40 protein-coding genes and 3 pseudogenes (2 of these 43 running past the window's edge) are annotated in these 57,671 nt (G+C 61.9%); 23 read left to right on the forward strand and 20 right to left on the reverse strand.

Features of this window, described 5'->3' with window-relative positions; genetic code table 11:
* On the forward strand, positions 1–696 hold the 3' end of the coding sequence (locus tag ACPDZI_RS11815; RefSeq protein ID WP_438833164.1) for an amidohydrolase. The gene continues 1,239 nt to the left of window position 1, outside the view; only the last 696 of its 1,935 coding nucleotides appear in the window; its start codon lies off the left edge, out of view; it ends in the stop codon at positions 694–696.
* A 49-nt stretch (positions 697–745) separates the two neighbouring features.
* Here ACPDZI_RS11815 and ACPDZI_RS11820 read toward each other — a convergent pair whose 3' ends face one another.
* Positions 746–1,708, reverse strand: a complete 963-nt coding sequence (locus tag ACPDZI_RS11820; RefSeq protein WP_438833165.1) for an IS1595 family transposase — start codon at positions 1,706–1,708, stop codon at positions 746–748.
* A gap of 120 nt (positions 1,709–1,828) precedes the next feature.
* A complete protein-coding gene (gene fbp, locus ACPDZI_RS11825; RefSeq protein ID WP_029300647.1) occupies positions 1,829–2,863 on the reverse strand; it encodes a class 1 fructose-bisphosphatase in 1,035 nt (344 codons plus the stop codon).
* A 384-nt stretch (positions 2,864–3,247) separates the two neighbouring features.
* Between fbp and ACPDZI_RS11830 the strand changes: the two genes are divergently transcribed.
* Positions 3,248–4,864, forward strand: a complete 1,617-nt coding sequence (locus ACPDZI_RS11830) for a peptide ABC transporter substrate-binding protein (RefSeq protein WP_263678536.1) — start codon at positions 3,248–3,250, stop codon at positions 4,862–4,864.
* A 47-nt stretch (positions 4,865–4,911) separates the two neighbouring features.
* Here the strand turns inward: ACPDZI_RS11830 and ACPDZI_RS11835 are convergent, their stop codons facing one another.
* The 3 genes from ACPDZI_RS11835 to sixA all read right to left on the reverse strand — a co-directional run bounded on the left by ACPDZI_RS11835 (position 4,912) and on the right by sixA (position 6,837).
* Entirely contained in the window at positions 4,912–5,829 is a 918-nt protein-coding gene (locus tag ACPDZI_RS11835) for a DMT family transporter (protein WP_438834570.1), read from the reverse strand.
* A gap of 200 nt (positions 5,830–6,029) precedes the next feature.
* Positions 6,030–6,236: a DUF1107 domain-containing protein gene (locus tag ACPDZI_RS11840; RefSeq protein ID WP_016350921.1), complete on the reverse strand. Its 207-nt coding sequence runs from the start codon at positions 6,234–6,236 to the stop codon at positions 6,030–6,032.
* Positions 6,237–6,369: 133 nt separating this feature from the next.
* Positions 6,370–6,837 carry a phosphohistidine phosphatase SixA gene (sixA, locus tag ACPDZI_RS11845; protein WP_045526853.1) on the reverse strand — a complete coding sequence of 156 codons (468 nt, stop codon included), beginning with the start codon at positions 6,835–6,837 and terminating at the stop codon, positions 6,370–6,372.
* A 162-nt stretch (positions 6,838–6,999) separates the two neighbouring features.
* On the opposite strand from sixA, the gene ACPDZI_RS11850 reads away from it, so the two are divergent.
* Entirely contained in the window at positions 7,000–9,774 is a 2,775-nt protein-coding gene (locus ACPDZI_RS11850; protein ID WP_438833166.1) for an insulinase family protein, read from the forward strand.
* Positions 9,775–10,082: 308 nt separating this feature from the next.
* Here ACPDZI_RS11850 and ACPDZI_RS11855 read toward each other — a convergent pair whose 3' ends face one another.
* Both ACPDZI_RS11855 and ACPDZI_RS11860 read right to left on the reverse strand, forming a co-directional pair.
* Positions 10,083–10,736, reverse strand: coding sequence for a thiopurine S-methyltransferase (locus tag ACPDZI_RS11855; RefSeq protein ID WP_016350923.1), 654 nt, complete (start codon positions 10,734–10,736; stop codon positions 10,083–10,085).
* A gap of 215 nt (positions 10,737–10,951) precedes the next feature.
* Positions 10,952–12,301, reverse strand: a complete 1,350-nt coding sequence (locus tag ACPDZI_RS11860) for a leucine-rich repeat-containing protein kinase family protein (protein WP_438833167.1) — start codon at positions 12,299–12,301, stop codon at positions 10,952–10,954.
* Positions 12,302–12,614: 313 nt separating this feature from the next.
* On the opposite strand from ACPDZI_RS11860, the gene ACPDZI_RS11865 reads away from it, so the two are divergent.
* The 4 genes from ACPDZI_RS11865 (at position 12,615) to ACPDZI_RS11880 (ending at position 17,679) form a co-directional block, all read left to right on the forward strand.
* Positions 12,615–13,379 carry an SDR family oxidoreductase gene (locus ACPDZI_RS11865; RefSeq protein ID WP_438833168.1) on the forward strand — a complete coding sequence of 255 codons (765 nt, stop codon included), beginning with the start codon at positions 12,615–12,617 and terminating at the stop codon, positions 13,377–13,379.
* Between the two features lie 51 nt (positions 13,380–13,430).
* Complete coding sequence (locus tag ACPDZI_RS11870) at positions 13,431–14,258, forward strand: bifunctional transcriptional activator/DNA repair enzyme AdaA (RefSeq protein WP_438833169.1); 828 nt, start codon at positions 13,431–13,433, stop codon at positions 14,256–14,258.
* A gap of 386 nt (positions 14,259–14,644) precedes the next feature.
* On the forward strand, positions 14,645–16,285 hold the full coding sequence (locus ACPDZI_RS11875; protein WP_438833170.1) for a VPA1262 family N-terminal domain-containing protein: 1,641 nt from the start codon (positions 14,645–14,647) through the stop codon (positions 16,283–16,285).
* On the forward strand, positions 16,282–17,679 hold the full coding sequence (locus ACPDZI_RS11880; RefSeq protein WP_438833171.1) for a hypothetical protein: 1,398 nt from the start codon (positions 16,282–16,284) through the stop codon (positions 17,677–17,679). The genes ACPDZI_RS11875 and ACPDZI_RS11880 overlap by 4 nt, the downstream gene beginning before the upstream one ends.
* 145 nt (positions 17,680–17,824) lie before the next feature.
* Here ACPDZI_RS11880 and ACPDZI_RS11885 read toward each other — a convergent pair whose 3' ends face one another.
* The 3 genes from ACPDZI_RS11885 to guaB all read right to left on the reverse strand — a co-directional run bounded on the left by ACPDZI_RS11885 (position 17,825) and on the right by guaB (position 21,612).
* Positions 17,825–18,097: a hypothetical protein gene (locus tag ACPDZI_RS11885; protein WP_010633780.1), complete on the reverse strand. Its 273-nt coding sequence runs from the start codon at positions 18,095–18,097 to the stop codon at positions 17,825–17,827.
* Positions 18,098–18,475: 378 nt separating this feature from the next.
* Complete coding sequence (gene guaA / locus ACPDZI_RS11890) at positions 18,476–20,065, reverse strand: glutamine-hydrolyzing GMP synthase (protein ID WP_076360617.1); 1,590 nt, start codon at positions 20,063–20,065, stop codon at positions 18,476–18,478.
* Positions 20,066–20,148: 83 nt separating this feature from the next.
* Complete coding sequence (gene guaB, locus ACPDZI_RS11895) at positions 20,149–21,612, reverse strand: IMP dehydrogenase (RefSeq protein WP_011705859.1); 1,464 nt, start codon at positions 21,610–21,612, stop codon at positions 20,149–20,151.
* Positions 21,613–22,076: 464 nt separating this feature from the next.
* Between guaB and ACPDZI_RS11900 the strand changes: the two genes are divergently transcribed.
* The 6 genes from ACPDZI_RS11900 to xseA all read left to right on the forward strand — a co-directional run bounded on the left by ACPDZI_RS11900 (position 22,077) and on the right by xseA (position 28,690).
* The gene (locus ACPDZI_RS11900; RefSeq protein WP_438834571.1) at positions 22,077–23,945 is read left to right on the forward strand and encodes a potassium transporter Kup; all 1,869 of its coding nucleotides are present in this window, start codon (positions 22,077–22,079) and stop codon (positions 23,943–23,945) included.
* Between the two features lie 248 nt (positions 23,946–24,193).
* On the forward strand, positions 24,194–24,973 hold the full coding sequence (locus tag ACPDZI_RS11905) for an energy transducer TonB (RefSeq protein ID WP_438833172.1): 780 nt from the start codon (positions 24,194–24,196) through the stop codon (positions 24,971–24,973).
* A gap of 2 nt (positions 24,974–24,975) precedes the next feature.
* A complete protein-coding gene (locus ACPDZI_RS11910; protein WP_076360614.1) occupies positions 24,976–25,731 on the forward strand; it encodes a MotA/TolQ/ExbB proton channel family protein in 756 nt (251 codons plus the stop codon).
* Positions 25,731–26,150 carry an ExbD/TolR family protein gene (locus tag ACPDZI_RS11915; protein ID WP_438833173.1) on the forward strand — a complete coding sequence of 140 codons (420 nt, stop codon included), beginning with the start codon at positions 25,731–25,733 and terminating at the stop codon, positions 26,148–26,150. Before ACPDZI_RS11910 ends, ACPDZI_RS11915 begins: the two co-directional genes overlap by 1 nt.
* Positions 26,151–26,288: 138 nt before the next feature.
* Positions 26,289–27,218 carry a DMT family transporter gene (locus ACPDZI_RS11920; RefSeq protein ID WP_438833174.1) on the forward strand — a complete coding sequence of 310 codons (930 nt, stop codon included), beginning with the start codon at positions 26,289–26,291 and terminating at the stop codon, positions 27,216–27,218.
* Positions 27,219–27,325: 107 nt separating this feature from the next.
* Entirely contained in the window at positions 27,326–28,690 is a 1,365-nt protein-coding gene (gene xseA, locus ACPDZI_RS11925) for an exodeoxyribonuclease VII large subunit (RefSeq protein ID WP_438833175.1), read from the forward strand.
* An 88-nt stretch (positions 28,691–28,778) separates the two neighbouring features.
* Here xseA and hutW read toward each other — a convergent pair whose 3' ends face one another.
* Entirely contained in the window at positions 28,779–30,149 is a 1,371-nt protein-coding gene (hutW, locus tag ACPDZI_RS11930) for a heme anaerobic degradation radical SAM methyltransferase ChuW/HutW (RefSeq protein ID WP_438833176.1), read from the reverse strand.
* 262 nt (positions 30,150–30,411) lie between these two features.
* Between hutW and ACPDZI_RS11935 the strand changes: the two genes are divergently transcribed.
* Positions 30,412–32,007, forward strand: coding sequence for a methyl-accepting chemotaxis protein (locus ACPDZI_RS11935; RefSeq protein ID WP_438833177.1), 1,596 nt, complete (start codon positions 30,412–30,414; stop codon positions 32,005–32,007).
* A 106-nt stretch (positions 32,008–32,113) separates the two neighbouring features.
* Here the strand turns inward: ACPDZI_RS11935 and aroG are convergent, their stop codons facing one another.
* The 5 genes and pseudogenes from aroG to ACPDZI_RS11960 all read right to left on the reverse strand — a co-directional run bounded on the left by aroG (position 32,114) and on the right by ACPDZI_RS11960 (position 37,928).
* Positions 32,114–33,169 (reverse strand): 3-deoxy-7-phosphoheptulonate synthase AroG, encoded by a 1,056-nt coding sequence (gene aroG / locus ACPDZI_RS11940; RefSeq protein WP_011705850.1) that lies wholly within the window; start codon positions 33,167–33,169, stop codon positions 32,114–32,116.
* A 213-nt stretch (positions 33,170–33,382) separates the two neighbouring features.
* Complete coding sequence (aroA, locus tag ACPDZI_RS11945) at positions 33,383–34,666, reverse strand: 3-phosphoshikimate 1-carboxyvinyltransferase (protein ID WP_438833178.1); 1,284 nt, start codon at positions 34,664–34,666, stop codon at positions 33,383–33,385.
* 171 nt (positions 34,667–34,837) lie between these two features.
* Positions 34,838–35,926, reverse strand: a complete 1,089-nt coding sequence (gene serC, locus ACPDZI_RS11950) for a 3-phosphoserine/phosphohydroxythreonine transaminase (RefSeq protein ID WP_045526888.1) — start codon at positions 35,924–35,926, stop codon at positions 34,838–34,840.
* A 224-nt stretch (positions 35,927–36,150) separates the two neighbouring features.
* Positions 36,151–37,077, reverse strand: a complete 927-nt coding sequence (locus tag ACPDZI_RS11955) for an electron transfer flavoprotein subunit alpha/FixB family protein (RefSeq protein WP_017408213.1) — start codon at positions 37,075–37,077, stop codon at positions 36,151–36,153.
* 100 nt (positions 37,078–37,177) lie between these two features.
* Positions 37,178–37,928 (reverse strand): annotated as a pseudogene (locus ACPDZI_RS11960) (electron transfer flavoprotein subunit beta/FixA family protein).
* Between the two features lie 124 nt (positions 37,929–38,052).
* Here ACPDZI_RS11960 and ACPDZI_RS11965 point away from each other — a divergent pair.
* From ACPDZI_RS11965 to ACPDZI_RS11975, 3 genes and pseudogenes are all read left to right on the forward strand, one after another.
* Positions 38,053–39,696 (forward strand): electron transfer flavoprotein-ubiquinone oxidoreductase, encoded by a 1,644-nt coding sequence (locus ACPDZI_RS11965; RefSeq protein ID WP_438833179.1) that lies wholly within the window; start codon positions 38,053–38,055, stop codon positions 39,694–39,696.
* A 454-nt stretch (positions 39,697–40,150) separates the two neighbouring features.
* Positions 40,151–41,099 (forward strand): annotated as a pseudogene (gene corA, locus ACPDZI_RS11970) (magnesium/cobalt transporter CorA).
* 142 nt (positions 41,100–41,241) lie between these two features.
* A complete protein-coding gene (locus ACPDZI_RS11975; protein WP_043166862.1) occupies positions 41,242–41,712 on the forward strand; it encodes a DUF2919 domain-containing protein in 471 nt (156 codons plus the stop codon).
* Positions 41,713–41,772: 60 nt separating this feature from the next.
* Here the strand turns inward: ACPDZI_RS11975 and ACPDZI_RS11980 are convergent.
* A pseudogene (locus ACPDZI_RS11980) lies at positions 41,773–42,526 on the reverse strand (hypothetical protein).
* 250 nt (positions 42,527–42,776) lie between these two features.
* Here ACPDZI_RS11980 and ACPDZI_RS11985 point away from each other — a divergent pair.
* The 5 genes from ACPDZI_RS11985 to ACPDZI_RS12005 all read left to right on the forward strand — a co-directional run bounded on the left by ACPDZI_RS11985 (position 42,777) and on the right by ACPDZI_RS12005 (position 49,049).
* Positions 42,777–44,006, forward strand: a complete 1,230-nt coding sequence (locus tag ACPDZI_RS11985) for a siderophore amonabactin export MFS transporter (RefSeq protein WP_438833180.1) — start codon at positions 42,777–42,779, stop codon at positions 44,004–44,006.
* A gap of 57 nt (positions 44,007–44,063) precedes the next feature.
* Positions 44,064–46,037, forward strand: a complete 1,974-nt coding sequence (locus ACPDZI_RS11990; protein WP_408797756.1) for a siderophore amonabactin TonB-dependent receptor — start codon at positions 44,064–44,066, stop codon at positions 46,035–46,037.
* Between the two features lie 67 nt (positions 46,038–46,104).
* The gene (locus ACPDZI_RS11995; RefSeq protein ID WP_438833181.1) at positions 46,105–47,121 is read left to right on the forward strand and encodes an amonabactin ABC transporter permease subunit 2; all 1,017 of its coding nucleotides are present in this window, start codon (positions 46,105–46,107) and stop codon (positions 47,119–47,121) included.
* 13 nt (positions 47,122–47,134) lie between these two features.
* Positions 47,135–48,202, forward strand: a complete 1,068-nt coding sequence (locus ACPDZI_RS12000) for an amonabactin ABC transporter permease subunit 1 (protein WP_438833182.1) — start codon at positions 47,135–47,137, stop codon at positions 48,200–48,202.
* Between the two features lie 43 nt (positions 48,203–48,245).
* Positions 48,246–49,049 carry an amonabactin ABC transporter ATP-binding protein gene (locus tag ACPDZI_RS12005; RefSeq protein WP_438833183.1) on the forward strand — a complete coding sequence of 268 codons (804 nt, stop codon included), beginning with the start codon at positions 48,246–48,248 and terminating at the stop codon, positions 49,047–49,049.
* Positions 49,050–49,110: 61 nt separating this feature from the next.
* Here ACPDZI_RS12005 and amoD read toward each other — a convergent pair whose 3' ends face one another.
* Complete coding sequence (gene amoD, locus ACPDZI_RS12010; RefSeq protein ID WP_438833184.1) at positions 49,111–49,896, reverse strand: amonabactin biosynthesis phosphopantetheinyl transferase AmoD; 786 nt, start codon at positions 49,894–49,896, stop codon at positions 49,111–49,113.
* 156 nt (positions 49,897–50,052) lie between these two features.
* Between amoD and ACPDZI_RS12015 the strand changes: the two genes are divergently transcribed.
* A complete protein-coding gene (locus tag ACPDZI_RS12015; RefSeq protein WP_017765822.1) occupies positions 50,053–50,997 on the forward strand; it encodes an amonabactin ABC transporter substrate-binding protein in 945 nt (314 codons plus the stop codon).
* 67 nt (positions 50,998–51,064) lie between these two features.
* Here the strand turns inward: ACPDZI_RS12015 and amoH are convergent, their stop codons facing one another.
* Positions 51,065–52,609, reverse strand: coding sequence for an amonabactin biosynthesis glycine adenylation protein AmoH (amoH, locus tag ACPDZI_RS12020; protein ID WP_438833185.1), 1,545 nt, complete (start codon positions 52,607–52,609; stop codon positions 51,065–51,067).
* A protein-coding gene (gene amoG / locus ACPDZI_RS12025; protein ID WP_438833186.1) for an amonabactin biosynthesis non-ribosomal peptide synthetase AmoG crosses the window boundary here: on the reverse strand, positions 52,606–57,671 show its 3' portion. Its footprint extends 1,228 nt past the window's final position; only the last 5,066 of its 6,294 coding nucleotides appear in the window; its start codon lies beyond the right edge, outside the window; its stop codon occupies positions 52,606–52,608. Before amoG ends, amoH begins: the two co-directional genes overlap by 4 nt.

Raw genomic sequence — 57,671 nt, forward strand, 5'->3', positions numbered from 1 at the left:
CTGGACGGGGCAGGTTTTGGCATCCACATGCACAGCATCGGTGATCGCAGCACCCGGGTCGGGCTCGATGCGCTGGCCGCCGCCCGCGCCAACAACGGCGATCGGGACATCCCCCACACCCTGGCCCACCTGCAGGTGGTACACCCGGACGATCAGCGTCGCCTCGGCGAGCTCGGGCTCTACCTTACCTTCACCTACGCCTGGACCACGCCCCAGCTCGCCTACGACATGCTGGTCACCCCCTTCATCCAGCCGACCAGGGCCGGCCAGTCCCTGAGCGAGGCGCTCTACGATCCGCTGGGCTATCTGCAGCAGGCCCTCTATCCGGTCGAGAGCAGCCGCAAGGCGGGCGCTATCCTGGTGGCGGGCAGCGACGCGCCAGTCGACAGCCGGGATCCCCGCCCGTTTGAAAACATGGCTGCCGGCATTGTGCGAGCGGCCGGCAGCGACGACGCATTTCGCGCCAGCCAGCGCATCTCGCTCTCCGAAATGCTGGCCGCCTACACCATCAACGGTGCCAAGGCGGTGCGCCAGGGGGAGATCACCGGCTCCATCGAGGCGGGCAAATCCGCTGACTTCATCGTGCTCGACCGGGATCTGTTCGCCCTGGTCGAGGCCGGCACCCCAGAGCAGATTGCCGACACCCGGGTCGAACAGACCGTGTTTCAGGGCAACACCATCTACTCGGCGCCCTGAGCCAAGGCGCAGACAACAAAAAGGCCCCACGAGGGGCCTTTTTTTATGGCTATGTCCCAATTACGTGTTGCATGGGGCGCCCCAGCGCCTCATGCAAGCAACATGAGATATTCACTTCCCGCCCATAGCGCTCCAACATCCTTCGCCAACCCAGATAATTCCTCAGATAGTGGGTCGCGACCCCATGGAACCGTTCCATCCACTCCTTCAATCGCCTGTGGTACCCGTTCACATGTTGGATGTGATATGCACCTACCACTCGCTCTCCCGCACGGTTGTGCACCACTTGGTGGGTCATGCCCTGCGACTTGCTGAAACTGGCATACACCCCAGCGCCATCGCTGCACAGGACGGCATCCGGGGCGATAAGCGGCTCAAGCACCGCCTTAACTGCCCTGGCATTCAGCTGCTCCAACTGGAAGTCAGCCAGGTGACCTGCTCTGTCTTGCACCACCATCACCGGGATGTAATCCGGCCCTGTGCCTCGGGTACAGCCTTTGCCTCCACGATGGCGGGCCGGGCGGGGCAATCCGCGCTGTCCTTTGAACGACGCTAAGAAGAAGGTCTCATCGACCTCGACGATACCCTCTTCCCGTACTGCCTGGTGGCTAGCCATAGCCTTCAGGAAGCGGTGGCGCCATAAAAAGGCGGTGTTTTTACCGACCCCGCAGCGCATCGCCGCCTGCCGGACGGTCAGACCTTCGATGAGGGCCTGAGCATAGTCTTCCCAGCATTGTGGCTTGCGAAGTCGGGCGAGAGGCGTGTTGGTGAGAACGGAACTGGTGCGCAAACACTGCTTGCAGCGATAACGGCGCAGCCCGCGAGACCAGCCCCAGGGAGCCAACTGTGTGGCCTCGGCCTGACAGTGAGGGCAGCATTGGCATGCGGGCAGTTGAGTGGCCAACGAGGTGATGGGGTGAGGGGTGGTGAGTTCATGTTGCGCGAGACGACGCTGACGCAAAGTGAGTAATGGGAAGAGGGACAGTAGGTGTTGAAAGGCTTGGGTATCCATGGTGGAGGCCCTCAAGGTGATGACCTACTTCAAGATTAGCCTTTCAACACATAACTGGGACAGAGCCAAATAAAACGGGAGCCTTGATGGCTCCCGTTTTTTATCCCGTGACGTTGACCGTCATACCTGATTGGCCGGGTTCTCGTGGGCGGAGAACTCCCGCATGAAGGCCTCGGCCCGCTCCACCATCTTGGTGGAGCCCACGAAATAAGGGGTACGCTGGTGCAGCGCGGTTGGCTGGATATCCATGATCCGGCCAAAGCCATCGGAGGCCTTGCCACCGGCCTGCTCCACCAGGAACGCCATGGGGTTGCACTCATAGAGCAGACGCAGCTTGCCGTTCGGGGAGTTGGTACCGGACGGATAGATGTAGATGCCGCCCTTGAGCAGGTTGCGGTGAAAATCGGAGACCAGCGAGCCGATGTAGCGGGAGGTGTAAGGACGGTGGGTCGCCTCGTCCCGCTCCTGACAATATTTCAGGTATTTCTTCACCCCGTCCGGGAACTTGATGTAGTTGCCCTCGTTGATGGAGTAGATCTTGCCCTCCTCCGGAATGCGGATGTTCTCGTGGGAGAGGCAGAAGCAGCCGATGGAAGGGTCGTAGGTAAAGCCGTTGACCCCAAAGCCGGTGGTGTAAACCAGCATGGTCGAGGAGCCGTAGACCACGTAACCGGCCGCCACCTGGCGGTTGCCCGGCTGCAGGAAGTCTTCCAGGGTGACGCCGGCGCCCGGCTTGCTGACCCGGCGGTAGATGGAGAAGATAGTGCCGACGGAGACGTTGACGTCGATGTTGGAGGAACCATCGAGGGGGTCGATCAATACCACGTACTTGGAGTGACGGGAGAGCTCGGAATCAAAGGAGACAAAGTCCTCTTCCTCTTCGGAGGCCATACCGCACACTTCGCCACGGGCTTCCAGCGCCGCCTTGAAACGCTCGTTGGCGTAAACGTCCAGCTTCTGCTGCACCTCGCCCTGCACGTTTTCAGCGCCCATGGAGCCGATGATGTCCGCCAGCCCCGCCTTGTTGATCTCCCGGTTCACCACCTTGGCGGCCAGGCGGATGGAGCTGAGCAGCGAGGTCAGCTCGCCGGTCGCGGTGGGATAATCCGCCTGCTTTTTGACGATGAACTCGCCCATGGTGATCATGTTTCGCATTATTGTTCCTTTAAGATCGTTTCCGTTGGCCTTGAAAACGTTTGCACGCATAGACAAAAAAAGTGCCGATCCTCGGCAGCCTTGTTTTGTAACCTAATGTAACGCCTGTTTTTTGTTTTTGCAGCGAATTAAGCCGCTGAATAAACGCACATCCCCCCCGCATTTTTCGCCCGAAATAGCCCTCAAACTGGTTTCAATCGGTAACTTTTCCGATGTTAATTCGTGGCAAAAACTCACGAAGATGTCGCCATGAGGGTGGCAAGATCCCCGCCATGCTCCCTATCTGGGCCCCATGCCATGGGGGACCGGTCTGCCTCTTGAGATCTCGCCATCAATCCCGCACACTGGCCCGGCTTTGGAAGCAAAAAAACATAAGGATATTCAATGAAAAGGACACTCATTGCCGGCACGGTTGCCGCCCTGTTCGCACTCCCCGCCCTGGCAGCCCAGGTGCCGGCCGGTACCAAGTTGCTGCCGGCAGAACAGCAAACCTTCATCCGCAACATAGGTACCGAACCCGCCTCCATCGATCCCCAGATGGTGGAAGAGAGCGCGGGCAGCGAAATCGTCAACGATCTGTTTGAGGGGCTCTACACCCTGGACGGGGACGGCAAGCTGCAGCCTGCCGGCGCCCTGGGTTACCAGCTCGATCCCACTGGCACCGTCTACACCTTCAAGCTCAGACCCGATGCCAAGTGGTCCAACGGCGAGCCGGTGACGGCGGCAGACTATGTCTATGGCTGGCAGCGGGCGGCGGATCCCAAGAATGCCTCCAACTACGCCTGGTTCATCGAGCTGACCGGCGTCACCAATGCCGCCGAGGTCATCCAGGGCAAGCAGAGCCCGGATACGCTGGGCATCAAGGCGCTCGATGACCATACCCTGCAGATCACCTTGAAAAACCCGGTCCCCTTCTTCCTGAAGACCCTCTCCCACTACACCACCTTCCCGGCGCCGAAGGCGACCATCGAGAAGTTCGGTCATGAGTGGGTCAAGCCGGGCAACATCGTCTCCAACGGCGCCTTCGTGCTCAAGGAGTGGACCCCCAACGAACGTCTCATCTCCGAGCGCAACCCCCATTACTGGGACAACAAGAATACGGTGCTGAACAAAGTGCTCTATCTGGAGATCGTCTCCGACACCGCCGCCTACAACCGCTACCGCGCCGGCGAGCTGCACTACACCAGCTACCCGCTCGAGCAGTACAAGCAGCTCAAGCAGCAGAGCCCGCAGGAGCTGGTGAGCGTGCCGACCCTGGCCACCTACTACTACGTATTCAATACCCAGCGCAAACCGTTCGACAATCCCAAGGTGCGCAAGGCACTCTCCCTGGCCATCGACCGGGACACCATCACCGAGAAGATCCTGGGGCAGGGTCAGATCTCCGCCTTCAGCCTGACGCCGCCCATAGTGGACGGCTTCGAGCTCAAGCGACCGGCCAGCGAGCAGATGAGCAAGGAGGAGCGGATCAAGCAGGCCAAGGCGCTGCTCGCCGAAGCGGGTTATGGCCCGGGCAAGCCGCTGGATGTGGACATCCTCTACAACACCAACGAGGGGCACAAGAAGATAGCGCTGGCCATCTCCTCCATGTGGAAGCACAACCTGGGTGTCCAGGCCAAGCTCAACAACATGGAGTGGAAAACCATGGTGTCGGCCCTCAACGAAGGGGATTTCGGGGTCAGTCGCTACTCCTGGAACGGGGACTACAACGATGCGTCCACCTTCCTCGATATCCTGACCTCCAGCAGCAGCGCCAACAGCGGCAAGTGGTTCAACAAGGAGTACGACGCCCTGCTGAGCAAGGCCCACGACTCGCAGGATGGCGCCGAGCGCAACCGCCTCTATCAACAGGCGGAAGCGGTGATCGAGGCCGACGCCCCTATCGCCCCGGTCTACTTCTACGTCAAGTCCCGCCTGCTCAAGCCCAACATCAAGGGCTACCCCTACCAGAATCCGCAGGATCTGGTCTACTCGAAGGACCTCTACCTCACCGCGCAGTGAGGCTAGATATCCCGCATAAAAAAAGACCGCCATTCGGCGGTCTTTTTTCAATCCTCCCGGCAAGTGACCAGCGCCACACTGCGCCGGCGCAGCACCACAGGTTGCACCAGCAACTGGGCCAGCAAGACCCCAAACAGGGTCATGCCGCCGCCGATCAGGTGGTAGCTGGTCAATCTCTCGCCGAGCCAGCTGATGGCCAGGCCCGCTGTCATCACCGGCAACAGGTTCATGAAGATGGCGGTGCGGCTTGCCCCGAGCAGGGCGATACCCTGCATCCACAGCCAGGGGGACAGGGCCGAGGTCGGGATCCCCGCATAGAGGATCAGCCAGAGCGCCCGCCCGTCCGGCCAGTGTCCATCCACCAGCAGATAAAACGGGGTGAGGAACAGCAGACTGCAGAGCACCTGGCCGTAGAGCATGGACCAGTTGTCGAGCCCCAGATCCCACTTCTTGAGCAGCACGCTGTAGAGCGCATAGGTGCCCGCCGACAGCAGCATGTAGACGGAGCCGATGTGGATGCCCTGGGTAAAGAGACGGGCGGGATCCCCCTGCCCCAGCAAGATCGCCAGCCCCAGGATGGAGATGACGCCACCAAGCAGCGCCCCCCAGGTGGGGCGCTCGCGCAGCAACCAGATGCTGAGCAGCACAGTCATCAGCGGAGTCAGCCCCATCATCAGGCCGACCTCGGTGGCCCCCAGGGTCTGCGCCGCGTAATAGCCGAAAGTCTGGTTGAGCACCATGCCGAGCAGGGCCAGCACTGCCAGCTGATAGAAGCCGGCGCGCAGCTTGGCGCGATCCCGCCAGGCCCGGTGCGCAAGGAACGGCGTCAAGATGATGGCGGCCACCATCCAGCGCGACCAGGCCAGCGCCGCCGGCGAGAGCATGCCCACCGCCAGTTTGCTGACGATGGCGTTGCCGGCCCAGATGGCCATGCAGGAGAAGGGAAACAAGAAGGCAAGTGGCATCATTATATCCAGAAAAAAGCAGCGGGTATTTCTGGCGGCAGTATAGGGGGTCAACAGGATTAGCAAGCACCGCGCCGCCAGGGCAGAATTGGCTGACCTAAAGGGGGTTCGAACAGCGCTGAAGAGGCCGGAAGGAGCCCAAAAACAGTCATGCCCGCACGGTGGCGGGCATGACGCGGATCAGCGAGGTGACGAAGCAATCACGCCGCATCCATGTGCAGTCTCGAGATCAACTCGTTGACCTCGACCACGGTCTGACGGTGGGGAATGTCCGCCGACGTGGGCATCATCAGCAAGCCGGACTGGAAGTCAAAGCGTCCTCTGCCGTGGATGTAAATCCGCCCCTTGAAGAAGGTTTTGACATGTTTTGCCACCATCAGCGGCAGGTACTTCTTGAACACTCTCATCGTTTGCAACCTCTTGCAGTTGTATCCGTATGACAGCAGCTTCTGCGAAATAATTCCGTAAATTCTGTATAAAAATCCGGAAAAATCGCGACTCTCTTCCCCAAAAAACCAATCTATAACTTTTTATTAACTTTTAGCGTATTGTATGTGGTCCTTCCAACCAGAGCAAGACCCCCTTGCCATCTTGCCACTCGATACAGGCCAGACCTGAGGTGGCAAACATGGGGGCACCGGCTGCCGGACAGAGGCTCTGCACCAGATAGCCCACCAGCGGCAGGTGACTCACCATCAGAATGCTGTCGTGCTTGGCCGCCAGCGCAGTGAGGTAACTTGCCACGAAGGCCGGATCACCATAGGGGGTGATGTCACCACTCTCTTCGACGGCCCCAGCCTTGGGTAATTCACTGCATATGCTCTGCCAGGTTTGTTTGGCGCGCAGATAGTTGCTGTGGATCACCCGATCCAGCTGGTCGCCAAGCTGGGGGGCCAGCCAGCGGGCCATGTGGATGGACTCTTCGATTCCCTGCTCGGTCAGTGGACGCTGTTCATCTGTTTTCGCATTCATGCCAGCCTGGCCATGACGCATGATGTAGATTTTCATTACAACCTCGCCCAACGGGCCTGTTTTGATAGCGGGGGGATCTTACCCCGCCATGCCGGGGGAAACAATTGCGCTACCTCTCAGAAAAGGGTTTGCCTCACCGGGTAGCGGGGTCGATAATCATGTTTAAATTCAAATAAATCCAACAAGAGTCACGCGCCAATGAGCCCATATGCCAGTCCCAACGACCATCGGCAGTACCACTATCTGGAGCTGGCAAACCGGCTCAGGGTCTTGTTGATCTGCGATCCCGACACCGACAAGTCTGCCGCCTCCCTGGCCGTCAACACCGGCCACTTTGACGATCCGGCGGACCGGCAGGGGATGGCTCATTTCCTTGAGCATATGCTGTTCCTTGGCACCTGCACCTATCCCAAACCTGGTGAATACCAGCAATTTATGAGCCGTCATGGCGGCAGCAACAACGCCTGGACCGGCACCGAGTTCACCAACTTCTTCTTCGAGATCGACAACGGCTTCTTCGAGGCCGGGCTGGACCGCTTCTCCCAGTTCTTCATCTGCCCCACCTTCGATCCCGAGTGGGTGGACAAGGAGCGCAACGCGGTCGACTCCGAATACCGCCTCAAGCTGCAGGACGACGTACGCCGCAGCTACCAGGTGCATAAAGAGACGGTCAATCCCGCCCACCCCTTCGCCAAATTCTCGGTGGGCAACCTGGATACCCTGGCCGATCTGCCCGGCCGTGATCTGCGCTCCGACCTCATCCGGTTTTACGAAACCCACTACAGTGCGGATCGCATGGCGCTGGTGATGATGTCGCCAGCCACCATCGAGACCCAGCTCGGCTGGTGCGATCGCTTTTTCGCTCCCATTTTGAATCGCAATTTGGGAACGCCGACCCTCGAGATGCCCCTCTACCGGCTCGATGACCTGGGCATTCGCATCCAGATCAACCCGGTCAAGGAGACCCGCAAACTCGCGCTCACCTTCCCGTTGCCCAACGTGGACGAGTATTACGACAAGAAGCCCCTCACCTTCCTGAGCCACCTCATCGGCTACGAAGGGGACGGCAGCCTGCTCTCTCTGCTGAAAGCGAAGGGCTGGGTCAACCAGCTCTCCGCCGGCGGTGGCATCAGCGGCGCCAACTTCAAGGATTTTGGCGTCAACTTCGGCCTGACCCCGCTCGGGCTCGAACACGTCAACGAGATAGTGGCGGCCCTGTTCGGTTACTTGAAGCTCATCGAGCGCGGCGGGGTCGAAGCCTGGCGCTATGAAGAGAAGCGCACCGTGCTTGAGTCCGCCTTCCGCTTCCAGGAGCGGGGCCGGGCGCTCGACACCGTCTCCGGGCTGGTGTTGAACCTGTTCAGCTATGCTCCCGACGACCTGCTCTACGGCGACTACATGATGCGCGCATACGACGAGCCGCTCATTCGCCGCCTGCTCGCCAAGCTCACGCCACACAACCTGCGCCTGACCATCACGGCGCCGGAGCTGGCCACGGATCGCCTGGCCCGCTGGTATCAGACCCCCTACAGCGTGACCACCATCACCGAGGCGGAGAAGATCCGCTGGCAGCAGAGCGAACCAGATCCGGCGCTGGCCCTGCCGCAGCCCAACCCCTTCATCAGCAACCGGCTCGACGTGCGCACGCCCGAGCTCACCGCCGACATGCCCGCCTGCCTCATCGATCGGCCCGGCTTTCGGCTCTGGCACCTGCACGAGCATCAGTTCAGCGTGCCCAAGGGCAACCTCTACATCTCCATCGACAGCGAGCACGCGGTCAAGAGCCCGCGCCACATCGCCATGGCTCGCCTGGCGGTGGAGCTGCTCACCGACCACCTCAACGCCCTCACCTACCCGGCGGAGCTGGCGGGGCTCGGTTATCAGATCTATGCCCACCAGGGTGGCTTTACCATCAATCTGAGCGGCTTTGCCGACAGGCAGCCGCTGCTGCTCGACATGATCCTCGGCAACCGCACCCTGGGTTACCCGGATCCGGCCCGCTTTAGCGAGATCAAGGAGCAGCTCATCCGCAACTGGGACAACCAGTCCAAGGCGCGCCCCATCTCCCAGCTGTTCAACCAGCTCACCAGCCTGCTGCAGCCCAACAACCCGCCGTTCGAGCAGTTGCTGCGCCACCTGCGCAGCGTCGAGCTCGGCGAGATGCCTGCCTTCGTGGCCAGCCTCTTTGCCGAGGTGCACGTAGAGACCCTGGTGCACGGTGACTGGACCGCCGCCGAGGCCCTCGAGCTCGCCGCCCTGCTGGAGCGCCACCTCGGCGTCAACAGCCAGCCCAGTGCCGAGACCCGTCGTCCACTCATCTCCATTCAGGACAGGGGCACCCTCATTCGCGAACAGGGCTGCGAGCATGAAGACTCGGCCCTGCTGGTCTACTACCAGTCGCGCACCACCCGGGCGCGGGATCTGGCCTGCTTCACCCTGGCCAACCACATCATGTCCTCCACCTTCTTTCACGAGCTGCGCACTCGTCAGCAGCTCGGCTATGTGGTGGGGGCCGGCAACCTGCCCCTTAACCGCCATCCCGGCCTCATCTTCTACATTCAGTCGCCGGTGGCCGGGCCGCAGATCCTGCTGGATGCGGTGGAAGAGTTCATCGACCTGTTTCCGCTGGCCATGCTCGAACTCACCGCCCAGCAGTGGCAGGACAGCAAGGCGGGCCTGCAGGCCCAGCTGAGCGAGCGGGATGCCAACCTGCGCAGCCGCGGCCAGCGACTGTGGGTCAGCATCGGCAACAAGGATCTGGGCTTTGATCAGCGCGAAAGGGTGTGCGAAGAGGTGGGCAACCTGAGCCGCGCCGATCTGGTGCGCTTTATCACCCAGCTGAGATCGAGAACGTCGGATCGGCTGATCCTCTGCAGCTATGGTCAGGGCCACGAGCACGACGAGCGCATCACCGGCCAGTTCATCGACGATCCGCGGGCGTTCCGGCTCAATGCCGCCACCTTCGAGGCCTGATCAGGCCGTCTGTTTCCCTTCTTGCAGCCAATAAAAAGCCGACCCCGTGGGGTCGGCTGGAAAAACCATAATCAATTGCGACCAGAGCCGCCAAAAGTGAACATGAGCGTGAAAATCAGACACTGAGTTGATGGTCGGCGGGCAGTCCCAAACCAGAGCGCGCCTGCCGATGACAACAGTGATTGAGAAACAGGCTCATCTTAGGCACTCCCCTCCCTTGTCACGTTGATCTATGTCAAAGGAGGTAATAAAGAGTCAACCAGCTGCAGCTTTATGGCGAATTTTATGGCCTCAGGTCACGCTTTTGGTCAAGCCTCTGGACGGCGCACCAGCCGGTAGGCCACCTCGTCGAAGTAGGAGAGCTGACCCGACAGCACCCTGGGGTGATCGAGCTCGGCCGCTCGCCCCAGCACCTCTACCTGGAAGTGGCGCTCGAACAGGGTGCGCACCTCCATCTCCCCCACCGAGAACGGCGGCTGGCGCTGCTGCTCCGGCTGATATTCCAGGGTCACCAGCAGGATCTGACCACCCGCCTCGATAAGCCGGCTCATCAGCTCAGCATATTGACGGCGCATGGCGGTCGGCAGCGCGATGAGAGCTGCCCTGTCGTAGGCCAGCCGATAACGGCGGCCAAGTTCGGGGGCGGCGAAAAAATCCCCCTCATAAATGCGCAGGCTGTCGTGCTGATGGCACTGATAGGGCCCCTCGGCACTCACAGTATCACTCAGCTTGTTCTCGCTGAAAAAGCTGTTGATGGCGACGGACGATAGTTCGAACCCGTCGACCGGATGGCCCTGCCCGCTCAGCCAGAGCATGTCGCGGGACTTGCCGCACAGGGGTACCAGCACGGGCTCGCCCTGCTGCTGGGCCGACCACCAGGATTGCAGCCAGCGATTGAAATCCGCCTGATGAAAGCCGATCCGGTTCTCTTCCCAACGCTGATGCCAAAATGCCGCTTCCATCCAGTAACCCCTGTCATGTAAAGATGCCTCAATATCACAACTTAGCCCGGCACACGCAAGCACCAACAAGGCGGCAGCCGTAACTTTTGCCCAAAAAAGCGGAACAAAACAAAAAAGGGCCCCAAGGCCCCCTTTTGACATCTTTTTGTCATCCACTCCTGCTCTTCTTCGCCTGCTTTGTGCCTGCGACTACAGCGACGGCAGGGCGAGTCGGATCAGAGCAAAACTGGCTCGGCGCAGATGACCGGCGCCACCGCAGCAAGCCTTGCCGCAATCTCGGCAAAATCGGGGCGCGCCGCCACCGCCTCGGCAAGACAGTCATCCACCAGCGCATGCAGGGCATCCAGCCTGTCATCACAGGGGGCACAGCGGGCCAGCAGCTCTTCCAGCAGGCAGCCGAAGGCTCTCACTTCCAGTCGCTCCAGCAAGCCGGCCAGCTCACCATCGGTTCGCTCGTAACAGGAGGCGGCGCCGAAATCCCCGAGCAGCAGCCGGCCCTCCCTTTGTGAGAAGTGCAGCATGTTGTGGGCGTAGAGATCGCCGTGCAGGATGCCGCGCCCGTGCAAATGCAGCGCCGCGCTCGCCACTCCCTGCACCATGGCCAGCAGCGCAGCCGGGGTAAAGCGGGCATCGGCCGGGTAGATGTCGCGAGTGCAGGAGTCCAGGCTCGGCGGCCCCGCCAGGTTGATAAAATCAGGGTCTATCAGCGCCATCACCAGTGCCGGAATGCCGGAGGGGTGATCGCCCACCCGCCCCTCGACCCCGACCAGATGGGGATGACGGCCAGCCGCCAGCGACACCGCCAGCTCGCAGCGGGGCAGCCCATCGCTGGTCATGGCCGCCTTGAAGCACTTGACCGCCACCGCCCGCGGCCCCGCCGGCGTGGCCAGCTCGGCGCGATGGATGACACCGGATGCCCCCTGCCCCAGCAGCTCGCCCACCGTCAGCGCAGCCCACGGGATATCGGCCACCGAGGCGCACTGGCCCAGCCGCTGTTCCTGCTTGTCGCTGAAGGGGTTGCCCGCGTACGCCAGCCAGGCAAGGCGCGGCAGCCTCACCAGCCAATCCGGAAGTGCCTGAAGCTGGTTGGCGGCGATGCGCACCAGCTCCAGACGCTGGCAGTTGGCAAGGGTCACCGGCAGCTCGCGCAGGCGATTGCCCGAGAGCATCAGCTTTTGCAGGGCGCCGCACTGACCCAGCTCATCGGGCAACTGCTCCACCGCGTTGTCGGTCAGGATCAACCAGCGCAGCCCCGCCGGCAGCGACGCGGCGGGAACTGTGGCGATCCGATTGGCCTTGAAGCCCACCATGGTGAGTGCCGGGCAGCGCCCCAGCACCTCGGGCAGCTCGGTAAAGCGGTTCTCGGAGCAGAAAATGATGCGCAGCTTGCTGAACACGGCCAGCTCGTCAGGCAGCCGACTCAACTGGTTGCCGGTGAGATCCAGCACCTCCAGCGTCTCTTTGAGACTGAAGATCTCGGGCGGGAACACCGTCAGGTTTTCGGCGAGTTTGAGGTGGCGGGCGCCGCAGAGTTCACCTGCGCGCAGCTGTTCCAGGGTATGCATGACATCGTCTCTATCGGGGTGGCCGGCTCGCGGCCCACGGTGCTGCCGGTGGTTGGCCCAGCAGTCAAACCGGCAGTCAAAAAAAGAGGGGGCATTATAGAGAATGACGGCAGAAGATCCCCTGTTTTGTTGCCGCAAGGGTCGGCACCAGCGCACGGTGCCGTGATAGGGGGTAAAGAGAGCAAGATCCGGGTCGTGTCTGCGAGGGCCGGTTGCCATAGTGGAGCCGAACCAGAGTGGGGTCGAGCCTATTGAGGGTCGAATCCATTACCAATCCTGTGCGCCCGCACAACACACCTGCGAGGGAACTGCCATGTCATTACTGTCCAACAAGGTCGCCATCATCACCGGCGCCAGCTCCGGCATCGGCCGCGCCAGCGCCATCCTGTTTGCCCGGGAAGGAGCCAGCGTCGTCGTCGGCGCCCGCCGCCAGAGCGAGCTGGATCTGCTGGTGGAAGAGATCCGCCATGAGGGGGGCCAGGCGGTGAGCCTGGCGGGAGACGTCAGAAGCGAGACTTACGCCCGCGCCCTGGTGGATCTCGCGCTGACCCGTTTCGGCGGGCTCGATATCGCCTTCAACAACGCAGGCAGCACGGGGACACCGGGCAGCGTGCCGGCGCTTGGACTGGCGCAGTGGCAGGAAACCCTGGATACCAACCTCACCAGCGCCTTTGTGGGGGCCAAGTACCAGATCCCCGCCATGCAGGCACGCGGCGGCGGTTCGCTTATCTTTACCTCCACCTTCGTCGGCCATACTCTGGGGCTACCCGGCATGGCGGCCTATGCGGCGAGCAAGGCGGGCCTCATCGGCCTGACCCAGGTGCTGGCTGCCGAATATGGGGCACAAGGGGTGCGGGTCAACGCCCTGCTGCCGGGGGGTACCGACACCCCCATGGGACGGGCCTTTACCGATACGCCAGAGAGCCTCGCCTTTGTGCAGAATATGCATGCCCTCAAACGGCTGGCCCAACCGGAGGAGATCGCCCGCTCGGCCCTTTATCTCGCGTCCGATGCATCCAGCTTTACCACCGGCATTGCCCTGCTGGCCGATGGTGGGGTATCTATTTGTCGCACATGACCTTGTCGCACCCAAGATGCTGCGGCTGCAAACTTATCGTGAGAGCGCCTTATGTCTGATTACGCCCGCATCGCCGATGCCATCCGTTTTATCGCAAGCCAGGTGGCGCGCCAGCCCACCCTGGACGAGATAGCGGCGCACGTTCACTTAAGCCCCTTTCACTTCCAGCGGCTGTTCAGCCGCTGGGCCGGGGTGACGCCAAAACGCTATCTGCAGGTGCTGACCCTGGAGCGGGCCAAGGCGCTGCTGCAGGAGTCGCGCCCGCTGCTGGAGGTGGCCGATACCCTGGGCCTGAGCAGCGGCTCGCGGCTCTATGATCACTTCGTGCAGCTCGAAGCGGTGACGCCGGGCGAGTACAAACAGCGCGGGGCCGGGCTGGTTATCGATCACGGGGTGCACGACACCCCCTTCGGCCAGGCGTTTGTCGCCCTGACCCCGCGGGGGGTGTGCAACTTCTCGTTTCTCGATGAAAAGGCCCCAGAGGCGCCACTGGCCGCCCTCGCCCACAGCTGGCCCGAAGCGGAGCTGCGGGAGGCGCCATCACGCACCCAGGGGGTCATCCACACCATGTTCGATGGTAGCAAGGCGCCGGATCGCCCCCTCTCCTTGCACGTGAGCGGCACCAACTTTCAGATCAGCGTCTGGCGGGCGCTATTGCAGATCCCGCCCGCCAAAGTGGTGAGCTACGCCCAAGTGGCAAGCGCCGTCGGCAACCCCAAAGCTGCCCGCGCCGTGGGGCTGGCGGTGGGGGCCAACCCCGTCGCCTTGATGATCCCCTGCCACCGGGTCATCCAGCAAAACGGCAAACTCGGCGGCTATCACTGGGGCGAAACCCGCAAACAGGCGATACACGCCTGGGAAGCGGCGAGGTATGAGTGAACCTGGCCTTTTTCTGCCCGGCCTGATGGGGGGAAGAAACAGGAGTGCTGGTTGTGAGTCAGCAGACAATCAGGCCACGCCAGACAAGCGTGCGGCGATATAAAGCGGGGACATAAGAAGAATCGGGGCGCAGATCGCCCCTTTGGTTGCTTTGGCGAGGCTCCGCGCTCAGCCGCCCCACCCCAGCAAATTAACGAAACACGTAGGGTGCAATAAGCGCAGCGCATTGCACCGTTTGCCGAGCGGCTTTTGTGCAAGGTATGAGGAACAAAAGTAGAGGTGCAATTTCATTGCACCCTACGGCACAACGACACCAGATTCGAGAGGATGACCACAGGACTCTTATGTGAAATAATAGTTATATTATTAAAACATTAGGGTTTTATATGCACAATCCTCTTACCATTGTTAACCCCCCCACAATCAAACATGACATCGAGACAATTATAAGAACTAATGTTCTGGGCACATTCAGCTGCATTGAAATCACAGAAATATTTGCCATTGACAATAATAAAGATGACCCAATAAATATCTTCACAATAATGGTTGCCGAAGACAGAAATACTAAAAACATCAATCTTGGTGTAGATAATTACATTACACCCAGGGAAGGAATAAAAACATCATCTTTAAAAGGGTGGTACATTGGGATTAAGAGCTACCTAGTCTCTGTTGAAAAAGCCATCAACATGTTTACCGATGCAAATATTAAACGCAAGTGGGATAGTTGTGGAAAGTTAGTTAACACCCCTGAGTATCTTTATAAAAAGAGAACATTTACGCCACCAGACTCTTTTTATCAGGTTCCATTAAATTCATTATTAAAAAACAATTTTCAGAATGGTTCTTATGTTGTTGAGCTTGTAAATAAGAGCAAAAATGATTTCTCTATTTTCTTTGAAAAACCTTCTGTTCTACAAGAGCTAGCCGATGAGATTTTAAAATATCTCCCCATTGACCTCTCCTCTCTATCCGATAGACTCGGAAATATACTATTTCAAGTCCCTATCAAAGCTATACAAGCTAGAATATCCCCACAAGGGAATAGTGAAAATTTAGAATGCAATATTTCTTGGCACCCTGACATAAAACCTCGAGACCTAATGATTTGCGGTTTTAAAAAAGATGATAACTTAAACTATGATGACTTTCACATAGCTGTACACTTGAATGAAATCAACCCAACAGTAATACCATTCAATAATAATGGGCCATTTCAACTAACTATTTGGGATTCTTATAATAATTTGATACTTCATTCATTACCACCATCAGCATTTATTCGCAGGATCGGCGTGTCCTCTAATGTTGTTGGCAATGAACACCGCGTTATATATCATGAAGATGGTAATAGTTCTATTGTCCCAACAATTAGCAATTCAGATACACATTACGTTGATATCAATCAACAATCTAATCTTGACTGGAGCAAAATCAGAATCTATGAAAATAATCGAAGCTTACTAAAAGAAAGTCGCGAATTCATTCAATATAATCCAAAAGGTAAAGATAAAATTCTTGAGCATGACAAGGCCATAGGGGATATAAGATACTTAATTAATAAGTATGGAAAAAATGGGGCTTACTTATGGGATCCATACCTATCTCCATCTGATATAGTAAAAACATTGTTTTATTCAAAGTTTAATAACTCGCCTTTGAAAGCTATCAGTGCTCTAAAAGAGCCTCTCAGCGATGATTCTAATAAAACCAAAAAACTAAGCGTATTTGATAGATACCATGATATATTTAATTCATTTAGTGCGGAAATGATGCTGGGTGTAAACTTACAGTTCAGAAGTCCACGAAATAATAAAGGATGGAAATTCCATGATAGATTTTTAATATTTCCCGATGTAAATAAAATTCCTATGGCTTGGTCGTTAGGGACATCTGTAAATAGTGTTGGCAAAGAACATCATATATTACAAAAATGTGGTGATGCACGCCTTATTCTTGATGCATTCAATGAGCTATGGGATGAACTAAGTTCTGATGAATGCTTAATATGGGGTTCTATATGAAAACAGAGATCACATGTCGCATAAATGAGCATTTAGACACGCTATATCAAGAAGCAGTTGATTTATCTACTCACGAAGATGAATGGCAGTTATATCAGAAAGCAGGAAAAATCCCAGGTTTAGATTTCTTGATAAAAAATAGAGGCTCGAAATATTTTGTTGCAAATCAAGATTCATTAAAGGTCATGGATTGGATTTATAGCAAAACCTCAAGCGAGAATAACCTTTCTTTAGATGAAGTTAAGGGGTTATTTTTTATAATTGAAATAGCATTTGAACATTTTTATTTCTGGAAATCATGTGCTACGTCAGAGATGAAGATAAACAATGCCTTTATACACTATGCAAAATTAATAATTGATAGCAGTTCAAGTGAAACTGAATTTAAAGCACTTACAACGTATCATGAAGAGGAAAGAAAATCTTATATTCGAAAAATCATTGCTGAAAATGACTGGTCAAAAATATATAATGAATTTCACAGACATTATGAAAACTTTAAGTATGAAATCTCTTATTTCATAACAAGCGCATTTTTTTTGCTATTTCATTTCAATGAAAAATCACTCATGTCAATCTTAGATACTAGACGTGATATTCCCATAATGTGGGCAATGATGAGCCAAATTGAAAAGTGTGAGGCAATGCACATCGCATTAAAAACTACAAATCAATCATTGAAATTTTCTGCAATTGCCTCTGTTCTTCCGTTTCCAGAAAGATCTAATTTAACTAACATTGAGGCTAAAAAGTTAACCGATATATTCTTAGATCTTACGATGGATGATAACCTCTGGCAACACTGGATGAAAATACTAAATACATATCCATCACGTTATCCTCACATTCAATTAAGCCTAGGAACAGCCCTAGCCAAGACAACATCAAGATCCGCAATAGAAACATATTTCAAAGCAGTTCATCTTTATACTGTTGATATGCATGACAAAGGAAGAAAAACGATATCAGAATGCTTAGATATATTTTCTCTACATGCGACTCAAGAATCAAAAGCAATTGCATGGAAATATGCATATGAAATATGGAGAGATTGGTGCTTTGATGTGAAAAAGAAAGATGGATTCTTATTTGAAATAAGAGGCTGTTGTTTAGACTATGCTGTGACCAGATATTATCTGGAGTTAATTGAACCCAAACAGTTAAAAAATATAATAGAAGACTTATATGACAAAATTCAAAATATAGATAATGTTTGGCATGAAACATCATCAAGATACAAGACATATTGGTATCTACAACACTCAAAACTACAACCAATATATCACGCAGAGGAAATACACAAGAACAACAGCTTACCTTATTTAATGGAAGGGATTTATTATAAGCATGACTATGGGAAATTCGAAGATTATATAAAACACATGATCCAGTGATTAAAAATTATCCAGCTCTATTTTTTGTGCTTATGAAAAAGCTCTATTTTCAAGAAAGACGCCCTAAGGCGTCTTTCTTATTTTCAGGATTTGGAGCAAACAAGTTGGAAGCTATTCCCCCTCCCCGCCTTGCCCCACCACCCCATCAGATCGGGGTGATGGAAGTGATATGGGCCGAGCCATCCAGGGACTGGAAGATCTGCACCACGGCTTCCCCGTGGATCGGGTTGGGCAGCGGCACCGTGGTTTTGCATTTGAAACGGTAGTTGGTGCCGGCGACGACCTGGGTGGAGACTTCAAAGGGTGTGTACTGCACCCCGACAAATCCTTCCAGCGCCTGGTTGAATACGGCCTGATCTTTGGCGCTCAGCTTGTGGTAGGCAGTCCATCCGCCCAACAACACTGCTTGTTCTGACATAACAAACCCTCCGTGATCTCTTGTCCCTACTCGTTTGGCTGTTCGGGTTCCGCCCCGTTTATTCAAGTGGTGTCCGGACTCCACCGGGGGCCACACCAGATTTGGTATGTCCGGTGTCGACAGTGCACATGAAGACTTTGCTGTCGTCACCCTCCCCTGCTGCCATGACCATCGCCTCACAGCGCCGGTCTCAATTGGCATGGCTGAGCCTAGTGCGAGATCCATAAAACACCCCCTGTCAGATATGACAGAGGCAGGGAGGCGAGAAAGCAGCTAGCGAGGGGAAAAGTGAGACGCAAACGATTGGAAAAAGAAAAGACGCCGCAAGGGCGTCTTTTTTACATTTCTATGCTTGAAGGGCGAAAGGGCATTAGCCGCTTATTCCCATTCGATGGTTGCGGGCGGCTTGCCGGATACGTCGTACACCACGCGGGAGATGCCGTTGATCTCGTTGATGATGCGATTCGATACGTGGCCCAAGAAGTCGTACGGCAGGTGGGCCCAGTGGGCGGTCATAAAGTCGATGGTTTCGACGGCGCGCAGCGCAATGACCCAGTCATATTTGCGACCATCGCCCATGACGCCAACGGAGCGCACTGGCAGGAACACGGCGAAGGCCTGGCTGACCTGGTTGTAGAGGTCGGCTTTGCGCAGCTCTTCGATAAAGACCGCATCGGCCTTGCGCAGCAGGTCGCAGTACTCTTTCTTCACTTCGCCAAGCACCCGCACGCCCAGACCCGGGCCCGGGAACGGGTGACGGTAGAGCATGTCGTAGGGCAGACCCAGCTCGAGGCCAACGCGGCGCACTTCGTCCTTGAACAGCTCGCGCAGCGGCTCCACCAGACCCATCTTCATCTCTTCCGGCAGGCCGCCGACGTTGTGGTGAGACTTGATGACGTGGGCCTTGCCGGTCTTGCTGGCAGCAGATTCGATGACGTCCGGATAGATGGTACCTTGCGCCAGCCAGCGGGCGTTTTTCAGCTTTTTCGCTTCATCGTCAAACACTTCGACGAAGACGCGGCCGATGATCTTGCGCTTGGCTTCCGGCTCGTCGATACCGGCCAGGGCAGAGAGGAAGCGCTCTTCGGCGTCGACCTTGACGATGTTCAGACCAAAGTGATCGCCAAACATCTCCATCACCTGCTGACCTTCGTTCAGGCGCAGCAGACCGTTGTCGACGAAGACGCAGGTCAGGCGATCGCCGATGGCGCGGTGTACCAGCATGGCAACCACGGAGGAGTCCACCCCACCGGAGAGGCCCAGGATCACCTCGTCGTCACCCACCTGCTCGCGGATGCGGGCAACGGCGTCGTCGATGATGGTGGCCGGGGTCCACAGGCATTCGCAGCCGCAGATGTCTTTGACGAAGTGCTCCAACATGCGGGCACCCTGACGGGTGTGGGTCACTTCCGGGTGAAACTGCACGCCGTAGAAACGCTTGGCCTCGTTGGCCATGGCGGCGTGCGGGCAGGTGGCGGTCTGGGCGATGGTGGTGAAGTCGGCCGGGATGGTGGTGACCTTGTCGCCGTGGCTCATCCACACATCCAGCAGCGCATTGCCGTTGTCGGCGATGGCATCTTCGATGTTGCGCAAGAGGGCGCTGGTCTTGCCGGAGTTGCCCAGCACTTCCACCTTGGCGTAACCGAACTCACGCTCGGTGGAGGATTGCACCTTGCCACCCAGCTGTTCGGCCATGGTCTGCATGCCGTAGCAGATGCCGAACACCGGCACGCCGGCATTGAACACGTACTCAGGGGCGCGCGGGCTGCCCGCTTCGGTGACGGACTCGGGGCCGCCGGAGAGGATGATGCCGCTCGGATTGAATTCGCGGATCTGCTCTTCGGTCACATCCCAGGCCCACAGTTCGCAGTAGACGCCGATTTCGCGCACGCGGCGAGCGATCAGCTGGGTGTACTGGGAACCGAAGTCGAGGATAAGGATACGGTGCTGGTGAATGTCTTTAGTCATTTTATTCCTGCATCAGGCTGCTGTTGTCACAAAAAGCACGGGATAAAAAAGCGGTGGAGAAACGGGGCCGCAGCCCCGTTTTATCAGCCCATCCGATAGTTGGGGGCTTCTTTGGTAATGGTCACGTCGTGAACGTGGGACTCTTTCATCCCGGCGCCCGAGATGCGCACGAATTCGGCCTTGGTGCGCATGTCGTCGATGGTGGCGCTGCCGGTCAGCCCCATGGAGGAGCGCAGGCCGCCCATCTGCTGGTGGATGATCTCTTTGAGGCGGCCCTTGTACGGCACGCGGCCTTCGATCCCTTCCGGCACCAGCTTGTCGGCGGCGTTGTCGGTCTGGAAGTAGCGGTCGCTGGAGCCCTTGGACATGGCGCCGAGGGAACCCATGCCACGGTAGGATTTGAAGGAGCGCCCCTGATAGAGCTCGATCTCGCCCGGCGCCTCTTCGGTACCGGCGAACATGGAGCCCACCATCACGCAGCTTGCGCCAGCGGCGATGGCCTTGGCCACGTCACCGGAGAAGCGGATGCCGCCATCGGCAATCACCGGGATGCCGGTGCCTTCCAGCGCGTCGACGGCGTCGGAGATGGCGGTGATCTGGGGCACGCCCACGCCGGTCACGATACGGGTAGTACAGATGGAGCCCGGGCCGATACCGACCTTGACGGCGTTGACGCCGGCAGCGGCCAGCGCCTTGGCACCGGCGGCGGTGGCGACGTTGCCACCGATGATCTGCAGATCAGGATAGGCTTCGCGGGTTGCCTTGATGCGATCCAGCACGCCCTGGGAGTGACCGTGGGAGGAGTCGATCAGCAGCACGTCCACACCGGCTTCCACCAGGGCGGCGACGCGCTCTTCGTTGCCGGCACCGGCACCGACGGCAGCACCGACCCGCAGACGACCCTTGTCATCTTTACAGGCATTCGGCTTGCGCTCGGCTTTCTGGAAGTCTTTGACGGTGATCATGCCCTTGAGTTTGAAGTCGGCGTTGACCACCAGCACCTTCTCGATACGGTGCTTCTGCATCAGGCCAACCACCTCTTCGCGAGGGGCGCCTTCACGCACGGTGACCAGACGATCCTTCTGGGTCATGATCTGTTCGACAGTCTGGGAGAGATCGATCACGAAGCGCACATCACGACCGGTGATGATGCCCACCAGCTGATTGCCCTCGGTCACCACCGGATAACCGGCGAAACCGTTCTTGTGGCTCAGCTCCTTGATCTGGGCGATGGTCATGTCGGGGCGTACGGTGACGGGGTCAGTGACCACACCGCTCTCGTACTTCTTGACCTTGCGCACTTCGGCAGCCTGCTGCTCGATGGACATGTTCTTGTGGATAAAGCCGATACCGCCTTCCTGGGCCAGTGCGATAGCCAGACGGGCTTCGGTCACTGTGTCCATGGCAGCGGAGATCATGGGGATGTTCAGGCTGATGGCAGAGGTCAGCTTGGTACGCAGATCGGCAGTATTGGGAAGAACTTCGGAGTGGGCGGGAACCAACAGTACATCGTCGAAGGTTAACGCTTCTTTGGCAATCCTGAGCATGGCAATATCTCACCGTTGAGGAAGTGGGGGTGTAAAATATTGCCGACGAAGTTTACTCACGCATTGGTCACTGGTAAAGAAGTTTTTTGAATTTTTTATGGCGTTTTGGCCTTTTCAGCCGCCAAGCCGCTAAAAAACCAACATTTTCAGTCGCAAAACAGCCTTTTGGGGACAAAAGAGTTGTCTCATTGCGGTTTTATGCAAAAAAGTTCCCGTTTCATTTTTTCACACAGCCCCGCTTCCCCTCCCCCTTTGCAGACTGTTTGGCCCTGGTCGATCGCACTCGACAACAAGCTCATGCCCGCTTGGCTGTCCCCCTCAAAAACTAAATCTAGCAGGGCAATATCCGGGGTGTGTCACTCAAACCGCACGCCCAACGCAGGGGCCTTTTCGTGGTGCGGGTTTCCTTTGTGCCTGTGCCTGCGTATCATGATTAACAGTCTGAATTGAAATGGAATTTCATGATGAGCCACGGACACCAGCAAGGGCGCATGGCCATTACCCTGGCGGCACTGGGGGTCGTCTATGGCGATCTCGGCACCAGCCCGCTCTACGCCCTCAAGGAGAGCTTCGCCGGACACCTGGGTCTGCAGCCCACGCCGGAGGGGATCCTCTCCATCGTCTCCCTCTTCTTCTGGACCATCATGATCGTGGTCTCATTCAAATATGTGCTGCTGGTCCTTCGGGCCGACGACAAGGGAGAAGGGGGGATCCTCACCCTCGCTTCGCTGGCCTCCCGCCGCCTTCCGGCCAAGCCACGCGCCCTGCTCATGCTGCTCGGTCTGGTCGGCGTGGGGCTGTTCATCGGGGATGCGGTGATCACCCCCGCCATCTCGGTGCTCTCGGCGGTCGAAGGGTTGCAGGTGATCACCCCGGAGCTGGCGCCGTTCGTGCTGCCCATCACCCTCACCGTGCTGGTGATCCTGTTCGGGGCCCAACATTACGGCACCGCCGGCATAGGTCGCCTGTTCGGCCCCATCATGCTGCTCTGGTTCGGGGTGCTGGCGGCGCTCGGGGCTTATGAGATCGCGCAAAACCCCGCCATCCTGCAGGCGGTCAACCCGCTCTACGCCCTCGATTTCATGATCAGCCGACCGGGTATCGCCTTCATCACCCTGGGGGCCGTCGTGCTCTGCGTCACCGGTACGGAGGCGCTCTACGCCGACATGGGCCACTTTGGCCGTGGCGCCATCCAGCTGGCCTGGGGCTCCCTGGTGATGCCCGCCCTGCTGCTCAACTACTTTGGCCAGGGAGCCCTGCTGCTGCGCAATCCCGCCGCCATCGAGAATCCCTTCTACCTGCTTGCCCCCTCCTGGCTGGCCTTTCCCCTGCTGATCCTCGCCACCCTGGCCACCGTCATCGCCTCCCAGGCGGTGATCTCGGGCACCTACTCGGTGGTGCGCCAGGCCATTTTGCTCGGCTACCTGCCGCGCCAGGAGATCCGCCACACCTCAGAACACGAGATAGGCCAGATCTACCTGCCGCTGGTGAACTGGCTGCTGCTGGGGGGCATCGTCATCGTCATCCTCTGGTTCCAGAGTTCAAGCAACCTGGCCGCCGCCTACGGCATCGCGGTGACCGGCACCATGGCGCTCACCACTTTGCTGCTGATGGTGGTGGCCGCCCGCCGCTGGAAGTGGTCGCGCTGGCTGATTACGCTGGTGTGCGCGCCGCTGCTGCTGGTCGATGTCACCTTCTTTGCCGCCAATACCACCAAGTTTCTGGCCGGTGGCTGGCTCCCCATCCTGTTTGCGCTGCTGGCCATCATAGTGATGACCACCTGGAAGCGCGGACGGGAGCTGGTGCTCGACAAGCTGGAGCACAAGTCACTGGCACTGAAGGGGTTTGTCGACAACATGCAGGCACACCCGCCGCTGCAGGTTCCCGGCACCGCCGTGTTTCTCTCCAAATCGGTGCAGGTGGTGCCCCACGCCATGCTGCACAACCTCAAACACAACAAGATCCTGCACGAACGGGTCATTTTCCTGACCGTTCAGATCAAGGACGAACCCTGGCTCTCCTTCAAGGAGCGCATCGAGCTCACCCACCTTGGCGAGGGGTTCTGGCAGGTGGTCGCCCACTTTGGCTACAAGGAGGTGCCCTCCATGGAGGAGATCTTCCAGGCCTGCGCCCAGGAAGATCTGAAGGTCACCATGGCCAAGACCTCTTTCTTCCTCTCCCACGAGAATCTGGTCAGCACCGATCTGCCTGGCATGGCGCGCTGGCGAGAGGGCCTGTTCGTCTGGATGAACCGCAACTCCCTCAAGGCGACCGACTTCTTTCATATTCCCGCCAACCGGGTGGTGGAACTGGGGGTGTTGCTGGAGTTGTGACATCCCCGACCAACGGGTCAAAACCGATGTCAGTCCACATCGCTCAACCCGTTGCCAGCCGGGAACGCTGCTGCCCAATCCAGCTTCTCATTTCCTGCGAGTCAGCCTCGCCACGATTAAAATACGATTGATAATGGTTGTTGTTTGTGATTCTTGTTGTCAGGCATGCTAGCGGCTTGACGCCTGTTCTGGCGCCTTCACACTAGCCGTTTGAGTATGAATATGAAGACCTGGAAGGGAGACAAGTGATGGACTCCTGCAGCCCGAGACCAGCACTGCCCGCCAACGATCCCGACGCCGCCCGTCTCGTTTGCCTTGCCATCGCGATCGCCCTGCATCTTGCCGCTTTCTGGTGGCTCTATGCGCACCAGCCCGCGCCCATCACCCCGCCCTTGCCGCTGACCCTGTCGGCCCGCTGGGTCGGCGAGGCCGCCACCAACGATGCACCGGCCAAGGCGGCCCCCGCCCCTGCTCCCACAGCGCAGCAAGTACAACAAGTGCCGCAAAAAGCCAAGCCGTTACCGACACCCAAAAAACCGCCGATCAAGCCAGTCAAGAAAAGCGTCAAGCCGGTGGTCAAACCGCTTAAACACAGTCCCCCGCCGGTGCAGCCCGCCAAGGTCATGCCGGTGAGCAGTCCGCAACCGCCGGTCACTGCGCCCGCCCCTGCGACGGCGGCAACAGCCGCACAAGCGAGCGGCGCCAGTCAGAGTCCTGCCCACAAGGCTGGCGGCGGCGCGGGCAACAGCGCCCCCGTCGCCCGCGATGCCCGGCTCAACAACCCCGAGCCCCAATATCCCTATGAGTCGAGACGACGGGGAGAAGAGGGGCGGGTCATCCTCAATGTGCGGGTGACGGCCGAGGGCACCGCCGCCTCGGTGGAGGTCGACAAGAGCAGCGGCTATCGGCGGCTGGACATGACGGCCCGCAAGACCGTCAGCCGCTGGAAATTCATTCCTGCCAGACAGAACAACGTGGCCGTCGAGGCCTCGGCAAAAGTCACCATCATTTTCAAATTAAGGGTTTGAACATGGATCCTGAAATCGCAAGCAACGGCATGGGCATCACCCACCTGCTCAGCCAGAACAGCGGTGTGGGGCTGATCCCCTTCATCCTGCTGGTATTGATGTCCCTTGGCACCTGCTACTACGCCCTGCTCAAGGGCTACCTCGCACAGCGGGAACAGCGCCTCAACGCCCGCTTCGTCGCCGATTTCTGGCAGCACGACAGCGTGCAGGAGATGGAGCGCCAGCTGGCCCACCTGCCGCCGCAGGAGGCCTATGGCCGGCTGACCGGCGCCGCGCTGGCGGCCGTGGCTCAGCTGAACCGGGCCGAGGAGCGTGCGGTCAGCTGCAAGCTGGGCTCGCCGGATGAATATCTGCTGCGCGCCATGCGCCGGGCCATCACCCAGGAGCGAGTGCGGCTGGAACAGGGACTGGCCTTCCTCGCCTCGGTGGGCTCGGCGGCCCCCTTCATCGGACTGTTCGGCACCGTCTGGGGTATCTACCACGCCCTGCTGGCTATCGGCGCCGCCGGCCAGAGCAGTCTGGACAAGGTCGCCGGCCCCGTGGGCGAGGCGCTGATCATGACCGGCTTCGGCCTCGCAGTCGCCCTGCCGGCCGTGCTCATCTACAACTTCTTCGTGCGGCGCAATCGCCTCAGGCTCGCGGCACTGGAGGAGTTTGGCCACGATCTGTTCACCCTGCTGGTGACCGGCTTCGAGCAGGTCGCCACCAACAACGTCACCCCGCTGGTCGAGCGGGAAACCAGACAGGGGCGCGGCTGATGGCATTTGGCAAACTGTCGGACGAGGGGGACGATCAACCCCTCTCCGAGATCAACATGATCCCGATGATCGACGTCATGCTGGTGCTGCTCATCGTCTTCATGATCACCGCCCCCCTGCTCACCAACGCGGTCAAACTGGAGCTGCCAGAGGCCAGCAGCCAGCTCAACCAGCCAGACAAGCAGGACATCAACCTCGCCATCGATGGCGCCGGCAAGCTCTACTGGAACGATCAGGAAGTCGACGAAACCGCCCTGCTCGCCAAGATGGAGAGCGCCGGCCAGGCCGAGGGGGAGCTGCCCGAGATCCAGCTGCGCATCGATCGCAAGGTGGAGTACGGCATCATCGCCAGAGTGATGGCGCAGGCCTCCCAGCACGGTCTGCACAAGATTGCCTTCGTGAGCCAGCCGGAGCCGTAACGCTCCCTTCGCCCACACACTGGTATGGCAGGGCATGGATGCCCTGCTGCCATCCAGGCAGTTGCCAGCACAGGCACCTTGTCGGCATCATGCGGACGCAGCGCCAATATTGGCCACCATCATCTCAAGGACAACACCATGAAAGCTGCCGATTATGGGCGCCTGCTTCTGCTGGCCGCCATCTGGGGGGCCAGCTTCCTGTTCATGCGCATCGCTGCCCCGGCGTTTGGCGCCGTCAACACCACCTTCCTGCGGGTCCTGTTCGCCCTTATAGGGCTTGCCGTCATGCTCCTGCTGCTGCGCGCCCCCATGGGGTTTCAGGGCAAGCTCAAGTCCGCCATGCTGCTCGGCGTCATCAACTCCGCCATTCCGTTTCTGATGTACGCCATCGCCGCCCTCTGGCTGCCGGCCGGCTACTCGGCCATCCTCAACGCCACCACGCCGCTGATGGGGGCCCTCATCGGCTTTTCCTGCTTCAACGAGCGCCTTGATAGGCGCAAATGGCTGGGGGTGGTATTGGGGGTGATCGGGATCAGCCTCATCACCACCACCGGCGAGGTGAGTGCCGGTGGGCATCTGCTGCCTGGGGTGCTGGCCTGCCTGTTTGCCACCGCCTGCTACGGCCTCGCCGGCTTTCTCACCCGCAGCTGGATCACCCATCGCGGCGGGCTCGATGCCAAACTGGTGGCCTTTGGCAGCCAGCTGGGTGCCAGCCTGTTCCTGCTGCCCTTTTTCGCTTACCAGCTGGCGGCCGGCCCTGCGGTCGACTGGGCCGTGCCCACCGCCTGGGCCAGCGTGCTGGCGGTCGGCGTGGCCTGCACCGCCCTCGCCTATCTGCTCTATTTTCGACTGATCGCCGATATCGGCCCGCTGCGCAGCCTCACCGTCACCTTCCTCATTCCCCCTTTTGGCATCTTGTTGGGCGCGCTGGTGCTGGGCGAAACCTTGAGCCAGGGCTTCGTGCTGGGGGGCCTGGTCGTCTGCCTCTCGGTCTGGCTGGTGACCAGCCAGGCCAGCACCCCGGCCGTTCAGGCCCGGGCGCAGCCTCAGGATCCGGACGCACGTTGAGCCCGACAGGGGCTGCGCCGCTCGGCGTTCGCCCCGAACTGCGTTAAGATGGCGCCATTGTTTTATGCCCCCGCCCCCAAGGCGGGGTACACAGCGCAGGACCAGCCTTGAACTACCGCAACGAACCGAGTCAAAGCAGACAACAGCAGGTCTTTACCGTCACCCGCCTCAACAGCGCCGTGCGCATGATCCTGGAGCAGGATCTGGGGCTGGTGTGGCTGACCGGCGAGCTCTCCAACCTGGCGATGCCAAGCTCCGGTCACTGGTACTTCTCCCTCAAGGACATGTCGGCCCAGGTGCGCTGCGCCATGTTCAAGGGCAACAACCGGCGGGTCGCGTTTCGCCCGCAGGATGGCATGCAGGTGCTGGTGCAGGCGCGGGTCTCCCTCTATGAGCCGCGCGGCGACTACCAGCTGATCATCGAATCGATGCAGCCGGCGGGCGACGGCGTGCTGGCACTGCGCTTTGAAGAGCTCAAGCGTCGCCTTGGCGCCGAGGGGTTGTTTGACGGGGGGCGCAAGCGGCCGCTGCCGCGCGAACCGCGCGCGGTGGGCCTCATCACCTCCGCCACCGGCGCTGCCCTGCACGACATGCTGACGGTGCTCAAACGCCGCGCGCCGGATCTGCCGGTGTTTATCTACCCGACTCAAGTACAGGGCAGCGCCGCCATCGGCCAGATCGTCTCTGCCATTGCCCTGGCCAACCGTCGCGCCGAGGTAGATGTGCTGATCGTCGGGCGTGGCGGCGGGTCGCTCGAAGATCTCTGGTGCTTCAACGAAGAGGCGGTGGCGCGCGCCATCGCCCACTCCGCCATCCCGGTGGTGAGCGCGGTGGGCCACGAGGTGGATGTCACCATTAGCGACTTTGCCGCCGACTTGCGCGCCCCGACCCCGTCGGCAGCCGCCGAGCTGGTGGCGCCGGATCAGAGCGCCCGCGCCCAGCGCCTCGCCCATCTCAAGCAGCAACTGCTGCAGGCCATGAACCGCCAGCAGACCGCCGCCCGCTACGATTTCATCCTGCTGCAAAAGCGGCTCGACCATCAGGATCCGAAGCGGCGGCTGGAGCAGCAATCCCAGCGCCTCGACGAGCTCTCCGCCCGTTTGCAGCAGCTGATGAATCACAAACTGCATCAGGGGGAGCGGCGCCTCGCCAATCTGGCGCTGCGCCTGCAGGGCAAGAGCCCGGAGCGCTTACTGGCCGCCGGCAAACGTCGCCACCAGCTGGCCGAGGAGCGCCTCCATGCCCTCATCGCCAAACGCCGGGATCTGGCCGACCACCGCCTCGCCATGCTCAGCGCCCGCCTCGACGGGGTGAGCCCGCTCGCCACCCTGGGCCGAGGCTACTCCATCACCCGCACCCAGAGCGGTGAGGTGATCAGCCGCGCCTCCCAGGTCGATGCCGGCCAGACGCTGGTCACCCAGCTTGCAGAGGGGCAACTGCGGGTGCGGGTGGAAGAGGTACACCAGCCATAACGAACAAGGGGGGCACATCAGGTGCCCCCCTTGTTTATCATCTCCTCGTTGCCCGGCCCTCTCGGCCAGCGCACTCACACCCGCACACTCACACCAGCGAATGGCGCACCGCCTGCGCCGGATCGACAGGTGCCGTACCCGACCCCGCCAGCGGGTTGAGCTGCAAGTATTCAAACAGCCCGGCCTGCAGATTGACGTTCCAGAAGCGCCCCGCCAGGGTGAGGTCGAGCCGCGCCTCGCTCAGCGTCGCCAGCCCGTGCTGTTGCCAGGCCTCGAACAAGGGTTGCAGATGTGCCCGCAGCGGCGTCGGCAAGCGGGCCAGCGCCAGCCAGCCGCTGTCGAGCGCGCCGCGCAGCAGGCCATCGAGGCGGCCATTGGGATTGCGCCCCATCACCATGCCGGGGGCACGCTGATCCGCCGCCAGCGCCTCGTGCCAGAGCGCCAGATCCCGGCCATACATGAGGCCATGCCCATGCACATTGCCGCCAGCCCCGGCCCCGAAGGGGAGGATCTCGGCGCCGCGCTTGGCCATCTGGTTGTAGCGGCTCTGCTCTGCCTCGCCACGCCGCCAGTGGCTGCAGGAGAGCCGCTGCCAACTCCCCTGCTCCAGCGTCTGAGCGCCATAGGCATACATGGCGGCCCGCTGCTGGCCGTCGGCGGCCCAGCCGAGCTTGCCCCTCGCCTCGGCACGGGCCAGATTGGTGCCGGCCATGGCGATGAGCTGATAGAGATCCACCCCGTGCACCCCGCTCGCCATCACATCCGCGATGTCCTGAAGCCACACGGCATCATCCTGGCCCGGCAGGCCGAAGATGAGATCGGCCACGATCACCGCATCGTCGTGACGGGTCAGCTCCCCCAACCGGGTCAGCAGGGTCGCCCGGTCGTCGAAGCGGGCCGCCGCCTGGCGCACCTCGGTATCAAAGCTCTGCACCCCGAACGAGAAGCGGTTGAAGCCGCCCGCCAGCGCACTGCGCCACTTGGCATCATCAAAGCCATTGAGGCGCCCCTCCAGGGTCACCTCCGCATCTGGAGTCAGGGGAAAACGACGGATGGCGGCGGCCAGCATCGCCAGCTCGTCGGCGCTCATGTCCGTCGGCGTGCCGCCCCCCACATAGACGGCCGAGAAGGGGCGGCTCTGGGTGAAGGGTGTCTCGGCGGCCTGGGCAAGCTCGCGGCAGAGCGCGTCGACATAGCGAGTAATACGGGCCGGGTTGGCGCCATTTTCAAAGAAATTGCAGAAGCTGCAGCGCTTGCGGCAAAACGGGATGTGGATATAAAGCGCCCGCTCATCCGCCTCGCTCTCGCGGCGCCACCAGGCTTGCCAGTCGGCATGGTCGAGGGTGAGCGGGCGCATGCCGCCGCGACTGGCGTGGGCCGAGGTCTTGGCGCCAAAGGCGAACTTGAGGGGATCCGGGGTGGCAAGACCGGTCATGGTCGGGGTCAGCTGTGGTGTCATCGCAGGCAAGGTTATCAAGTGAAATAATGCAAATGATAACCACTATCAATAAATGCCAAGTTTGTGCTGGATCAACTCAACGACGAACAGTTCTCGTTTGCTACGCACCATTAACCTCCAACACAGATCCAGTTAACAGATAATTTACTCAAGATGAGGTAGGGTGTGCCGATAGAGAACCATCTCCCCCGTTCTGATGAGCGAACGCGTGGAGAGTCATCAACCATTGACGATCGCTCACCTGCGCATGGACCTGCCAACGATGCAAAATCTGTCTCTGAACTGGAAAATCTTTCTCCCCCTCGCCCTGGTCATCGGCTGCACCTTCGCCCTCAGCTTCGAGCTCTCCGCCTGGCTGCAACGGGATCTCGCCATCCGGCTGGCGGGTGAAAAGGTGGAGAGCGCCGCCAACACCTACATGGATCAACTCAACGTGCTGATGATGACGGGGGCCATCGCCAACCGCCAGATCGTGCAGACCAAGCTCAAGAGCGAGGCCGGCATCGTCGAGGCCCGTCTGATCCGTGCCCCGGCGGTGACCAGCCTGTTCGGCCCCGGCCACCCGGATCAGCAGATTGAAGACAAACTGGATGAGCGCGCCATCAACCAGGGCGAGACCATTCTCGAGCAGCAGGGCAACCAGCTCACCCTGATCAAACCCTTCAAGGCCTACAAGGAGTACCGCGGTACCCAGTGCACCACCTGCCACCAGGTGGCGGAAGGGACCGTCATGGGGGCGGTGCGCATCAGTTACGATCTCAGCCACACCTTCGGCGAGATCCACCGCAACAACCTGATCCTGAGCGGCAGCCTGGTGGCGGTATTCGGACTGGGCTTTGGCCTGCTGGGCTGGGTGCTGCAGCGCTACATCAAGCGGCCGGTACGCCATCTGCAGCTGGCCATGACCCGCATGGCCAAGGAGCGGGATCTCTCCCTCCCCCTGATCAATCCCAACCGGGATGAGCTGGGCGAGATGACCCGCGCCGTCAGCGACATGGTGCAGGGGTTTCGTCACAGCCTGCAGGAGGTGGAGAGCGCCACCCACCAGCTCTATCAGGAGTCCAACCAGATCCGCCAGGTAGCGACCCAGACCGAAGGCTCGGCCCGCCAGCAGGAGAGCATGACGGTACAGGTGGCCGCCGCCGTGAGCGAGCTGGCCGCCAGCTCCCACGAGGTGCGCGAGCACGCCCGCAAGAGCGCCGAGCTCTCCGCCCTCACCAACCAGGATGCTGCCAACACCAGTCGCCTTGCCCAGCACTCCATCAACGACATGGGCGAGATGTCGGCAGAGATCGAGCGAGTCGACAAGGTGATCCAGCAGCTCGACAATCGCTGTCTGGCGGTCGACGGGGTGCTGGAGGTGATCAAGGGCATTGCGGATCAGACCAACCTGCTGGCCCTCAACGCTGCCATCGAGGCGGCCCGGGCCGGCGAACAGGGCCGCGGCTTTGCGGTGGTGGCCGACGAGGTGCGCGCCCTCTCCAACCGCAGCCGCGCCGCCAGCGAGGAGATCTCCCAGATGATCGCCGCCCTGCAGAACGAGGCCCAGAGCGCGGTGTCGGTGATCGGGGATGCCAAGGCCAAAGCGGACGAGAACATCCACAAGACAGAGGCGACTCTGGCCGCCATGCAGAACATCATCAGCCGCATCAGCAGCATCAACGATCTCAACGCCCAGATGGCGCAGTCCGCCGAGGAGCAGGACAGGGTCTGCAGCGAGGTGGACGGCTCGGTGAGCGACATTCGCAACACCTCCAACGATACCCTGGGTCAGGCCCACGCCGCCAACCTCGCCAGCGTCCAGCTGGTGGAGCAGTGCCGCAAGCTCGAGCAGCTGCTCAAGACCTACCGCTGGTGATCATGCCTGCCGCCCGCTCTGGCCAATAAAAAAGCGCGACCCAGGGTCGCGCTTTTGTTTTGTATGCCGTAGTTCAGGCGCGCCACGCGGCGCAGTCAGGCCGTAATCAGCCTGCGTTGCGGGTGGCCACCGCATCGGCCAGATTGCGCAGCAGGATTTCGGTGTCGGCCCAGCCGATGCAAGCATCTGTGATGCTCTGACCGACGGTGAGCTCGCACCCTTCCACCAGATCCTGACGCCCTTCCACCAGATGGCTCTCCACCATGACGCCGAACACAGCCCGGCTGCCAGCACGCAGCTGACCGGCCACGTCCTCGGCCACCAGCATCTGGTTCTTGAACTGCTTGCTGCTGTTGGCGTGGCTGAAGTCGATCATCACCTTCTGCGGCAGACCGGCCTTGTCCAGCCCCTTCACCACCTCGTCCACGTGGGCGGCGCTGTAGTTCGGCTCACGACCGCCGCGCAGGATGATGTGGCAGTCCGGGTTGCCCCGGGTCGCGACGATGGCGGAGTGGCCGTACTTGGTCACCGACAGGAAATGGTGCGGCGCACTGGCGGCCCCGATGGCGTCGATGGCTACCTTGATGGTGCCGTCGGTGCCGTTCTTGAAGCCCACCGGGCAGGAGAGACCGGAGGCCAGCTCGCGGTGCACCTGGGATTCGGTGGTACGGGCCCCGATTGCGCCCCAGCTCATCAGATCCGCCACGTATTGCGGGGTGATCATGTCGAGGAATTCGGAGGCGGTCGGCAGCCCCATGTCGTTGAGATCCAGCAGCAGCTTGCGACCGATGCGCAGGCCGTCGTTGATCTGGCAGCTGTTGTCGAGGTAGGGGTCGTTGATCAGCCCCTTCCAACCCACCGTGGTACGCGGCTTCTCGAAGTAGACCCGCATCACGATCTCCAGCTGGCCCTTGAGTTCGTCACGCAGCACCTTGAGGCGCTTGCCGTACTCCAGCGCGGCGGCGGGGTCGTGAATGGAACAGGGGCCGATCACCACCAGCAGGCGCTGATCTTCACCGGCCAGGATCTGATGGATGGCCTGACGGGATTCAAAGACGGTACTTGATGCGGTCTCGGTGGCCGGAAACTTCTCAAGCACCGCAACCGGGGGCAATAACTCTTTGATTTCACTGATACGAACGTCGTCGGTTTGATGCTGCATGACAAGGCTTCCTGCTAGATGACTGCGATAAAGAAACTTCAATCTAGCCCGCACGGACAGCAGTGTAAATAGAAAATTACATTATCCAGGAAGGAATTTTCTTATCCTGCCTTGCAAGTTTTAATAATACTGCTAGATGAGGACGAAAAGAGGGGAGTAGCAGAGCGGGACAGCCCAAAGAAACAGGCCCGCAGCGAGGCGGGCCTGGGTTCATCACACGCGCTGACTGATGCTGGCCAGCTTGTCGAAGTAGTCCGGGAAAGTCTTGGAGGTACAACCCGGATCATTGATGGTGACGGTGGTATCGGACAGCGCCACCAGCGAGAAGCACATGGCGATGCGGTGGTCGTTGTAGGTATCGATGGCCGCATGCTTGAGCTGCGCTGGCGGGGTGACGGTGATGAAGTCACGCCCCTCCTCCACCTCGACGCCCAGCTTGCGCAGCTCGGTCGCCATGGCGTGCAGGCGATCGGTCTCCTTCACCCGCCAGTTGTAGATGTTGCGAATCGAGGTGGGCCCCTCGGCAAACAGTGCGGCCACGGCGATGGTCATGGCCGCATCGGGGATGTGGTTCATGTCCATGTCGATGCCGTGCAGCGGCTCCTGCTCGGCCTCGATGAAGTCATCGCCCCAGGTGATGCGGGCGCCCATCTTCTCCAGCACGTCGGCGAAGTGGATGTCGCCCTGGATGCTGTGCTTGCCGATGCCGGTGACCCGCACCTTACCCTTGATGGCGCCCGCCGCGAGGAAGTAGGAGGCGCTGGAGGCATCCCCTTCCACCAGGAAGTCACCCGGACTGACGTAGGTCTGGTTGCCCTTGATGTAGAACAGCTTGTAGTTGTCGTGCTCGATGACCACCCCGAACTGCTTCATGATGTGCAGGGTGATGTCGATATAGGGCTTGGAGACCAGCTCCCCCTTGATGTGGATGCGGGTGTCACCAGCCGCCATCGGCGCCGCCATCAAAAACGCCGTCAGGAACTGGCTGGAGACGGAACCGTCGACGTGCACGTCACCGCCCCACAGCCCCTTGGCATCCACCACCAGCGGCGGATAGCCATCTTTCTTCAGGTACTGGATATGGGCGCCCGCTTCGCGCAGGGCATCCACCAGATGACCGATGGGGCGCTCTTCCATGCGCGGTTCCCCGCCCAGGGTGTATTCGCCGGAGCCCAGACACAGCGCTGCGCACAGCGGTCGCATGGCGGTGCCTGCGTTGCCGAGGAACAGATTGACCGGCGCCGATACCGCAAAGCTGCGACCCAGACCGTGCACGGTGCACTCGGTCTTGTCGGCGGAGAGCTTGTATTTGACCCCGAGCTGGGTCAACGCCGCCAGCATGTGACGAATGTCATCGCTGTCGAGCAGGTTGGTGAGCCGGGTGGTGCCACGGGCCAGGGCTGCCAGCAGCAGCGCCCGGTTGGACACGCTCTTGGAGCCGGGCAGATTGACCTCACCGGCCACACGAGAAATAGGTTCCAAACGCAACGAATTCATAGACTTCCTGTACGATCTCAAAAAAATGACCTGACCGGACGTTAGCAGCCCGCGCCCTGCTCGGCAAGACTGCGGGTGGCACAAAAGCAGGCCGCGGAGGCGGCCGGTCCGGCATCACGGAAAAAACAGACGCCGGGGAGTCCCCGGCGTCGGCAATCGGGGAAAAACGCCTCAACCGTGGCGCTTGGCAAAGCCGTCCATAAAGCTGACCAGCGCCTTCACCCCTTCCAGCGGCATGGCGTTGTAGAGGCTGGCGCGCATGCCGCCGACGATGCGGTGGCCCTTGAGTGCCAGCAGGCCGGCGGCTTCCGATTCGGCCAGGAACAGCTTGTCCAGCTCGGCATTTTTCAGCTGGAACGGGATGTTCATCCGCGAACGGCAGCTGGCATCCACCTGGTTACCATAGAAGCTCGACTGATCGAGATAGCCGTAGAGGAAATCGGCCTTCTCTTTGTTGCGCGCTTCCATCGCGGCGAGGCCGCCTTGTTCTTTCAACCACTCGAACACCAGCCCGGCCAGATACCAGGCGTAGGTGGGCGGGGTGTTGAACATGGAGTCATTCTTGGCGGTGAGCTGGTAGTCGAAGATCGACGGCACATCGGCGCGGGCCTGGTTCAGCAGATCATCGCGCACGATGGCGATGGCCAGCCCAGAGGGGCCGATGTTCTTCTGGGCGCCGGCATAGATGATGCCGAAGCGGCTCACGTCGATGGGACGGGAGAGGATGGTGGAGGAGAGATCCGCCACCAGCGGCACATCACCGGTTGCCGGGATGTCGAACATCTCGATGCCGTCGATGGTTTCGTTCGGGCAGTAGTGCACATAGGCCGCATCGGCGCGAAACGTCGGGGTCGGCAGCAGGTGGGAGATACCCTCGGCACTCTTGGCCACCCCGTCAAAGGTCTGGATATCGCCGTACTTGCGCGCCTCGTCCACGGCACTCGCAGCCCAGACACCGGTCAGCAGATAGTCAGCCTTCTTGTTGGCGCCCCCCAGCAGGTTCATGGGCACCGCGGAGAACTGGCCACGGCCGCCGCCGTGCATGAACAGCACCTTGTAGTTGTCTGGCACCGCCAGCAACTCGCGCAGATCGGCTTCGGCCTTGGCGGCGACCGCCATGTAGGGCTTGCCGCGGTGGGAAAGCTCCATGACCGAGGCTCCCAGCCCCTGGAAATTACAAAATTCGCGCTGGGCGCGCTCCATGACTTCGACCGGCAACATGGCGGGGCCGGCGCAGAAGTTGTAAATCTGTTTGCTCATGACGCTTTCCGTGAGTGGATGAGTGTGATCGGTGACTTGTCTGGTTTTACACAAGTGCAGCCCCCGGATCAAAGGCTTTTTGGGAGCTGGCTCAACCTTTTGTCGACCCGCCGCCAGCGCAGTTGGCAGAAAAAAGCCCTGAACGGGTCAGGGCTTGCAGAGAACATGCGTGGAAACGGGCGCTTGCCGGTGCTCAATGCCCCCGGCCCCCTTTTTTCACCAGGTTACAGCTTGGCAGTGAGCTCCGGCAGCAAGGTGAAGAGATCCCCCACCAGCCCGTAGTCGGCCACCTGGAAGATGGGGGCCTCGCTGTCCTTGTTGATGGCGACGATCACCTTCGACTCCTTCATCCCCGCCAGATGCTGGATGGCGCCGGAAATACCGACCGCGATGTAGAGCTCGGGAGCCACCACCTTGCCGGTCTGGCCCACCTGCAGATCGTTGGCGACAAAGCCCGCATCCACCGCGGCCCGCGATGCCCCCACCGCGCCGCCCAGCTTGTCGGCCAGCGCCTCGATCAGGGCGAACTGCGCCTTGGAGCCCAGTGCCCGCCCGCCGGAGACGACCACCCGCGCCGCCGCGAGCTCGGGTCTGGCGGAGCGCACGGCGCGCCGTTCGATGAGGCGGGTACGGCAGGCCACCTCGCTCACCGGCAACCGCTCTACCTGAGCCTGGCCGCCGCTCGCCGCCTTGGCGAAGGCAGTGGGCCGGATGGTCAGCACCTTGATGGGGGCGCTGCTGGCCACCCGGGCCACGGCGTTGCCCGCGTAGATGGGGCGCAGGAAGGTGTCGCCGCTCTCGATGCCGGTCACCTCGGAGAGCATCTCCACCCCGAGCCGGGCCGCCACCCGCGGCAGCAGATCCTTGCCCTGGGTGCTGGCGGCCATCAGGCAGTGCTGATAATCCCGCGCGATGTGGGCCAAGAGCGGATCGACCCCGTCGCTCAACCCCTCCGCCAGCATGGGGTGCTCGGCCAGCAGTACCCGGCTCACTCCCTGCAGGGCGGCGGCCTGCTCGCCCGCCTCGGTGAGCCCCTGCCCCAGCAACAGCAGATGCACCTCGCCGCCCAGCTGGCTCCCGGCGGTGACCAGACGGGCCACGTTGTCGGCCAACTGGCCCTGATGATGTTCGGCAATGATCAATACACTCATGACTGCCCCTTGCTATCGTCCGTTGATGTCCCTGCCTGTGCGCCCATCACGCCCCCGAGCTTGTCACCGGCGGGCGGGGTTCTGTTGATTGCTGACAGCATCAGAGTACCTTCGCTTCGTGCTTGAGTTTGTCCAGCAGCTCGTCCACCGAGCCCACCATGATGCCGGCGCTGCGGGCAGCGGGGGCCATCACCCCGAGCAGCCGGGTCTGACCGGGCCGGCTCGACGCCGAGGGCGGCGAAGGGCGCGCTCTCGAGCGGCTTGCGTTTGGCCTTCATGATGTTGGGGAGCGAGGCAAAGCGCGGCTCGTTGAGGCGCAGATCCACGGTCACCACCGCCGGCAGCGGCATGCCGAGGGTCTCGAGGCCACCGTCGATCTCGCGGGTCACCTGCAATTCCCCCTCCACCAGCTTGATGGCGGAGGCAAAGGTGGCGAGCGGCCAGTCATTGAGGGCGGCGAGCATCTGGCCCACTTGGTTGTTGTCAGAATCGATGGACTGCTTGCCGAGCAGCACCAGATCGGGCTGCTCCAGCTCGCACACCTGTTGCAGGGCGCTAGCCACGGTGAGCGGGGTCAGGGTCTCGCCAGTCACGTAATGACGCGCCCGATCCGCCCCCAGCGCCAGGGCGTGACGCAGTTGTTCAGCCGCCGCCTCAGGGCCGAAGGTCACCACCACCAGCTCGCTCGCCACGCCGGCTTCGCGCAGCCTGACCCCCTCTTCCACCGCAATTTCACAAAACGGGTTGATCCCCATCTTGACGTTGGCCAGCTCCACGTCTGAGCCATCGCTCTTGACCCGGACCTTGACGTTGTAATCCAGCACCCGCTTGACCGCGACCAGCAGCTTCATGATGCGCATCCCTCGCTTCTGTTGAGTGAATCCATGAAAACCCTCACATTTTTTTGCTTACATTTACTTTACGTTTACGTAAACTACCAGCACTACCCTAGGCCAAGTCGAGCACAGAGGCAAGATGGAACGCGAAGCAATGGAATTTGATGTCGTCATCGTCGGTGGCGGTCCGGCGGGACTCAGTGCCGCCATCGCCCTCAAACAACACAATGCCGAGCTGTCGGTCTGCCTGCTGGAGAAGGGAGCTGAGATCGGCGCCCATCTGCTCTCCGGCGCCCTGCTGGATCCCGTCGCCCTCAAGGAGCTGCTGCCAGAGAGTTGGCAACAAGCCCCGCTCGGGGTCGAGGTCAATGACGATCAGGTGCACCTGCTGCAAAGCGACAGCCGCGCCCTGCAACTGCCCAACTGGGCGGTGCCGCCACGCATGCACAACGAGGGCAGCCGCATCATCAGCCTCGGCAACCTCTGTCGCTGGCTCGGTCAGCAGGCCGAACAGCTGGGAGTCGAAATATACCCGGGTTTTACCGCAAGCGAACTCATCATGGAAGCGGGACGGGTCAAGGGTGTGATCACCGGCGATCTCGGGCTGGATCGGGCGGGCAATCCGAAAGCGGATCACGTGCCCGGTATGGCGCTGCTCGGTCGCTACACCCTGTTTGCCGAAGGGGCGCGCGGCCATCTCGGCAAGCAGCTGATCGCCGATTTTCAGCTGGAAAACACCGCCCAGCCGCAGCATTACGCCATCGGCTTCAAGGAGCTGTGGCAGCTCCCCCCAGGTCAGGGCAAACCGGGCCGGGTGCTGCACGGCAGCGGTTGGCCGCTCTCTGAGGGGAAGGAAGACAAGAGCCAGGGCGGCTTCTATCTCTATCATATGGAGCAGGATCAGGTGGCGGTCGGTCTCATCGTCGATCTCAACTATCGCAATCCCTGGCTCAGCCCGTTTGACGAGTTTCAACGCCTCAAGCATCACCCGCTCATCGCCGCGGCATTGCAGGGGGGCGAGCGCATCAGCTACGGCGCCCGCGCCATCGCCAAGGGAGGCTGGCACTCCCTGCCCCGCATGCACTTTCCCGGCGGCCTGCTCATCGGTTGCGATGCCGGCACCCTCGACTTCTCCCGCATCAAGGGGATCCACACCGCCATGAAGTCCGGCATGCTGGCGGCCAAGACAGTCGCCATGAGTCTGCGCGGCGGTGATGAAGGAGGGCGGGATCTGGCCGAATACGGCGATGCGCTGCAACAGAGCTGGCTGGCCTTGGAGCTGAAAACAGCGCGCAACTTCGGCGCCGCCCTGCACCGCTGGGGCCCCTGGCTCGGCGGCGCCTTCAACTGGCTGGAGCAGCGGCTGTTTGCTCGCTCGTCGCCGTTCACCCTGCTGGACAAGGAACCGGACTACCGCCAGCTGCGCATGGCCAGCCGCTGCCAGCCCATCGACTATCCCAAGCCGGACGGCAGGCTCAGCTTCGACAAGCTCTCGTCTGTCTATCTCGCCAACACCAGCCACGACGAGGATCAACCCTGCCACCTCAAGCTGCAGGATGAGACTATCCCGGTGGCGGTCAACCTGCCCACCTGGGCCGAACCCGCCCAGCGCTACTGCCCGGCCGGGGTGTTCGAGATCCTGGGCTCGGAGAGCCTGCCCCGCCTGCAGATCAACGCGGCCAACTGCATCCACTGCAAGACCTGCGACATCAAGGATCCGAGCCAGAATATCGTCTGGACACCGCCACAAGGCGGCTCTGGCCCCAACTATCCCAACATGTAACAGGCTTGCCCATGCAGACCTCTGCAGATAACAAGGATGCGCAGCCCTGGCAGATCGTCTGGAGGCCGCCACAAGGTGGCTGCGGCCCCAACTATTGCAATATATGAGATGAAAGGCGCACGGCCGGGTGTTGTCGCAGGGCCACCGGCAGCCCGCCATCCCGGCCGGTGAGCCCGACTCCTCCCGCGTGCCAGGGGGAATAAAGGAGGCGGCGCCGGGATCACCCGTTTCGAGGTCGGCGTGGCTGCTCCGACCTCGCTGTTTTTTTGAGCGAACAGGCTGAACCTCCGATGAATAGGCCCTGACAAGCGCGGCCCGCCCCTGTATAGTTCGCCGCATTCAGGTTTTCCATCGGCCCGTTCAGCTTGTCCACGGGATCGCTTTCTACGCGCTCTAAGGCCGCATGACCTGTGCAACCATCCCTGATTACCCATGACTTCTTAAGGGGGGACAGATGATCACCGCCTACATTCTCAATAACAAGGTACTGGACATAGTCACGCTCGGGCCTGACGACATAGTGCCTGATAACACCGTCTGGCTGGATGCCTACAAGCCGGACACGGCGGAACGAGAATGGTTGACGGGCCTGTTTCTGGAAGAGGTGCCTGACAAGGAGGAGCTGGATGACATCGAAGCATCCGCCCGTTTCTACTGGGATACCGACGGTCTGCACATTCACTCCCTGTTTCCCCAGCGGATCGGGCCGTGACACCAAGGGTGTCCACGTCTCCTTTACCCTGCGCAACAACCTGCTGATCAGCATCCGCGAGGATGACATCGGCCTGGTGCGCCTGCTGCGCCACTATATGCGTCAGGATCGGCTGGAGGTGGAGGACGCCCTCGACATCCTGCTGGAGGTGCAAAACCTCAAGGTGGAATACCTCTCCGATCTCATCGAAGATGGCTACAAGACCCTGGAAAACACCGCCGATCAGATCTTCGAGCCGGATCAGATCAATCCCATGCTCAAGGAGTTGATGGCCCAGGAAGAGGCCAACGGCCAGATCCGTCTCTCCCTGCACGATACCCGTCGCGCTCTGCGCTTCTTGAAGCGCAGCCTGCGCCAGCGGATGAGCAACGAGCAGAACAAGTGGATCGACGAGATGCTGCACGACGTGGAGTCTCTGTTGCCCCACACCCAGTTCCTGTTCGACAAGATCAACTTCCAGTTGGAAGCCTCCATGGGTGTCACCAACCTGGAGCAGAACAAGGTGATCAAGATCTTCTCGGTGGCCGCGGTCATCTTCCTGCCGCCGACGCTCATCGCCAGTATCTACGGCATGAACTTCGGCCGCATGCCGGAGCTCGCCTGGGAGTACGGCTATCCGCTCTCACTGGTACTGATGGTGATGTCGTCGCTCGGCACCGGTCTGTTCTTCAAGCGAAAAGGCTGGCTGTGACGCCGGCGGCTTGACACGAAAAGCGATAAGCGGATTGGGGGGCATGGCCCCCCGATTAATTCCCGCCCCTCGCCCGCCTTGCAAAGGGCGCCCCTTCGCCCCATATCCCCTTCATCCTTTGCACTGACGACCCCGGGCAACCATGACCCTCTACCCCGAACACAGATACGACGATCACGGCCAGCTGCGTCCCCCGCTCTGGTTCTGGCCCATCGCCCTCTTGCTGACCCGCTCGGTCTGGCTGTTTCTGATGGCCGGCGTCACCCGCGAGAGCGGCAGCGCCATCCTGACCCTCTTCTACCCGGACCGGCTCGCCCTCTACATCAGCCTGCTGACCGACGTGCCAGCCATACTGGCGCTGCTCGCCTGCGGCGGCACCTATCAGCAGACCCGCAGCCTCCGGGCCTGGCTCAGGCGCCACAGCCCATTGCTGCTGCTCTGCTCTGCCGTCAGTGGCCTGCTGATGCAACTGCACAGCCTCAATCTGCAGAAGTGGTCGTTCAGCTGGCCCACCGCTCTGGTGCTGGTCGCTACCCTCTGGTCGCTCTGGTATCTGCTGCGCAGCCGCCAGCTGCGTGAATACGCGGCCGATCAGCCCCACGCCAGCAACTGATCAGACAGGTTCAACCAGAATGGCCAGGCACCCGAGGAACGACGAAATCAGTCTGGCACCTCACTGGCGCGTGACCCGGATCTGCAGGGTCTGGCGATCGCTCTGACTGCCACTGCCCCCCTGCAACTGGGTGCCCAGACTGCTGCCCTGCTGCACCGCGCTGGTGGAGAGCTCCCCCACCGTCAGCCATTGACCGGAGGCACCGCTCACCTCGGTGGCGCTCTGCCCCCGGTTGATGGTGCCCTGCTCCAGCCTGGCCTGCTCGCTGCTAAGCGCTATCTGCACCCTGTCGCCAATCAGGGTAGCCGTGGCGTAGAGGCCGTTCACCAGCGGCATCAGCCCCACTACCTGACCTCCGCGCCACTGATAGAAGGTGACCGGCTGATAGGTGCCCATCTGCAATAGCACCGGCCCGACCCGACAGGCCGCGTACCTGCCAGCTGTCGTTCTGGCTGCGCTGATACTGCTGGGCATTTCCCTCCAGCAGCCACTGCCGCTTGGCGGCATCCCGGCCCAGCCCCACACCGGCCTGCTGACTGCTGGAAGCGCCGTCCACCCGCCACTCGATGAGCAGACTCTGGGGCGGCTGGTTGAATTTGGCCAGCGCCGCTTCGGCCTCCTGCAGCTGGGCGGCGCTGCCGCTCAGCACCAGCTGGTTGCCCATGGCGCTCACCCCCAGCTCCGGATAGAGATCCTTGAGGGTCTGCACCGCCGCCTGGGTCTCGAATACCGGGATCACCTTCACCTCGGCCCGCAGCGGCAGGCACCAGAGCCCCCACAGCAGCCAGAATCCAAACCCGCGCCATCTTCTCATCTTCTCCTCCCGTCCCACTCGGCGGCCAACTGGATCATGGCCTGCTCATCACCTCGTCATCATGGGCCATCCGCCCCGCTTTTCAATGATTTTGCCCGCGAGCGGAGAATCCGGTGAAAGTCAGGCCCTTCATTTTTCTATGAAAAGAGCGGAGACAGATCAAATAACACAAATAAAAATGATTACCATTTGTTGTCACGAAAAAAACGCTCGGATACAATTCGGTCTCATTTTTTTGAGCTTGCCGTCGATGAAGCCAGTGACCACCACCCCCGCCGCTATCCACCTGGCCCTGCTTGTCAACATGCTCTCCATGGGCAGCATGATGATGGTGATGCCGCTCGGACCGGATCTGGTCATCAGCCTCGGCATGCAACCGGAACAGACCGGCTACTTCAGCGGTGGTGCTACTCTGGGTGCCGCCCTGATGGGGCTCATCGCCGCCCCCTTGCTCGATCGGGTCAACCGCAAGCCCGCCCTGCTGGTGTTGCTCACCTTACGTTTTCTGCTGCTGATGGCCTGCGCCCTGGTGCAAAACAGCCAGCAGCTGCTGGTGCTGTTCGTCCTGTCGGGCTGTGTGGCCGGACCGCTCGCCGCCATCCTGATGGCAGCCGTGCTGGATCTGGTGCCGCCTGCCGAGCGGGGCCGCCGCCTCGCCTACGTGGGCATGGCCTTCTCGCTGGCTGCCATCCTGGTGGTGCCCATCGCCCTGGTGCTGGCCCAGTGGTTTGGCTGGCAGAGCCCCTTCCTGCTGTTTGGCGTCTGCGGCTTGCTGCTGGCCCTGCTCTGCGCCATCCTGCTGCCTTCGCTGCCGGTCAGCCGCGCCCCTCACGGCAGCGGCCTGCGCCAGTTGCTGGCCTCCCCACTCTGCCAGGGCGCCCTGTTCATCCTCTGTTTACAGATGTTCGGCCACTTCCTGCTGATCCCGCATTTTGCCAACTACTTCCAGTTCAACCTGGCGTTCCCCCGCGAGCAGATCGCCGCCCTCTATCTGTGCGGCGGCCTCGCCAGCATGGCCACCATGCGGCTGTGCGGCGGCTGGATTGATCAGGGCCGGGCCCAGGCCGCCATCCTGATCACCAGCCTGCTGCTGGCGCTGATCACCTTGCTCGGTTTTGCCATGCCGGTCGGCGTGCCCGTCTACCTGCTGTTCACCCTGTTCATGGCGCTGAGCTCGGCCCGCGCCAGCACTACCCTCGCCATCACGGCCTCCATCCCGGCCCCCCATCAACGCGCCGCCTTCATGTCTTTTCAGGGCACGGTCACCAATGTGGCGGCCGGGCTCGGCAGCCTGCTCTCCGCCAGATTGCTGGTGTCGGATCAAAGCGGCGTGCTGAACGGATTTGCCCATCTGGCCTGGATCAATATCGGCTGCGGCCTGCTGGCTTGCGGCGGTGTCTGGCTCCTGCTCAAGGGGCTGGCACAGACAAGGAATAACAATAACCCCGAGTCTGGCACCGCCAGACAAGGAAGTCAGTGAGCCACCGGCCCCAGAGCCGGACCCCATAACCTCTGTTTTATTCATGGAGTTTTGACTATGCAGTTGCAGCCTGGCGTATTTCGCTTGAACCCGATTTTGCTCTCCCTCGGCCTGTTTGCCTTGCCGGGCCTGGCCCAGGCCGAAGCGGTCAAGGCCAACGAGACCATGGTGGTCACCGCCACCCAGACCCAGCACACCGAACTCTCCGCCCCGGCCAGCGTCTCTGTGGTAACCCGCGCCGATCTGGACAAGATGAACGCCAACAACATCGGCGAAGCACTCAAGCACGTGCCCGGCGTCAACATCATCGGCACCAACCCCACCGGCCGCAGCGAGATCAAGATCCGCGGCATGGGCGGCGACTACACCCTGCTGCTGATCAACGGCAAACGGGTCAACGCCCGCGAAACCCTGGGCAGCTCGTTTGGCAATGACTTCGACTTGAGCTCCATCCCCATGGCCGCCATCGAGCGCATCGAGGTGATCCGCGGTCCCGTCTCCTCCCTCTATGGCGCCGACGCCCTCGGCGGCGTGGTCAACGTGATCCTGCGCCAGGCCAAGGAGCAGACCGAGGCGGCCTTCGGCTACACCCACACCATGCCCACCAAGGGTGATGGTGGTGATGCCAACCGTGGCAACGCCTTCGTCTCCGGCGCCCTGATCGACAACAAGCTGCTCGGCAGCCTGGTGGTGGAAGGCTATCAGCGCGACCGCTGGCACAGCGATCAGTCCAACAACAAGGACGCCGATGCACTGGAGAAACGGGAAGTGGTCAACATGCTCTCCAGCCTGAAGTGGCTGGTGGCCGACAACCAGGATGTGGAGTTCGATCTGGGCTACAACCAGAACGACATGGACAGCTATTTCAACAACGTGCCGCGCGCCCCCACTGCCCCGGCCACCCCGCACAACGTGCAAAAACTCGATCGCCTGAGCCTGGGGCTGACCCACAACGGTCGTTGGGAGCACTTCGACAGCCGTGCCCGCTACTACTTCGAGCAGACCGATCTGATGGATGACTCCCAGCTCAACGGCGGCGCCGCCGATGTCACCCAGACCAACCACACGGTCGACGGCCAGCTGAGCGGCTACCTCGGGGATCACCTGCTGACCTCAGGCGCGGAATTCCGCAAAACCGAGCTGGAGCACAGCCGCAGCATCACCAGCGGCAGCGTGGATGCGAGCCAGAGCGCCCTCTACCTGCAGGACGAGTTCAGCCTGGGGGATCTGGCGCTGACCCTCTCCGGTCGTCTGGATCACCACGAGACCTATGGCAACGAGTTCAGCCCGCGCGCCTATGCGCTCTACAAGCTGAGCGACGAGTGGGTGATCAAGGGCGGCGCCGGCAAGGCGTTCAAGGCCCCGACCCTGGCCCAGTCCAGCGAAGGCTTCGCCACCACCGCCTGCCGCGGCGCCTGCAAGGTGATCGGCAACCCGGACCTGAAACCGGAAACCGCCGTCAGCTACGAGCTGGGCACCGCCTATGAAGCCGATCGCTTTGGCGCCGGCCTCACCGGTTTCCACAACGACATCGAGGATCTGATCCAGAGCGATCAGTGGGGCCCGGGCTACCGTCCGAGCGTGATGACCTACCTCAACGTCAAGAAGGCCCGGGTCAAGGGGCTGGAGCTGACCGGCTGGGTCGATGTGATGGACGACCTCAAGCTGACCGGCAACTGGACCATGCTGGACTCCGAAGACAAGAGCACTGGCGACGATCTGGCCAAGACCCCGGATCACACCGGCAACCTGAGCCTGGATTGGCAGGCCACCGAGATCGTCAGCACCAACCTGGCCTGGCAGTACGTAGGCAGCCAGTTCATCAAGGTGCCGATGCACAACTCCCAGGCGCTCAAGTCCGACAGCTACCAGACCCTGGACGTCAACACCAAGTGGAAGGTCACCCCGGCGCTCGACTTCAAGCTGGGCATCACCAACCTCACCAACACCAAGCGTGACCAGGTCGCTACCGACGCCGACTTCATTCTGGAAGGTCGTACCGTCTACGCCGGCGTGGATTACAAGCTGTAAACCCCGCAGGGAGCCCGTCAGGGCTCCCTTTTCTGCTGTTATTGCCTCGACGTGAAGGAGTAGCCGGGTGCACAGACACCAAACACACCTGTTCTGGCTGGGAGTGGTTCTCCTGTTCCTGCTCATCTGTCTCTCACTGGCCACCGGCGCCGGTGTCTATGGTGGCCGCGAGGTCGCCGGATTTCTGCTGGGCGATCCCGCCCTCATGGCCGATGAAAAGCTCGCCATGATCGTTCATACCCTGCGTCTGCCCCGCACCCTGTGTGCCCTGGTGGTGGGCGTCTGTCTTGCGCTGGCGGCCTCCATGCTGCAAAGCGCCACCCGCAATCCACTGGCCGAACCCGGCCTGCTCGGGGTCAACGCCGGCGCCGTGTTCGCCCTGGTGATCGGCCTCACCTATTTTGGCGTCGAATCCGCCTACGGTTACCTGCTCTGGTCCGGCATGGGGGCCCTGCTCGGCAACCTCATCGTGCTCGGCCTCGGCCTGATGGTGGGGCGCTCCAACCCCCTCAAGCTCATCCTGGTGGGGGTCGCCCTCTCCGCCACCTTCGGCGGCCTCTCCAACTTCCTGCTGCTCTCCAACCAGGTGGTGCTGGAGCAGTTCCGTTTCTGGAATCTGGGGTCGCTGGCCGCCTCGGATCTCGATGCGGTACTCACCGTGATGCCCTTTGCCCTGCTCGGCCTGCTGCTGACCCTGGCGCTCTGTCGTCAGCTTACCCTGATGCAGATGGGGGACAACCAGGCGCTGGCGCTCGGCATCCGGCCGACCCGGGTGCGCATCGGCGTGCTCCTGGCCGCCACCCTGTTTACCGCCTGCGCCATCGCCATCGCCGGTCCCATCGGCTTCGTCGGTTTTATCGCCGCCTACTGCGCCCGCCTGGTGGAGCCGGTACGCCTCGCCATCCAGGTGCGCTTCTCCGCCCTGTTCGGGGTGCTGTTCCTGCTAGGTGCCGACATCCTGGCGCGCTGGCTGATCCAGCCGTTCGAGCTGCCCAACGGGGTGATCCTGGCGCTGATCGGTGCCCCCGTGCTCATCCTGGTGGTGCGCAGCGGCGGCTTCCGCTCCCTGCTGGCCGTCAAATAAGGTTGCCTGCCTCATGAACAATCCCATCCATCCCTCCCTCAACACGGCGCTTCCCACCGGCACCGTCTGCCTGCGCGTTGGCAGCCGTACCCTGTTGCTGCACCGCCGCGCCTGGCTGATCACCCTGGGGCTGCTGGTCGCCCTGGTGCTGCTCTCCCTGCTGGCGCTGACCCTGGGCTCCGGCAAGCTCACCATGCTGGGGGTGATCCAGACCCTGCTTGGCGAGGGCAACCGGCTGAGCGAGGTGACCGTCTTCAAGATCCGCTTGCCGCGCATCGTCGCCGTGCTGGTGGCGGGAGCGGCCATGGGCCTCTCCGGCTGCCTGGTGCAGACCCTCATTCGCAACCGCCTCGCCACCCCGGACATGATCGGGGTCAACGAGGGGGCCTCCTTGGCCATCATCGCCTTCTCCCTTTACCTGACCCTCGGCAGCTGGCCCTGGTGGGCCGCCCCGCTTGGCGCCCTGTTTGCCGCCGCCGTGCTCTATGTCCTGTGCAACAAGCCGGGGGAGCAGGGCTACCTGTTCGTGGTGATCGGCATCGGCGTCTCCGAGCTGATGAACGCCATCGGCCAGTTCGTGATGTCCACCCAGTCGCTGGTGCACCTCACCAGCCTCTACCTGTGGAACATGGGCAACTTCGTCGGCCAGGGCTACAGCACTGTGCTGCCGGTGGGGATCCTGATCCTGCTGGTCTGCCCCTGGATCATTTATCTCTCCCGGGCCCTCGGCGTACTGCGCCTCGGCCCCGTCACCGCCCAGAGTCTGGGGGTGAACGTCAACCGGGTGCAGCTCGGCGTGCTGGCCCAGGCCATCGTCGTGGCGGCGCTCGGCACCGCCATCGGTGGCCCCGTGGTGTTCATCGCCATGGCGGCCCCGGTGCTCGCCTCCTGGCTCAGCCGGGATCGCATCGTACCGCTGTGGATTGCCGCCCTGTGCGGCGCCCTGCTGCTGCTGGCCAGCGACACCCTGGTGCGGGTGCTGGCCAGCCCCCACGAAGTGGCCACCGGCATCATGACCCGTATTCTCGGCGGCCTGCTGCTGCTGTTCATCCTGCTCAAAGACCGCCAGAAGGCCGACTGACGATGCCATTCATCCATTTTCAAGACCGACCGAGGGCCACCTGATGACGCTCACCATCAATCACCTGCAATTTGGCTATCAGCACAAGCCCGTCTTCAACGACATCTCCTTCACCATTCCCCAGGGCAAGCTGGTGGGGATCGTCGGCCCCAACGGCGGCGGCAAGTCCACCCTGCTCAAACTGCTGGCAGGCCAGGAGCAGCAGCAGGCCGGCGAGATCCTGCTCAAGGGCAAACCGCTGGCAAGCTACGGCAAGAAGGCGTTGGCCCGCGAGCTCGCCTACCTGCCCCAGCGCCCGCTGGTGCCCGCCGGCATCCAGGTCGAGCAACTGGTGCAGTACGGCCGCCATCCCCATCAGGGCTGGTTCAATCAGTGGAGCGAGGAGGATGCGCGCATGGTGCGCTGGGCCTGCGAGCGGATGCAGCTCGGCGACATTCTGCAGCAGAGCGCCAGCTCCCTCTCCGGCGGCCAGGCCCAGCGGGTGTGGCTCGCCATGGTGCTGGCCCAGGATTCGGACATCATCCTGCTGGATGAACCGACCAGCGCCCTCGACATCGGCCACCAGACCGAGGTGATGGAGGCCATCCACCAGATCACCGCCGAGGGCAAGACGGTGCTCATCGTCATCCACGATCTCGCCACCGCCGCCCGCTACTGCGACGAGCTGATCGCGCTGGGAGATGGCGGCATCCAGGCCATGGGGCCGGCCCGCGAGGTGGTGACCAAGTCCCTCATCGACCGCCTCTATCAGACCGACGTGGACATACTGCACGCCCCCGGCGACGGCGCCCCCATCATAGTGCCGCGCCGCAGACCGCACGCCTTTGCCATGCGCCAACCGGCCTGAGCCCCATAAAAAAACCGCCGAAAGGCGGTTTTTTTATGTTTGCAGCTCGGCGCACCGCCACTCACAGCAGCAGGCTGGTGAGCACCCCGCCCGGCAGTGTTTGCAAGTGCCCTGTTTGCCAATGCTGTGTCTGCCAGTACATTGGCTGCCAGTAGATCGTGCAGCGCCAACCGGCGGGCAGATCCGGGGTCAGCCCGTCCACCAGTTCGAGGGTGAGGGTCTGCTCCGTCATGGTCAGCCAGCGGGCATCGAGAAAGTCAAAATAGCGCCCCACCCTGGGGTAGAGCGCCTTGAACAGACTCTCCTTGGCCGAAAAAATCAAGGTGAGCGCCTCAGCCCTGCTCAGGCCGATGGCAGGGGCAGTTGCCGCCAGCCGCCCCCACTCCTCCCCGCTGGCAATGCCGGGCCAGAGCTCGCTGGCCTGCCCCTCTGCCAGCCAGCCTTCCAGATCCAACCCCATCCCCGCCCGACCCGGGCGCACCGCGCACAGGGCCATGCCGCGCCCCTGCAACAGGCTGTGGCTGATGCTGCCCTCAAACCCCGCAGGCCAGCAGGGTTCGCGGGCGTTGCCGATGGCCACGGGGTGATCCGCGAGGTTGAAGGGGCGCAGGGCTTCGCGGGCCGCAAGACGCCCCGCCAGAAACTCCCCCAGCCGCTTGGGGACCGCGCGCTGCAAGCTGGCGGGCAGCACCATGCCGGCCGCGTCGTAGCAGGCCGGGGTGAAGGCGGCTGGGTCAAAGCAGACCCGTTGCAGCACCAGATGCGCCGCGCCGGGCAGCGGCAGGCTGTCGGCCTGCACGATAAAGCGGTCCAGTGAACAGGCTGGCGCAGTGGCAATCAACATCACGAAGAGCCCTTGGTTGGTTAGCCAGCATGGTAACAAACCGTCCCCTCTCCACGCCACAAACACAAATGACAATTCTTATCATTTGAATTTGTGGTAGCATGAGTTCGCCCGTTTGGGACCCAGTGTTCCACTGATTTCACCAAGAAGGATGTAACGATGAAGATCTCCTCTCCCCTGGCTGCCGTGCTGATGCTGGCCAGCCTGGTCGGCTTCCAGGCACAGGCCGGCAGCGAGACCCGTCAGGTGACCGATGCCAACGGCAAGACCCAGGTCGTACCGGCCCAGCCCAAGCGGGTGGTGGTGCTGAGCGAAATCGATCTGGACAGCGCCCTGACCCTGGGGCTGCAACCGGTCGGCACCGTCAATGGCCGCGGCCAGTCCACCCTGCCCCGCTACCTGCTGCAACAGGCGGGCAAGGAGATCGCCGTGGTCGGCGATCTGGACAACCCCAACCTGGAGAAGCTGATCGATCTGGAACCCGATCTCATCCTCACCGGCCAGACCAAGCCCGAGTTGCTGGCCCTGCTCAAGGAGATAGCTCCCACCGTCGTTACCGGCAACTGGGGTGACTCCTGGAAAGAGATCTTCAATCGCAGCGCCCACGTGCTGAACCGGGACGCCGAAGCCAAGACCTTCCTCGCCCAGTATGATGCCCGCCTGCAGCAAGCCCGCAGCAAGCTCGCCAAGCATCAGGGCGAACGCCTGAGCATAGTGCGCTGGAACCCCAAGGGCCCGAGCTACATGCACAGCGGCACCTTCGCCAGCAGCGTGGTGGAAGAGATGGGGCTGACCCGACCGACCCACCAGATCGGTGACAAGACCCCCCACTCCCCGGCCCTGAGCCTCGAATCCCTCAACCTGCTGGACGGCGACTGGCTGGTGATCGGCACCCTGAGCGCCAGCGGCGACGCGGTGGATGCCATGAAGCAGGCCGAGCAGACCCCGGCCTTCCAGCAGCTCGGCGCCATCAAGAGCAAGCGCTTCGGTGCCGTGGACGGGTCCCTGTGGACCTCCACCGGCGGCCCCCAGGCGGCCCTCAAGGTGATCGACGACGTCGAGCAGCTGCTGGCCAAACCCGATGCGGCCCCCATCACCCAATAAGCCCGCGTGATCAGTACCCACAAAGAAGCCCGCATATGCGGGCTTCTTTTTATCTGCTGCGCGGCACTTACTCGGGCAAGGGCAGCGCCTTTCTGTCCAGCTTGCCGCTGCCGGTTTTGGGCAGGGCATCCAGCAGGATGAGCCGTGCCGGCACCATGTAGTGCGGCAGCGTCGCCTGCAGCCCTTTGCGCAGGGCGAGGCGATTGAGAGTCACCCCGCTTTTCGCCTCCACGTAGCCCACCAGCATGGCCTCGTCCCCCTCGCCCACCAGACGCACCGCCGCCTCCTGCACCCCGGCCTGGCGGCGCAGTCCCGCCTCCACCTCGCCGAGCTCGATGCGAAAACCGCGCAGCTTGACCTGATCGTCGCGCCGCCCCAGATAGAGGAAACGGTCCGTCCCCAGCCGCCGCACCCGATCACCGGTGCGATAGAGGCGATGGGTGGCAAGGCGCAGGAAGGCCGCGCTGGTCAAGGCCGGCTTGCGCCAGTACCCCTCGCACAGGGCCGGGCTCTCGATGCAGAGCTCGCCGCACTCCCCCTCTGCTACCGACTGCCCCGCTTCGTCCAGCACCCAGTGCCGATAGCCGGGCAGGCTGTGGCTGATGGTGATCTGGCCATCAGTCGGTGGCCAGCGCACCTCGCTCACCAGGGACCAGACGGTGGCCTCGGTCGGCCCGTAGCAGTTCCACAGCTGTCGGGTGCGGACACAGAGCTGCTCGGCCAGACCTGGGTCCAGCGCCTCGCCGCCGCACAGGGCGGTGAGGGTATTGCGCCCCTGCCAGCCGGCCTTGAGCAGCATGCGCCAGCAGGCCGGGGTGGCCTGCAGCCAGTTGATGGAGGGGTCGGCCTCGAGCAGGGCCAGCATCCCCAGCGGATCCTTGTTGTGCTCGCCGCCGGCCACCGTGAGCCGGCCACCGCCCCAGAGCGGCCCCAGCATCTCCAGCAGAGAGATGTCGAAGGCCGGGGTGGTGATGAAGAGCCAGTGGCAGTTCGGTGAGAGCCCGAGCCGCTCGCGGATCCCGTCGAGGAAGCAGAGCAGGGCCCGCCGGCTGATGACCACCCCCTTGGGCTCGCCGGTGGAGCCCGAAGTAAACATCATGTAGGCGGCCAGGGCGTCATCCACCTGGGGCCAGGAAACGGGCCCTGCCGCTGCCAGCCCATCGAGGGTGCGCAGCGGACAGCCGAAGGCGGGAGCCGGCCTGTCGCCGTCGCAGATCACCGCCGACAGGCGCGCCTGGCGGGCGATCCCCTGCAGCCGCTCCACCGGAAAATCCGGCTCAAGGGGCACGAAGGTGAGGCCGAGCCGCAGGCAGGCTAGCAGGCTGGCCACCAGATCGGGGCTGCGGGAGAGATAGAGGCCGACCCGCTCCCCCACCGCCAGCCCCTGCAATCGGGCGGCAATCTCGCCGATCCTGGCATTGAGCGCGCCGTAGCTGAGCCACTGCTCATCTGATCCGCCCTCACTGATGCCCTCCCCGCCCATACGAATGGCGGGGGCCAGCGGGGTGGCGGCCAGACAGGCCGCCAGCCGCGCACCCAGATTGGCCGCCCCCTCACGGGGGGCAGGCCGGGTTTGCACGAGCGGAGCCTCATGCTTGATGGTCACGGTCATAGCGCTGCCTCCGTTTGGCGCACCAGCCAGTGCCGATAGAGCCGGCAGGGGGATGGATGGGCCTTGAGGGTCTGCAGGGTAAGTGGCACCCGCTCCTGGCCAAACGCCTCGTTGAGGGCCGCCAGCAGGGCGAGCTGCTGCACCGAATCCACCCCGAGTTCACACAGGGTCTGCTGCCAGATGCCGGGCACGCCGCACTGGCGCTCCCACAGGGCCACCAACATGCGGGCCTCGGCCGGCGGTTGCGTCAGGCCGGGTTCAGCTCTGGTGGCGGCCACCTGCGGCATCACCGGGGGCTGTGCCGTCGCCACCACGCTGGCCGGCTGGCTCAGGTCCGCCTGCGCCAGCCAGTCGAGCTCGGCCAGCCAGTCGGCCAGCACCGCCTCTGCCCGGGCCTCGGGGATCTGCTCGCCATCGAACTCGAGGCGCAGCTGGAGCGTCTCGCCCCGGCTGCTGACCACGAGCGACAGAGGAAGCTCCACCTTCTCCACCACGGTGCCAAAGCGCGGCACCAGCTGGTGAGGCTCGGGGGCGACAGGGGCCGCCGGCATGGGGTAGTTCTCAAACACGAACAGACTCTGGAACAGACGCGACCGGCCTTTGGTCAGTGCCGCCAGCGACTGGGTGCCGTGCTCATTGAGTGCCATCAGGTCGGTCTGCAACCGGGCGATATGCTCGGCCAGGGTCAGCTCGGTGCGCCACTCAAGCGCCAACGGCAGGCTGTTGATGTAGAGCCCGACGCTTGCGGTGATCCCCTCGATGGGGTAATCCCGGCCCGGAGTCACGTTGCCCACCAGGGTGACGGCATCGCCAGAGCGGCGTGCCAGCAGACGGTGCCAGGCATATTGGGCCAACAGGCCCGCGGTCACGCCAAGCTCGCGGGCTCGGCGCGCGAGCAAGGTCGCTACCTCGGCCGGCAGCGCCGTGGCGCACACCGCCGGTCGCAGCTGGGTATGGCGCCCGCTTGCGCGAGCGTCCAGCGTCACCCCGAACAGGCAGGCGAGATCGTTAGGCTTTGTTAGCAGCTCCTCCCGCCCCTGCCAGTAAGCCTCGGCGCTGCGGGCTTGGCTGGCGATATGGCGGCCAAACTCGAGCCAGGCGGTATCCGGCTCGCCCTGCGGCAACAGGCCGTTCATCAGCGCCTGATAGCCGCGATGCAAAGAACCCAGCAACACGGGGCCGCTCCAGCCATCCAGCACGCCGTGATGGGCGCTGAAGATCACCTTGTGGTGATCGGAGGCCAATTTGAAGCAGGCAAGGCGCAGCAGGGGCGCCTGATCGAGCGGGATCGGGCGGGCCAGATCCTGCTCGCGATAGGCCTGGACCCGTGCCTCGGCCTCTCCCGCCTCATTCCCTACCTCGGACAAGTCCTCATAGTGGAATGGCAACTCGGCGCGCTTCAAGATGCGCTGCAGCGCCACCCCATCCGCCAGCACCAGTTCGCTGCGAAGGACCGGCCAGCAGGCGATCTGCCCCTGCCAGGCCTGACGGTAGACCGCCACGTCCAGCGGCTGGTGATAGTCCATCTCGGTTTGCAGGTGATAGGCGTGATCTCGGGGCAGCAGCGCCCTGTGATGGAACATGCTCTGCTGAAGCGAGGTCATGGGCAGCAGGGTCTCCACCTCGCGCTCGCTCAGCACCCCATCGAGCGCGGCTTGCGAGAGGCCAAGCCCCGGGAAGTCGCTCGGGGTATGGCGCGGAGACGTCACCGTGCAGCAGTGCTCCACCAGCGCCGTCAGGTTGTCCGCCAGCCGCGCCATCAGGGCGTCGCTCGCCTGCTGGTTGAGGGCGCCCACCTGGCGCAGGGTGAGGCGGCCATCAAACACGCCCCCATGCAGACTGACCAGCTCGCGCGGCAGGTTGTCAGGGGACGTGGGGGCCCCCGGTGCCAGCGGCAGAGGCTGCCAGGGCTGAGCAGCCTCGCCCTGATGGCTGACCCCCAGGTAGTTGAAGACGATCAGGGCTTCGGGCAGTGCCCAGCCTCGTGGGTGGTGCAATCGCAGGGCGTTGAAGCCCACCCCCTTGTCCGGCACGGCGCGCAGCTGCTCCTTGGTGGCGCACACCAGCGCATCCCACGCTCCGGCATCCGCCAGCGCCAGCGGGTAGGTGCTGGTGAACCAGCCGAGGGTACGGCTCACATCCAGTTCGGCATCGATGGCCTCACGGCCATGCCCTTCCAGCATCACGCAGTGACGGCTGCCGTAACCCTGCTCGCTCAGGGTACGGGTCAGTGCAGCCAGCAGCAGGTCGGGCACACGGGTGAAGTAGGCCTGGTTGGCGGTGTCGATGAGCCGGGCAGTGGTCTCCTGACTCAGTTGCAGCAGGCTGGCGGCGGCGCGGCCATCGGCGGCGCGCGCCGCTTCCAGCAGGTGACCCTGGCTGCCTTCCCCCTGCGCCAGCCAGAAGCCAAGCTGATCCTCTTCCCGTTTGGCATAGGCCGCGAGCCCCTCGCCCCACTGGCGATAGCTGCTGCCCTTGGCGGGCAACGGCTCGCCCCTGCTCACCCGGGCCAGATCTTCGGCCAGAATGCGCCAGGAGACCGCATCGATCACCAAGTGATGGAAGGCAAGGAAGAGCCCCTCCACCGTCTCGCGCTCGCCCTCAAGCTCACCCTCCAGAGAGAGATTGCGCAGGCGGGCCCAGGCCAGGGTGTGGCCGCTGGCAGGGTCGAGCTCTCCCTGCAGCTCGGTCAGGCGGGCCTGCAGTTCGGCCTCGTCTAGATTGGCGGCATCCAGGGTCGGCAGCGGCGGCAATGGCAGTTCGGCCAGGTAGCGCTGGCCAGTCGGGGTCACCGCCAGGCGCAGGGCATCGTGGTGCTGGCGCAGGGCATTCAGCCAGCCGCGCAGGTCCTCATCGTCCACCCCGGCCGGCAGGCGCAGGATCACCCCCTGGTTCCAGTGACCGGGCTTGGCAAAGCCCTGCTCGAAGAACCAGTGCTGAATGGGGTGGAGCGGGAACTCGCCGGTCAGGCTGCCCTGCTCGCTCCTGTGGCTGATCGCCTGCTGCTGGCCGAGCTGGCGGCAGAGGCGGCGCACCGTCTTGGCTTCGAACACGTCCTTCACGCTGCAGTGCAATCCCGCATCCCGCAACCGGGTGGTGAGCTGGATGCTGAGGATGGAGTCACCGCCTAAGCGGAAGAAGTCATCCTCCACCCCGAGCGGTTGCTTGAGCACCCCTTGCCAGATGGCGAGCACGGTCTGCTCCAGTTCGTTTTGTGGCTCGCCCTTGCTCTGCTGCCAGACGATGGCGGGCAGTCGGCGCAAGTCCAGCTTGCCGTTGGGGGTGAGCGGCATCTCGGGCAGCCAGCAGAGGCGCGCCGGCACCATGTATTCGGGCAGGCACTCGCCGGCCCGCTGCAGCAGGGCATCGCCGTCGGGCTCGCCCGCCCCGGCCTGCAAACAGGCGTAAGCGAGCAGGCGCCCCTCCTGCACCACCACCTTGATCTGGCGGATGACCGGGCACAATTCGGCAAGCCGGGTCTCTATCTCACCCGGCTCGATGCGATAGCCGCGCAGCTTGATCTGCTCGTCTATCCGGCCCAGATACTGGATGTTGCCGTCGCGGCGCAGCAGGGCCCGATCGCCGGTGCGATAGAGGCGATGGGTACGTTCCTCATTCGTTGCATCAAAGGCCAGCTCGATAAAAGCCTCCTGGGTGCGCTCTGGCAGATTGAGATAGCCGCGGGCCAGCCCCAGCCCCGCCAGGCAAAGCTCGCCGGGCACCCCCACCGGGCAGAGGTTGCCCGCCTCGTCCAGGATCATCGCCTTCAGGTGGTTGACGGGTCGACCTATGGTGATGGGCGCCCCCGGGGTGAGCCGCGCGCAGAGCGCGGTGACGGTGCACTCGGTCGGGCCGTACATGTTGAACAGCGCCACCCGCTCCCCCCAGCGCTCCACCAGGCTGCTCGGGCACGCCTCGCCGCCAAAACCGATGGCCTTGAGGGAACCGAGTTCCGCCGGTGGCAGCAGGTTCGCGAGCAGGGCGGTCGGCAAAATCATATGGCTGGCACCACAAGCGATCGCGGCACCGATCACCCCCTCGCCCGGCTCGCCGAAGTGCAGGGCCGCGCCGCAGTAGAGCGGCAGCAAGCTAGTCATGTTACCCGCATCAAACGACAGAGACATGCAGTTGAACATGGCGCCATTCTGATCGAGGTCGATGCGATCGCCGTGATCTGCCATCAGGTTGACCAGGCTGCCCTGCTCCACCATGACCCCCTTGGGCAGGCCGGTGCTGCCGGAGGTGTAGATGATCTGGGCCAGCATGGCGGCGTCCCGAGGCAGTGCAGGCGTGCTGGCTGGCATCTTGTCCAGCGCCAGCCCGTGCAGATCGTGATATTCGGCCGTCGTGCCCGCCAGCGCCTCGCCAAGCCGCGGATCCGGCACGCCACCCAGCACCAGGCTGATGGATGCATCGCCAAGGATATGGGCCAGTCGCTCGGCGGGATAGGCAGGGTCGAGCGGCACATAGGCCGCCCCCGCCTTCCAGCAGGCGAGCAGGGCGATGACGAAGGCGACATCGCGCCTGGCCTGGATGCCGATGGCGGCGCCCGGGGTGACGCCACAGGATTGCAGCCAGTGGGCCAGCCGGTTGGCACGCACCTCCAGCTCGCCATAGGTCAACGATTGCGCGCCGTCGCTGACCGCCAACGCGTCCGGCAACTGAATAGCGCGCCGCTCGATATGACAGAGCAGGGTGTCGCGGCTCGGGTAATCCGGCGGCAAGTCGGCAAGCTCGGCGGCCAGCGCGGCCTGGTCGGTGCCCGCCTCCAGCGGCAACTGCCAGATGTCGGTCTCGGGGGCCGCCACCACGGCGCGCATCAGGTGCAGCAGGCGATCGGCGTAGGCCTGGATGGTCTCTCGCTCGAACAGTGCGGTGGCAAACAGCCAGTCCACCCTGACGGAGTCCATCAGCTCGGTCACCTTCACCGAGATGTCGGTCTTGGCCGGCAGCACAGGCGAGGTCTCCTCCACCAGCTGGCAACCGGGGATGAGATCGTTGAAGTCCACCTTGGCCTGATAGACCAGCATGATCTGGAAGATGGGGTTGATGGCGGTGGTGC

Origin of the sequence: Aeromonas oralensis (genome assembly GCF_049665575.1) — a bacterium.
GTDB lineage: Bacteria > Pseudomonadota > Gammaproteobacteria > Enterobacterales > Aeromonadaceae > Aeromonas > Aeromonas hydrophila.

What these genes read in the sequence shown, in the direction of transcription:
- ACPDZI_RS11820 (WP_438833165.1), bottom strand. Translation starts at nt 1,708, where the DNA reads ATGGATACCCAAGCCTTTCAACACCTACTGTCCCTCTTCCCATTACTC.
- fbp (WP_029300647.1), bottom strand. Translation starts at nt 2,863, where the DNA reads ATGCGAAACATGATCACCATGGGCGAGTTCATCGTCAAAAAGCAGGCG.
- ACPDZI_RS11830 (WP_263678536.1), top strand. Translation starts at nt 3,248, where the DNA reads ATGAAAAGGACACTCATTGCCGGCACGGTTGCCGCCCTGTTCGCACTC.
- ACPDZI_RS11835 (WP_438834570.1), bottom strand. Translation starts at nt 5,829, where the DNA reads ATGCCACTTGCCTTCTTGTTTCCCTTCTCCTGCATGGCCATCTGGGCC.
- ACPDZI_RS11840 (WP_016350921.1), bottom strand. Translation starts at nt 6,236, where the DNA reads ATGAGAGTGTTCAAGAAGTACCTGCCGCTGATGGTGGCAAAACATGTC.
- sixA (WP_045526853.1), bottom strand. Translation starts at nt 6,837, where the DNA reads ATGAAAATCTACATCATGCGTCATGGCCAGGCTGGCATGAATGCGAAA.
- ACPDZI_RS11850 (WP_438833166.1), top strand. Translation starts at nt 7,000, where the DNA reads ATGAGCCCATATGCCAGTCCCAACGACCATCGGCAGTACCACTATCTG.
- ACPDZI_RS11855 (WP_016350923.1), bottom strand. Translation starts at nt 10,736, where the DNA reads ATGGAAGCGGCATTTTGGCATCAGCGTTGGGAAGAGAACCGGATCGGC.
- ACPDZI_RS11860 (WP_438833167.1), bottom strand. Translation starts at nt 12,301, where the DNA reads ATGCATACCCTGGAACAGCTGCGCGCAGGTGAACTCTGCGGCGCCCGC.
- ACPDZI_RS11865 (WP_438833168.1), top strand. Translation starts at nt 12,615, where the DNA reads ATGTCATTACTGTCCAACAAGGTCGCCATCATCACCGGCGCCAGCTCC.
- ACPDZI_RS11870 (WP_438833169.1), top strand. Translation starts at nt 13,431, where the DNA reads ATGTCTGATTACGCCCGCATCGCCGATGCCATCCGTTTTATCGCAAGC.
- ACPDZI_RS11875 (WP_438833170.1), top strand. Translation starts at nt 14,645, where the DNA reads ATGCACAATCCTCTTACCATTGTTAACCCCCCCACAATCAAACATGAC.
- ACPDZI_RS11880 (WP_438833171.1), top strand. Translation starts at nt 16,282, where the DNA reads ATGAAAACAGAGATCACATGTCGCATAAATGAGCATTTAGACACGCTA.
- ACPDZI_RS11885 (WP_010633780.1), bottom strand. Translation starts at nt 18,097, where the DNA reads ATGTCAGAACAAGCAGTGTTGTTGGGCGGATGGACTGCCTACCACAAG.
- guaA (WP_076360617.1), bottom strand. Translation starts at nt 20,065, where the DNA reads ATGACTAAAGACATTCACCAGCACCGTATCCTTATCCTCGACTTCGGT.
- guaB (WP_011705859.1), bottom strand. Translation starts at nt 21,612, where the DNA reads ATGCTCAGGATTGCCAAAGAAGCGTTAACCTTCGACGATGTACTGTTG.
- ACPDZI_RS11900 (WP_438834571.1), top strand. Translation starts at nt 22,077, where the DNA reads ATGAGCCACGGACACCAGCAAGGGCGCATGGCCATTACCCTGGCGGCA.
- ACPDZI_RS11905 (WP_438833172.1), top strand. Translation starts at nt 24,194, where the DNA reads ATGGACTCCTGCAGCCCGAGACCAGCACTGCCCGCCAACGATCCCGAC.
- ACPDZI_RS11910 (WP_076360614.1), top strand. Translation starts at nt 24,976, where the DNA reads ATGGATCCTGAAATCGCAAGCAACGGCATGGGCATCACCCACCTGCTC.
- ACPDZI_RS11915 (WP_438833173.1), top strand. Translation starts at nt 25,731, where the DNA reads ATGGCATTTGGCAAACTGTCGGACGAGGGGGACGATCAACCCCTCTCC.
- ACPDZI_RS11920 (WP_438833174.1), top strand. Translation starts at nt 26,289, where the DNA reads ATGAAAGCTGCCGATTATGGGCGCCTGCTTCTGCTGGCCGCCATCTGG.
- hutW (WP_438833176.1), bottom strand. Translation starts at nt 30,149, where the DNA reads ATGACACCACAGCTGACCCCGACCATGACCGGTCTTGCCACCCCGGAT.
- ACPDZI_RS11935 (WP_438833177.1), top strand. Translation starts at nt 30,412, where the DNA reads ATGCAAAATCTGTCTCTGAACTGGAAAATCTTTCTCCCCCTCGCCCTG.
- aroG (WP_011705850.1), bottom strand. Translation starts at nt 33,169, where the DNA reads ATGCAGCATCAAACCGACGACGTTCGTATCAGTGAAATCAAAGAGTTA.
- aroA (WP_438833178.1), bottom strand. Translation starts at nt 34,666, where the DNA reads ATGAATTCGTTGCGTTTGGAACCTATTTCTCGTGTGGCCGGTGAGGTC.
- serC (WP_045526888.1), bottom strand. Translation starts at nt 35,926, where the DNA reads ATGAGCAAACAGATTTACAACTTCTGCGCCGGCCCCGCCATGTTGCCG.
- ACPDZI_RS11955 (WP_017408213.1), bottom strand. Translation starts at nt 37,077, where the DNA reads ATGAGTGTATTGATCATTGCCGAACATCATCAGGGCCAGTTGGCCGAC.
- ACPDZI_RS11965 (WP_438833179.1), top strand. Translation starts at nt 38,053, where the DNA reads ATGGAACGCGAAGCAATGGAATTTGATGTCGTCATCGTCGGTGGCGGT.
- ACPDZI_RS11975 (WP_043166862.1), top strand. Translation starts at nt 41,242, where the DNA reads ATGACCCTCTACCCCGAACACAGATACGACGATCACGGCCAGCTGCGT.
- ACPDZI_RS11985 (WP_438833180.1), top strand. Translation starts at nt 42,777, where the DNA reads ATGAAGCCAGTGACCACCACCCCCGCCGCTATCCACCTGGCCCTGCTT.
- ACPDZI_RS11990 (WP_408797756.1), top strand. Translation starts at nt 44,064, where the DNA reads ATGCAGTTGCAGCCTGGCGTATTTCGCTTGAACCCGATTTTGCTCTCC.
- ACPDZI_RS12000 (WP_438833182.1), top strand. Translation starts at nt 47,135, where the DNA reads ATGAACAATCCCATCCATCCCTCCCTCAACACGGCGCTTCCCACCGGC.
- ACPDZI_RS12005 (WP_438833183.1), top strand. Translation starts at nt 48,246, where the DNA reads ATGACGCTCACCATCAATCACCTGCAATTTGGCTATCAGCACAAGCCC.
- ACPDZI_RS12015 (WP_017765822.1), top strand. Translation starts at nt 50,053, where the DNA reads ATGAAGATCTCCTCTCCCCTGGCTGCCGTGCTGATGCTGGCCAGCCTG.
- amoH (WP_438833185.1), bottom strand. Translation starts at nt 52,609, where the DNA reads ATGACCGTGACCATCAAGCATGAGGCTCCGCTCGTGCAAACCCGGCCT.